General features: G+C 48.5%; 41 protein-coding genes and 1 pseudogene (2 of these 42 only partly in view). 35 read left to right on the top strand and 7 right to left on the bottom strand.

Translation table 11 applies throughout. The annotated features are described in order from the left end of the window. Together SNR34_RS02975 and SNR34_RS02980 are read left to right on the top strand one after the other, a co-directional pair. Positions 1-1,354, top strand: partial view of an alpha/beta hydrolase gene (locus tag SNR34_RS02975; RefSeq protein WP_486181097.1) — the 3' portion only. The gene continues 263 nt to the left of window position 1, outside the view; only the last 1,354 of its 1,617 coding nucleotides appear in the window; its start codon lies off the left edge, out of view; its stop codon occupies positions 1,352-1,354. Between the two features lie 213 nt (positions 1,355-1,567). Then, positions 1,568-2,725: a M48 family metallopeptidase gene (locus tag SNR34_RS02980; protein WP_486181098.1), complete on the top strand. Its 1,158-nt coding sequence runs from the start codon at positions 1,568-1,570 to the stop codon at positions 2,723-2,725. A 205-nt stretch (positions 2,726-2,930) separates the two neighbouring features. Here SNR34_RS02980 and SNR34_RS02985 read toward each other — a convergent pair whose 3' ends face one another. Next, positions 2,931-3,212 (bottom strand): transposase, encoded by a 282-nt coding sequence (locus SNR34_RS02985; RefSeq protein WP_236417474.1) that lies wholly within the window; start codon positions 3,210-3,212, stop codon positions 2,931-2,933. A gap of 398 nt (positions 3,213-3,610) precedes the next feature. On the opposite strand from SNR34_RS02985, the gene SNR34_RS02990 reads away from it, so the two are divergent. The 9 genes from SNR34_RS02990 to SNR34_RS03030 all read left to right on the top strand — a co-directional run bounded on the left by SNR34_RS02990 (position 3,611) and on the right by SNR34_RS03030 (position 10,776). After that, positions 3,611-3,799: a hypothetical protein gene (locus SNR34_RS02990; protein ID WP_236417473.1), complete on the top strand. Its 189-nt coding sequence runs from the start codon at positions 3,611-3,613 to the stop codon at positions 3,797-3,799. 212 nt (positions 3,800-4,011) lie between these two features. Then, the gene (gene map / locus SNR34_RS02995) at positions 4,012-4,773 is read left to right on the top strand and encodes a type I methionyl aminopeptidase (RefSeq protein WP_236417472.1); all 762 of its coding nucleotides are present in this window, start codon (positions 4,012-4,014) and stop codon (positions 4,771-4,773) included. Further along, complete coding sequence (locus SNR34_RS03000) at positions 4,763-5,125, top strand: hypothetical protein (RefSeq protein WP_486181099.1); 363 nt, start codon at positions 4,763-4,765, stop codon at positions 5,123-5,125. Before map ends, SNR34_RS03000 begins: the two co-directional genes overlap by 11 nt. Positions 5,126-5,324: 199 nt before the next feature. Further along, positions 5,325-6,377: a cytochrome c oxidase subunit II gene (gene coxB / locus SNR34_RS03005; RefSeq protein WP_236417471.1), complete on the top strand. Its 1,053-nt coding sequence runs from the start codon at positions 5,325-5,327 to the stop codon at positions 6,375-6,377. A gap of 71 nt (positions 6,378-6,448) precedes the next feature. After that, positions 6,449-8,299, top strand: a complete 1,851-nt coding sequence (gene ctaD, locus SNR34_RS03010) for a cytochrome c oxidase subunit I (RefSeq protein ID WP_486182388.1) — start codon at positions 6,449-6,451, stop codon at positions 8,297-8,299. Then, the gene (locus SNR34_RS03015) at positions 8,296-8,925 is read left to right on the top strand and encodes a cytochrome (ubi)quinol oxidase subunit III (RefSeq protein WP_343262465.1); all 630 of its coding nucleotides are present in this window, start codon (positions 8,296-8,298) and stop codon (positions 8,923-8,925) included. Before ctaD ends, SNR34_RS03015 begins: the two co-directional genes overlap by 4 nt. Before the next feature lie 3 nt (positions 8,926-8,928). Further along, positions 8,929-9,249 carry a cytochrome C oxidase subunit IV family protein gene (locus SNR34_RS03020; protein WP_236417468.1) on the top strand — a complete coding sequence of 107 codons (321 nt, stop codon included), beginning with the start codon at positions 8,929-8,931 and terminating at the stop codon, positions 9,247-9,249. A 105-nt stretch (positions 9,250-9,354) separates the two neighbouring features. After that, the gene (gene ctaG / locus SNR34_RS03025; protein ID WP_486181100.1) at positions 9,355-10,278 is read left to right on the top strand and encodes a cytochrome c oxidase assembly factor CtaG; all 924 of its coding nucleotides are present in this window, start codon (positions 9,355-9,357) and stop codon (positions 10,276-10,278) included. 33 nt (positions 10,279-10,311) lie between these two features. Further along, positions 10,312-10,776 carry a DUF420 domain-containing protein gene (locus SNR34_RS03030; protein ID WP_236417464.1) on the top strand — a complete coding sequence of 155 codons (465 nt, stop codon included), beginning with the start codon at positions 10,312-10,314 and terminating at the stop codon, positions 10,774-10,776. Positions 10,777-10,896: 120 nt separating this feature from the next. On the opposite strand, the gene SNR34_RS03035 is transcribed toward SNR34_RS03030, so the two are convergent. After that, positions 10,897-11,199, bottom strand: a complete 303-nt coding sequence (locus SNR34_RS03035; RefSeq protein WP_486181101.1) for a hypothetical protein — start codon at positions 11,197-11,199, stop codon at positions 10,897-10,899. Positions 11,200-11,414: 215 nt separating this feature from the next. Here SNR34_RS03035 and SNR34_RS03040 point away from each other — a divergent pair, with 215 nt between their 5' ends. The 8 genes from SNR34_RS03040 to SNR34_RS03075 all read left to right on the top strand — a co-directional run bounded on the left by SNR34_RS03040 (position 11,415) and on the right by SNR34_RS03075 (position 20,273). Next, the gene (locus SNR34_RS03040; RefSeq protein WP_339275915.1) at positions 11,415-12,125 is read left to right on the top strand and encodes a hypothetical protein; all 711 of its coding nucleotides are present in this window, start codon (positions 11,415-11,417) and stop codon (positions 12,123-12,125) included. 88 nt (positions 12,126-12,213) lie between these two features. Beyond that, a complete protein-coding gene (locus SNR34_RS03045; RefSeq protein ID WP_236417459.1) occupies positions 12,214-12,615 on the top strand; it encodes a GntR family transcriptional regulator in 402 nt (133 codons plus the stop codon). Between the two features lie 7 nt (positions 12,616-12,622). Further along, the gene (locus SNR34_RS03050) at positions 12,623-13,540 is read left to right on the top strand and encodes an ATP-binding cassette domain-containing protein (RefSeq protein ID WP_486181102.1); all 918 of its coding nucleotides are present in this window, start codon (positions 12,623-12,625) and stop codon (positions 13,538-13,540) included. After that, positions 13,537-14,439: an ABC transporter ATP-binding protein gene (locus SNR34_RS03055; protein ID WP_236417455.1), complete on the top strand. Its 903-nt coding sequence runs from the start codon at positions 13,537-13,539 to the stop codon at positions 14,437-14,439. Before SNR34_RS03050 ends, SNR34_RS03055 begins: the two co-directional genes overlap by 4 nt. Next, positions 14,432-15,727 (top strand): ABC transporter permease, encoded by a 1,296-nt coding sequence (locus SNR34_RS03060; RefSeq protein WP_486181103.1) that lies wholly within the window; start codon positions 14,432-14,434, stop codon positions 15,725-15,727. The genes SNR34_RS03055 and SNR34_RS03060 overlap by 8 nt, the downstream gene beginning before the upstream one ends. A gap of 108 nt (positions 15,728-15,835) precedes the next feature. Then, the gene (locus SNR34_RS03065; RefSeq protein WP_343262463.1) at positions 15,836-16,018 is read left to right on the top strand and encodes a hypothetical protein; all 183 of its coding nucleotides are present in this window, start codon (positions 15,836-15,838) and stop codon (positions 16,016-16,018) included. Between the two features lie 136 nt (positions 16,019-16,154). Further along, a complete protein-coding gene (locus SNR34_RS03070; protein ID WP_486181104.1) occupies positions 16,155-17,375 on the top strand; it encodes a TraB/GumN family protein in 1,221 nt (406 codons plus the stop codon). Between the two features lie 921 nt (positions 17,376-18,296). Then, positions 18,297-20,273: a LamG domain-containing protein gene (locus tag SNR34_RS03075; protein ID WP_486181105.1), complete on the top strand. Its 1,977-nt coding sequence runs from the start codon at positions 18,297-18,299 to the stop codon at positions 20,271-20,273. Here the strand turns inward: SNR34_RS03075 and SNR34_RS03080 are convergent. After that, a complete protein-coding gene (locus SNR34_RS03080) occupies positions 20,254-22,101 on the bottom strand; it encodes a LamG-like jellyroll fold domain-containing protein (RefSeq protein WP_486181106.1) in 1,848 nt (615 codons plus the stop codon). The genes SNR34_RS03075 and SNR34_RS03080 overlap by 20 nt on opposite strands. A 91-nt stretch (positions 22,102-22,192) precedes the next feature. On the opposite strand from SNR34_RS03080, the gene SNR34_RS03085 reads away from it, so the two are divergent. The 11 genes from SNR34_RS03085 to SNR34_RS03135 all read left to right on the top strand — a co-directional run bounded on the left by SNR34_RS03085 (position 22,193) and on the right by SNR34_RS03135 (position 32,646). Next, positions 22,193-23,203, top strand: a complete 1,011-nt coding sequence (locus SNR34_RS03085) for an NAD-dependent 4,6-dehydratase LegB (RefSeq protein ID WP_486181107.1) — start codon at positions 22,193-22,195, stop codon at positions 23,201-23,203. Then, the gene (locus tag SNR34_RS03090; RefSeq protein WP_486181108.1) at positions 23,200-24,384 is read left to right on the top strand and encodes a LegC family aminotransferase; all 1,185 of its coding nucleotides are present in this window, start codon (positions 23,200-23,202) and stop codon (positions 24,382-24,384) included. The genes SNR34_RS03085 and SNR34_RS03090 overlap by 4 nt, the downstream gene beginning before the upstream one ends. A gap of 12 nt (positions 24,385-24,396) precedes the next feature. Further along, positions 24,397-25,557, top strand: a complete 1,161-nt coding sequence (gene neuC / locus SNR34_RS03095; RefSeq protein WP_486181109.1) for a UDP-N-acetylglucosamine 2-epimerase — start codon at positions 24,397-24,399, stop codon at positions 25,555-25,557. Then, positions 25,554-26,639: an N-acetylneuraminate synthase gene (gene neuB / locus SNR34_RS03100; protein ID WP_486181110.1), complete on the top strand. Its 1,086-nt coding sequence runs from the start codon at positions 25,554-25,556 to the stop codon at positions 26,637-26,639. The genes neuC and neuB overlap by 4 nt, the downstream gene beginning before the upstream one ends. A gap of 26 nt (positions 26,640-26,665) precedes the next feature. Then, positions 26,666-27,973, top strand: coding sequence for an aminotransferase class III-fold pyridoxal phosphate-dependent enzyme (locus SNR34_RS03105; RefSeq protein WP_486181111.1), 1,308 nt, complete (start codon positions 26,666-26,668; stop codon positions 27,971-27,973). 16 nt (positions 27,974-27,989) lie between these two features. Further along, entirely contained in the window at positions 27,990-29,099 is a 1,110-nt protein-coding gene (locus SNR34_RS03110) for a nucleotidyltransferase family protein (RefSeq protein WP_486181112.1), read from the top strand. Further along, positions 29,062-29,826, top strand: a complete 765-nt coding sequence (locus SNR34_RS03115) for an acylneuraminate cytidylyltransferase family protein (RefSeq protein WP_486181113.1) — start codon at positions 29,062-29,064, stop codon at positions 29,824-29,826. The genes SNR34_RS03110 and SNR34_RS03115 overlap by 38 nt, the downstream gene beginning before the upstream one ends. Then, a complete protein-coding gene (locus SNR34_RS03120) occupies positions 29,819-30,556 on the top strand; it encodes a class I SAM-dependent methyltransferase (protein WP_486181114.1) in 738 nt (245 codons plus the stop codon). Before SNR34_RS03115 ends, SNR34_RS03120 begins: the two co-directional genes overlap by 8 nt. A 19-nt stretch (positions 30,557-30,575) precedes the next feature. Beyond that, positions 30,576-31,391, top strand: coding sequence for an SDR family oxidoreductase (locus SNR34_RS03125; RefSeq protein WP_486181115.1), 816 nt, complete (start codon positions 30,576-30,578; stop codon positions 31,389-31,391). Beyond that, entirely contained in the window at positions 31,385-32,083 is a 699-nt protein-coding gene (locus SNR34_RS03130; RefSeq protein ID WP_486181116.1) for an acetyltransferase, read from the top strand. The genes SNR34_RS03125 and SNR34_RS03130 overlap by 7 nt, the downstream gene beginning before the upstream one ends. 143 nt (positions 32,084-32,226) lie before the next feature. Next, positions 32,227-32,646, top strand: a complete 420-nt coding sequence (locus tag SNR34_RS03135; RefSeq protein ID WP_486181117.1) for a hypothetical protein — start codon at positions 32,227-32,229, stop codon at positions 32,644-32,646. Between the two features lie 346 nt (positions 32,647-32,992). Here SNR34_RS03135 and SNR34_RS03140 read toward each other — a convergent pair whose 3' ends face one another. After that, positions 32,993-33,493 carry a MarR family winged helix-turn-helix transcriptional regulator gene (locus SNR34_RS03140; protein WP_339275924.1) on the bottom strand — a complete coding sequence of 167 codons (501 nt, stop codon included), beginning with the start codon at positions 33,491-33,493 and terminating at the stop codon, positions 32,993-32,995. A 172-nt stretch (positions 33,494-33,665) separates the two neighbouring features. On the opposite strand from SNR34_RS03140, the gene SNR34_RS03145 reads away from it, so the two are divergent. Both SNR34_RS03145 and SNR34_RS03150 read left to right on the top strand, forming a co-directional pair. Further along, entirely contained in the window at positions 33,666-33,806 is a 141-nt protein-coding gene (locus tag SNR34_RS03145; RefSeq protein ID WP_236417447.1) for a hypothetical protein, read from the top strand. Positions 33,807-33,999: 193 nt separating this feature from the next. Then, the gene (locus tag SNR34_RS03150; RefSeq protein WP_236417445.1) at positions 34,000-34,446 is read left to right on the top strand and encodes an SgcJ/EcaC family oxidoreductase; all 447 of its coding nucleotides are present in this window, start codon (positions 34,000-34,002) and stop codon (positions 34,444-34,446) included. A gap of 422 nt (positions 34,447-34,868) precedes the next feature. Here SNR34_RS03150 and SNR34_RS03155 read toward each other — a convergent pair whose 3' ends face one another. The 3 genes from SNR34_RS03155 to SNR34_RS03165 form a co-directional block, all read right to left on the bottom strand. After that, the gene (locus SNR34_RS03155) at positions 34,869-36,206 is read right to left on the bottom strand and encodes a sulfatase family protein (RefSeq protein ID WP_486181118.1); all 1,338 of its coding nucleotides are present in this window, start codon (positions 36,204-36,206) and stop codon (positions 34,869-34,871) included. Between the two features lie 27 nt (positions 36,207-36,233). After that, a complete protein-coding gene (locus SNR34_RS03160) occupies positions 36,234-37,790 on the bottom strand; it encodes a PTS transporter subunit EIIC (protein ID WP_486181119.1) in 1,557 nt (518 codons plus the stop codon). A 202-nt stretch (positions 37,791-37,992) separates the two neighbouring features. Next, entirely contained in the window at positions 37,993-38,820 is an 828-nt protein-coding gene (locus SNR34_RS03165) for a PRD domain-containing protein (RefSeq protein ID WP_236417440.1), read from the bottom strand. A gap of 283 nt (positions 38,821-39,103) precedes the next feature. Between SNR34_RS03165 and SNR34_RS03170 the strand changes: the two genes are divergently transcribed. The 3 genes and pseudogenes from SNR34_RS03170 to SNR34_RS03180 all read left to right on the top strand — a co-directional run. Then, complete coding sequence (locus tag SNR34_RS03170; RefSeq protein WP_236417439.1) at positions 39,104-39,604, top strand: PTS sugar transporter subunit IIA; 501 nt, start codon at positions 39,104-39,106, stop codon at positions 39,602-39,604. Between the two features lie 262 nt (positions 39,605-39,866). Continuing rightward, positions 39,867-39,982, top strand: a pseudogene (locus tag SNR34_RS03175) (IS200/IS605 family transposase); the annotation flags it as partial. Between the two features lie 180 nt (positions 39,983-40,162). Next, positions 40,163-41,814: the 5' portion of an immunoglobulin-like domain-containing protein gene (locus tag SNR34_RS03180; RefSeq protein ID WP_486181120.1), read on the top strand. Its footprint extends 451 nt past the window's final position; the window shows 1,652 of its 2,103 coding nt (coding positions 1-1,652); its start codon is at positions 40,163-40,165; its stop codon lies beyond the right edge, outside the window.

The following is a 41,814-nucleotide window of genomic DNA, read 5'->3' on the forward strand; positions in this document are numbered from 1 at the left end:
GTTTGGAGGTTTGGGGGCAAACTACGTCAATGAACTGGCGGATGTGATCAAACCCGAGATCGACCGCCTGTTCCGCACGGTTCAAGATGCCCGCTCGACGGGGCTGGTCGGTTATTCGCTCGGGGGATTGATTACGCTCTATGCCGCATATCGGAGGCCCGATGCCTTCGGCAACTTTGGCATGTTATCGCCATCGACGTGGTATGAAGGCATGCTGGAGTATGTGGAGCAGCATTCGCTGCCAAACCGGGAAATCCGCATGTACATTTCGCTTGGCAATCGGGAAGGCATATATAAGAGCAATATTCAGCAAAATGCGGTGGCAAACACACTGCAAGTGTATCATCGGTTAAGCGGGCAGCTGCAGGAAACAAATCGTTTGCGTTTGGACATTTTGGATGATGCAACGCATGATCTGGTTTTTATGGCACGCCAGTTCCCGGAGGCGCTCGGATGGATGTATGGGCATAAGGGTCGGCAGGGTACCATCAAGCCAAGCGAAATCAGACGCGGCATTGCCCATAAAGGAGATGCTATCGTTACGGGGGCGAGTCCTGCTTTGCCGGGCACGGAAACATGGGACACTCGTTCCATGCGCAATGGAATGCTCTACCGCATTTTCGTTCATCTTCCGCTCAAGCCGCCTCCACCTGAAGGCTATCCGGTTTTGTACACGGTGGACGGCAATGCCTACTTTGCTTCGTTGAACGACGCGATGCGATTGCAAACCCGCCATCCGAAAGGGCTGCCCTCCGGCCTGATCGTTGCCGTCGGTTATCCGGAAGATGGACCGTTCGTGGCGGAACGCAGGTTCAGGGATTTGACGGTCCCGGATCGGCAGCAGGGATTGCGTCCGGATGGTTCTTCATGGCCGGTAAACGGAGGCGCTGACACGTTTCTGGATTTCATCGAATTTGAATTGATGCCGCAGATCGAGGGCAGGTATCCGGTGGATACGCGTCAGCAAGCGTTGTTCGGCCATTCGTTGGGCGGTTTTTTTACGCTGTATACGCTCATGAGGCGGAATCACTTATTCCAGAATTACGTGGCAGGTAGCCCGTCGATTTGGTGGAAAGACCGCGTTTTGTTTGACATGCTGCCTGAATTTGAGACAAGGCTTCGGAACAGCCGGTTGGACTGCTCGCTGATGATCGGCATAGGGGGAGAAGATACCAAATTGCTGGCTAATGCGAAACAATTTTACGATCGGCTGGTTCCTTACGAGGGAAGCTCCATTCAACGACTACGGCATCACGTTTTCGAGGGCGAGGGGCACATGTCGGTGCTGCAGCCGATGTTCAGCCCGATGCTCCGCTTCGTTTTCGCCAAAGAGGGCGAGAGATTGCGCATCTAAAATAAGTGGCGGCATGACACCGATAATACGAAAAACAATGCTCTGGTTCGGAATGATCCGAATCAGGGCTTTTCTAATAGATTAAGGTTGGAACGAGTTAACGTAAATGTGCAAAATGTTTGTAGTTCCCTAGATACTGTAAATCAATTGAAGTCGCTTATACAATGGTTTACAACATAAATGCCTATTAGGCGGCTTGGAGGGAAATGCATTTTGAATGACAGTGAATGGTATGTCTGTCCGGACTGCGGGCAAGACATCGAGGTCAATGAGGGCTATAAAGCCTGGTGCGAACATTGCAATTGGAACATTGCCGAGGAGGAGGAACAAGGGGAAACGGGCTGGATCCGAACAATAAACCGGAAATTGGACGAATGTTTTTCAGGGCGCCTGCTCGATGAATTCAAGTATAGCGTAACCCGAGAGTTTCCACTGACTAAATATCGATTATATGCGTACATGCTGGCTTTAATTGTACATACATCGACGTTAGCCATCTTGGGCCTCGCGATTCTTTGTTTTGCCACCAATTCGACTTGGCTCGGTTTTTTGGGAATACTCCTTTTATTGCTATGGATTGCGGTAATGCTGCCTTATCGCAGGCGTTTACCAGGAAGGGTTATTACGAAAGAGGATTATCCCGAACTTCATCAACTGATCGAAGAAATACGGCAACAATTAAACGCGCCGTCTGTGGACATGATTCGGGTGACCGAGGATTACAACAGTTATATTTTAAGCTGGAAGGGGAAAAGAAAGATTCTCGTGCTCGGCATACCGCAACTTGCTGCCTTGACGACGGAAGAAAAGATAGCGATAATCAGCTTTCAAATGAGCCTGCTGGCACATCCAAATGCAGCCAAACACGCCTTTGTGGATCGGGCGATGAACCTCCTGCAATCTTGGCAGGATGCACTTGATCAGAGCGATAGCGGCATTTTGGCCATTCTTCTGTTTCCGCTTGTCATTCTGGGACAGGTCGTTGCTTTCTTTCTGGCGCTTTTTCAAATTCTGTTGATGCTGACCTTAAGGGATGAGATGCAGCGTTCCATCTACATTGCTGATTACGAAGCTTCACTGATCGCGGGCAGCCAGGCATGGAAGTCCCTGCTCCTGAAAGCAACCATGGAAGAGTTCTTTCTTACCACAGCTTTTCAAGTCGCAAAGTATCCGTATAGCAAGGAGTTGTATGAAGAATTCAGACAACGCATCGCAACGATTCCGCGCAAGGAAATGTTGCGCGCCGAACGGTTGCAGGAAATGCAAGAAGTACATAACGTGTTCAACCATCCTTCCGCAAAAAACCGCTTGGAGGTCATGAGGGAGCATTGGTGTTTTGCCCTTCATATCAGCCTGATGCAGCACAAGTAAAAAAAATTCAAGCCGAGTTTCATGATCTTGAACAGCGTTCCCAAAAGATTTTGTTAAGCCATCTTCGAGAGACTGGATAAAGGAGTACGGTAAAAGGGACATTGCTTTGCGCATGGCAAGCATGTCCCTTCATTGTTGTCAGCAAGACAACACTTGCCGTTGGAGCATTTGTTGTGCTTGTCTCGATAGCACGCCGTCTTCTAATCTAGCGGTCTCCCCGCTCCAAATGTCGGCGTGGATGCGTGATTTTACCCATTTTGTCCGTATCGTTTTCCTTAGGAACCAAGCGCTCATCCGTTCGGCCTTCATGATGGTTGTCAAACGCAAATTCGGTCAGTTTCCATTCGCTCTTGCCGAGCACGGGATCGGCGGGAAAATGTTGTCCGCGATGAAGATGTTCCTCGCGTCCGGCTTCATTAACGTAAACACCATCCACTTCCACTTCTTCATGGGAAAGAGGGAGCATATCGTTTTCCTTGCGTTCCATGAATGGGCACCTCCTTGAACAAGGGGAATTTGACTCAAAATGATGTCCTTGATAATATCCCCCGAACAGTCAGGTGATATGCTTTGCAGAGAATGGCAAATAAAAAGCTCAAAAATTTCGCTAAAAAAATATAATGCGGATTAAACTTTTTGGGCATGGACACCGTTATATTTATTAGGGAGAAATCGTCAATTCGAAAGATGTTTCCGAATATGCTATAATAAGATCATGATTCGAACCGAATCATATCGGGTATTGATGTGTCAGGTGCTTGCTACGCAAAGTTCCCGACCAGAAGCTTGTTCAAGCCGCGTACACAACTTCATGAATGGCATTTAAGACTTATTCGGCGTTCCTAAACGGAGCATTCACTTTCAACGTTTTGGGAGGGAATTACTATGGCAACGAAAGGTCACAATGAGGTCAAAGAAAGTTTGAGGGAGATGACTCGGATTTTCCGTCCTAAAGATCCCAAAAAATTCGTGAAGGAGTATGTGAAGAAATACCGGATTACGGGTGGATACGAGGAAGAACTGACTTCTGTGGTCGAGCATGAGCTTGTCAAAATGGATTCTTCCGTATCCTGAAACGAACGACCATGAATACTGTTCCGAATATGAATAGAACCGTCTACCGGGCCTCGGCTCCGGCAGACGGTTTTTTTTGTTGCTCACTGTTCATTCATTTTGGCTGCTGATCTAGGCGGTAGCGTTCACGATTCTTGCCTGTGTGCTTTTAAGGGGCTGTGCCTCAGGTCTTCTGCATATATATGGAATTACAACATCGGCAGGAAGGATGAATGCAAGTGGACCCTATATTGAAGACCAAAGAGGAAATCGGCTATATGCAGGAAGCAGGGCGTATTCTGAGGAGCTGCCATGAGCAGATCGAACGATGGCTGGCTTCGAGAATAACGACGCTTGAAATCAACGAACGGGTCGAGGCATTTCTGGCAAAGCAGGGGGCCACGCCGGAGCAAAAGGGATATAAAGGATACCCGTATGCGATATGTGCTTCCGTAAATGATGTGGTATGCCACGGCTTTCCGGATGAGCGAGAGCTGGCCGACGGGGACGTCATCACCATAGACATGGTGGTCAACAAAGACGGATGGCTGGCCGACTCTGCCTGGACGTATGCCGTAGGCGAGCCCGGAAGGGTTTTGCGCAAATTGATGAAGCGTACGGAAAGGGCGCTGCATCGGGCGATTGCTCAGGCAGTACCGGGCAAAACGCTCGGGGATATCGGGAATGCCATTGAGCGGGTAGCCAGACTGCACCGGTATGGCATCGTGAAACCGCTCATCGGTCACGGGATCGGTCAGTACATACACGAACCGCCGAACGTGCTTCCTTACGGCAAACGAAGAACGGGAATGATGCTTACCGAGGGAATGGTCATCACGATCGAGCCGATTTTCACGAAAGGCTCGTCGGGAGCCGTGATCTGGGATGACGACGGTTGGACCGTACGCACGGCCGACGGCAGCGTCGGCGTTCAATACGAACACACCGTGGCCATTACGGCGGATGGACCGCTTGTGCTGACAGGTGGCAGTTAGGTTAAGGCAGACCTTTGATCGTCGCGGAGCTTCACGCTGTTTTGCAGGTGATGCTGCAAATGGCGTGAAGCAGACAGGGAGGCGGGAAAAAATCTTTTGGGCCGCAGAAGGAACTGGAGTCCGCGAAAGCGAATTCCTTTTGCATAAAAGTACATTTTTTGAAACAGGATCGAAGTTGAGAAAAATAGCATGGCCTCACCGAATTATGGAAAATACTTTCAAAGTCAAAGGTTATAATTTATATCTGAAATCGTTTGCAAAACGAGTGGTGGTGCGGACTTTTTATAAATGTGAACAAAGTGTGAATATGTGTCCAAAGATTGACAAAATCATACCCTCAACTTATATTTAATAAGTGATTTGTCCATATAGAATGATTTGGAATAATGCGCAGACATACCCTTTGGAGGAAATGGGGGGAGCCATGGAAGCGTTATTTTTTCAAGTTCTTCCGTAAGATGGACAGGATTGTGGCTTCCGCCTGATGCGTTTTCTGGAGATTGTCAGGATGCCGCCATAATCTGCGAAAATGCCAAAGGTGAGGTGGATCAATGATGAAACAGTGGCAGGCCGCAAAGAGAATCGTCCCGTTAATCGCGATGTTGTCTTTGCTGCTCTCCGCATGCGGGCGGGAAGACTTGTCGGTAATGAAACCTCAGGGTCCGGTGGCGCAAAGCCAGCTCGATCTGATGAAGCTCTCCATCACGATTATGATTGTTGTGCTCATCATTGTGTTTGCGATTGCCGCTTACGTCCTGATCCGTTTCCGCAGGCGGTCCGGACAACAAGAAGTGCCCGAGCAGGTAGAAGGCAATTTCAAGCTGGAGGTCATTTGGACAGCCATTCCGCTCCTTCTGGTCGTTATTTTGGCCGTACCCACGGTCCAAACCATTTTTGCCCAAGGCGAGGACGCCTCCAAAGACAAAAATGCCATTCAAGTCCAAGTTACCTCGCATCAATACTGGTGGGAATTCACTTACCCTCAATATGACATCACCACTGCACAGGATCTCATCATCCCGACCGGGAAAAAAATCGCATTCGAATTAAAAACCGCAGACGTGCTTCATTCCTTCTGGGTGCCGTCGCTCGCGGGCAAAATGGACACAAACCCGGATGGAACCGTCAACAGATTCAGCTTCTCCGCACCAAACGAAGGCGTATACCGAGGCAAATGCGCCGAGCTGTGCGGCAGATCGCATGCCTTCATGGAGTTTAAGGTCAAGGCGGTAAGCCAGGAATCCTTCGACCGTTGGGTCAATGAAATGAAGGCGCCGGCCGTGCTCCCCGAAGATGCGCAGCTTGCCGAGAAATTCAAAACCAACTGCCTCTCTTGCCACGCGGTGGGCGATCAAGGCGGGCCGGTTGCTCCCAATCTCACCGGAATCGGCGGCAAGGAATCGGTGGCCGGGATTCTGCTAAACAAACGGGAAGGGCAGGAAGAAGGCAATCCGGTGCTCGACAACATGAAGGAATGGCTCCATGATCCTCAAAGCGTGAAGCCGGGCAATACGATGCCGAATCCGAAGGATCTCGGATTGACGGACGAAGAGATCGACGGCATTGCCGAATATTTGGCCAACTACAAATTGAACTATGAATAGAATAGCGGGGACGAAAGAGGGGGTATGGAACCTTGGCTCATGCTCATAGCGTCAAGCGCTACACGGGTTTAATGGATTGGATTACCACCGTCGATCACAAAAAAATCGCCATCCTTTATCTGATTGCCGGCGGGCTGTTCTTTGGCATCGGGGGGATCGAAGCCATTCTGATCCGGATTCAGCTGATGAAGCCGATGAACGACTTCGTATCGGCCCAGGTGTTCAACGAACTGATCACGATGCATGGAACAACGATGATTTTTCTTGGCGTCATGCCGATCATTTTTGCCATTATGAATGCAGTCATTCCGCTGCAAATCGGAGCGCGTGACGTCGCGTTTCCGTTTATCAATGCACTTGGCTTTTGGACGTTTCTCTTCGGCGGGCTGCTGCTGAATCTGAGCTGGATCATGGGCGGAGCTCCCGATGCGGGCTGGACGGCCTATACGCCTCTCTCCGGCAGCGACTACAGCGGGACGCACGGGGTCGACTTTTACACGATCGGGTTGCAAATTGCTGGTTTGGGTACGTTGATCGGGGGCATTAACTTTCTCGCGACCATCATTACGATGCGTGCGCCGGGCATGTCCTACATGCGCATGCCGATGTTTGCCTGGACGACGTTTATCACGTCGGCCATTATCCTGTTCGCGTTTCCGGCCATTACGGTCGGCCTCGTATTGTTGACGTTTGACCGGATTCTCGGAGCCAACTTTTTCGATGTTTCGGGCGGGGGAAACCCCGTGCTCTGGCAGCATATCTTCTGGATTTTCGGTCACCCGGAAGTGTACATACTCATTTTGCCGGCATTCGGCATCATTTCCGAGGTGATTCCGACCTTTTCGCGCAAGCGGTTGTTCGGATACAGCTCCATGGTGTTTGCAACGATCCTCATTGCGTTCCTCGGCTTCATGGTCTGGGCGCATCACATGTTTACGACGGGGCTGGGGACGGTTGCGAACGCGCTGTTTTCGATCTCGACGATGCTCATCGCGGTGCCGACCGGGATCAAAATTTTTAACTGGCTGTTTACGATGTGGGGGGGACAGATTCGTTTCACTGCGGCGAACCTGTTCGCCGTCGGGTTCGTTCCGACCTTTGTCATGGGCGGAGTTACGGGTGTCATGCTGGCTTCCGCGCCGGCCGACTTCCAGTTCCATGATACGTACTTCGTCGTGGCGCATTTCCACTACGTCATCGTGGGCGGCTTGGTTCTGGGCCTGTTTGCAGGGCTGCATTACTGGTGGCCGAAAATGTTCGGGCGTATCCTGAGCGAAACGCTGGGCAAATGGACGTTCTGGACGTTTATGATCGGCTTCCAGCTCACGTTCTTCGTACAGCATTTCCTTGGATTGATGGGCATGCAGCGCAGGATCGTTACGTACTTGCCGAACCAGGATTTCGACCTGTTGAACCTGGTCAGCTCCATCGGGGCATTCCTGATGGGCGTCGGGGTGATCCTGTTCCTGATCAACATCGTCATCACAACGAGAAAACCGGCGAATGCGCCAGCCGATCCGTGGGAAGACGGACGAACGCTGGAATGGTCCATTCCTTCGCCTCCGCCGGAATACAATTTCAAGCAAACTCCGCTTGTGCGAGGAATCGATGCCTTTTGGAAGGAAAAGATGGCCGGCCACAAAGAAATGACGCCTGCGGAGCCGGTAGGACCTATTCATATGCCGTCGGCGACGCCGCTGCCGTTCGTCATGTCCGTAGGCATTTTTATCGCCGGGTTGGGCTTCATGTTCAGCAAGGACGACTTTGGCAATGCGTTGATGAACGGGCTTTTCAACAATTACATCGTCGTCATTATCGGTCTTCTGATCACCTTTGGTTCGATGCTGCTGCGCTCGCTCTATGATGACCATGGCTGGCATATCGAACCTGAGGACCAAGACGGGAAGGGGGCTGCACTATGACAACTGCACATGTCGAAACGGCAGCAAACGGAAACCTGCCCCATGAGCCGGAGAAAGCCACGCTGGAAGGCCGCAACAAGCTGATCGGTTTCTGGCTGTTCCTCGGCGGGGAAACGGTATTGTTCGGCACGTTGTTTGCCACCTTCCTGGCCCTGCGCGGCCAGACGAACGACGGTCCGACGGCTAACGAGCTGTTTCACCTGCCGCTGGTGGCGGCGGCGACCTTCATCCTGCTTGTCAGCAGTTTGACCAGCGTATTCGCCATCCAGGCCATGCACCGCGGGGATCGGAACAAACTTGCGCTATGGCTTGTCATCACGGTTGTATTGGGGCTTGGATTTCTGGGACTGGAAATCTACGAGTTCTACGAGTACGTGAAGCATAAGGAATTCGGCATGACCACGAGCGCGTTCAGTTCGGCATTTTATACGTTGGTCGGCTTTCATGGTGCCCACGTTGCTTTCGGTATTTTATGGATCAGCATTCTGGTCGGGCAATTGTTCAGAAAAGGATTAACGGTGGTCACCGCGCCCAAAGTATACGTCTCGGCCATGTACTGGCACTTTATCGACGTCGTGTGGGTATTCATCTTTACGGTTGTGTATTTGCTTGGAAAGGTGGGGTAGCGCATGTCGGCACAGGATAAAACGGATCAGCATCCTGCAAAGCACCGTCACCGCATGGAAGGTCCGCAAAAACACGTCGTGGTATTCATATTTTCCGTTATTTTGACCCTGATTGCTTTTGCGGCCGTGAAGGCAGGCGGAGTTAACGCCACCTTTACCATTATTCTGCTGGTCGTCATGGCCATCCTGCAGGTGTTCGTTCAGTTGGGATACTGGATGCACATGAAGGATAAAGGGCATTTAATGCCCATCCTGTTCATGGCCTTTGGTTTTTTCGTAGCGTTTACTTGTATTATCATGGCTCTCTATTGGGTCTGGTGGTAAAAAGAATGACGGCGGCGCGCCAAGCGCCGTCTTTTCCCCTTTCGGGCGAGGCCCCCTAGGGGTAGCAACTCAACAACCATTAACGTTCACGGGGAGGATTCCCGTATGCTTGGATTGCAGTATTTCAGCTTCAGTGATCTTTGGAACCCGTTGGTGTTGGCGCTGTTTCTCGTTGTCGCGGCGGCCTACCTTGTGATCGTCGGTCCTTTCAGCGAGCGTGTCAAAGATGCCGAACCGGCGACGGGCACGCAGAAACTGCTGTTTCTGGTCGGATTGGCGGTGCTGTATCTGGCTCAAGCCGGCCCGTTCAATTTGCTCGGACATGTCATGTTTAGCTTTCATATGGTGAGCATGGCGCTGTCTTACCTCGTGGCGCCTCCACTGCTTATGAAAGGGCTGCCGGTCTGGATATGGCGGCGAATCGCAAGGCGAATGCCGGCCAAATCATTATCGTTTCTGGCTCATCCCATTGTGGCCGCAGTTGTGTTCAACGGCCTGTTTTCGATGTACCATTTGCCGGTTGTTCACGATTACGTCATGTTGAATTTCACGGTACATCGTTTGTACTATATCGCACTTTTTGTAACTTCCATGCTGATGTGGTGGACGCTGCTTAATCCCCTGCCGGAAGGCAGGCAAGCATCAGGGTTGTCCAAAATGGGCTTCATCTTCCTCAACATGGTGCTGTTGACGCCTGCTTGCGGACTTATTATTTTTGCGCCGCAATCGCTCTATGCCACATATAGCGATCCTTCAGTATGGGCAGAGGCGATGCGATATTGCGTATCCACGGATTCGTCGGCATTGCTAAGATCATTCGGCGGACCGGGTTTCTTTAATTTCTTGTCCTCGGCTCAAGAGGATCAGCAGGTAGGCGGCATTTTGATGAAGTTTATTCAGGAAGGGATTTTCATCTCCATGCTGGGTTACGTGTTTTTCCAATGGTATCGCAAGGAAAAGCGAGAAGATGATGACGACCCGCGTTCTTTGGACGGTACGGGCGAACCGTTTCATTCCGCGGCGAAATAACGCCAGTGATGTTGCAGCAAAGGGGGATTTGCGATGGATATGTATTTGTTGTTGCCCACGATCAGTACGGCTTTGATTGTCATCAGCGCCCTGCTGGTCGGCATCGGTTGGGTGCTGATCGTACGGGGCAAGCGGGAGGCACACCAATCGATGATGGTCGCCGGTGCCGTTGCCGCAGTATTGTTTTTTATCATTTACATGTCGCGTACCGTTTTTGTGGGGAATACGTCCTGGGGCGGCGATCCGGAGATGGAAGTGTTTTATCGGATTTTTCTGATTTTTCATATCATTCTGGCCACCGTTGCGGCGGTGTTCGGCATTTCAACCTTGGTGCTGGGATTCAAGAAAAAATTCAGTACCCATCGGCGCTGGGGCCGATTTACGTCCATGATCTGGTTTAGCAGCGCGTTGACCGGGGTCGTCGTGTATGTGCTGTTATATCTGTTGTATCCAGGCGGGCATACACGTCCCGTGTGGGAGACGATACTGGGAGCGTAGCAAACATGCATTTTCATTTATATGAAGTTTAAAAAAGGGCCGTATAGATTTGTGCACTTTGCATGCACAGATCGTACGGCCCTTTTTGGTACGGTGCGGGAAGAAACTATCCAGCCAGCATCAATCGCCGCCGCCTCCACCGCCATCACCGCCGCCGCTGTCGCCGCTGCTTCCGCTATCATGGCTGGAATGATGAGCTGAATCGTGGGAGGAGGCATGGTCATGATGATGGCTATGGCGATGATGCGAATCGTCCCCGAATAGGAAGGGTGCACCGGCACCGGAGTCGCTGTACGCCGAGTTGCGGCTGTCGTTGTCGCTGCGACGCCTCTGGGCTTGATTGCGCGAAGAGCTCCATGCGATTAACGCGATGACAATGGCGATAAAGAGCACGACCGGTATGATTTGAAATAAACCATCCATTGGTAGAATCCTCCTTTCCGTAATCAGAAGTGTTGTTGATTTTATCATATCAGAAAGCTAACCCCAATTCCTGATTCAGGAAAAAAAGGGTTGACGAGGCGAACGATGAGTCTGTATACTGTGTATATTGATATACACACTAATCACAGTGGATCGAACTTAAGCACAACGGTTGCTTGATGTGTACAGACATGAGAGGAAAGGCAGGATATGGCATGGGCGCATGGAAACAGGCGTGGTGGTTAACAAGGAATGAGCAAAGCAAGGACCGCTTTCAATGGTTATGGAGTGCCATATTCATGATTTACTGCGGCGGTATGGGAGGGGTTATGCTGGTCGGGGAACAGGAAGTTCCGAGCGTCGTCTTTGACGGATATTTCATGATCATGCTTCCCTTTCAAGGCTTCTTGTTCAGCAGAAGATCTTTTCGCTACATCCAGGAAGACTCTTATACCCAGATGCTGATCTACTATCGCAGGCTGCCGATTTCCGCACAAGCCGTGATGTGGTCCAGATTGCAGCAGTCCTTGCTGGCATTCATCTATAACGGGATTTTCTTTTATGGCTCGTTGTATGTTACCCAATTGCATCACCAGGGTTTTCGTCTGGATCAGTACCTGGCTTTTGGCCTGACGTGTACCGGATTCGGATTCCTGATTACAGGATTCTATATTTACGGGGAATTTCTGCATAGCGGAAAAAAATATTTGCTGCTAAGCGCTTTTCAGGTCCCTTTGATCATTTTGTTGGTTTTCATCATTCATTTGACCGGAAATAACGGGTTTATGTCTGCCATAAAGATGAGCAAAACTTGGGGATTGCTTTCTCCGCTGATGTGGATCATGTTGGCCGTCGGATTGACGTCGTTATGGCTTCTCAGCAGGGTTACGCTAAAACAGCTGATTAAAAGGGACTTAAGCATATAAATGAACACAAATAACTTGAGAAATGTAAATGACGAACCGGCTCGTTCATGTGATGAACCGATGTGTACCAGAGAGCGGGGTGCAAGGCATGAATATACCGATTCAAATCAATGAAAACAGCGCTGAACCTTTATATCACCAAATTGAAAACCAGTTAAGGTCATTAATCATTACTGGCCAATTGGGGGAGGGAACACATTTGCCGTCCATTCGGGAGTTTGCGGGATCGCTGAATTGCAGCGTCATCACGGTTCGCCGGGTGTATCAGGACTTGGAGAACGAGGGATTACTGCGCACCAAGCAGGGAACGGGTACATTTGTTGCCAAGGTCGAAGCGGGGGATCGGGAAAATTATAAATTTACGGCGGCCAGGGATGCGCTGCGCGCTGCGGTTCAGGCAGGCAAGTCGGTCGGTTGCGATGAAGAAGAGATGCTAACGTTGTTTAAAGAAGTTGTCGCAGACGTTTACAATCCGAAGGCAAGGGAGTGATGTGCTGATGGAAGCTATGGCGGTTCAATTGAAGGGTGTCTCCAAAATGCGAAAGCGCAGAATGATCGGTCCGATTGACCTGAACATTCCGGAAGGGTATGTCGTGGCCATTCTCGGCCATAACGGATCGGGCAAAACCACGCTGCTGAACATGCTGCAGCAGATCGTGCTGCCGGATGCGGGCGAGATACGCTGGTTTGGCCAAACTCATGTTGGAGAACTGCCCCTTGACATCAAGCAGCAGATCGGTTTCGTGACCGACGGCGCGGTGGAAGAAAATCATGTGACTGCGAAGGATGCGGCCCGATTCCGTGCCTACTTGTATCCTCGCTGGGATATGGACCTGTTCAATCGGCTTATGGATGAGATGGAAGTTCCGCAGGACGTGAAGCTCATTAAACTCTCCAAAGGAGAACGCCGCAAATTTGAAATTGCTGCCGCTTTGGCCTCAAGGCCGAAATTGCTGCTGTTGGATGAGCCATCTTCGGGGCTGGACCCCTTTGCATGGAAAACGATGGTGGATCAGTTCCGCCGCTTCATGGAAAACGGGGACACCACCATATTGATTGCTACGCATATTGCCGATGAGGTGAAGCGATTAGCGGATTACATCATATTGATGAACCGCGGACAGTGCTTGGGCATCGCGGAGAAAGACGTCGTTCTCGACCAGTGGAGAGAGGTCTGGTACGAAGGGGATTTGAAGCCGGAGAGCGTTCCGGGCACCGTCGAATCGTACCGTGAAGCCGGTGGACTCATTCGTGTGATCACGACAAGGATCAGCGAAGCGCGAGAGCGACTGGATTTGGCCGAAGCAAACATTTTGAAAGTCCGGAACCTTGAGCTCGATGAGGTGCTGGAGTTTTGGATTGCCGGATACGCTCCGGCACAATGGAGATCACCGAAGGGAGACGATGAACGATGAATCGACTGGCATTGAGGCAAGTGGTTAAACAGTATGCAGACAAAACGGCGGTTAACGGAGTCACGCTTGATGTGGCTGAAGGTGAAATTTATGGCTTGTTGGGGGCGAATGGAGCGGGGAAAACGACGACCATGCGCATGGTATTGGGGTTGATTCACCCGGACGGCGGCGAGATTCGCTATAACGGCAAACCGTACAATGCGGAGCTGCAGCAAATCATGGGTTACCTTCCCGAGGAGCGGGGGTTATATCCAAAAGTGAAGGTTAGCGAGCAGATCAACTACCTGGCACGTTTGCGCGGCATGAGCGGCAAGGATGCCGACAAAAGCCTGAAATACTGGCTCGAACGTTTCGAAGTGCCCGAATATTACGATAAGAAGATTGAAGAGCTTTCCAAGGGCAATCAGCAAAAAATGGGCTTCATCGCGGCCGTGGTGCATCGGCCTCAGATTCTGATTTTGGATGAGGCGTTCAGCGGTCTCGATCCGGTCAACGTAGAATTGCTCAAATCGACCGTTAAGGAGCTGCGCGATGAAGGAACGGCCATTCTGTTCTCCACGCACCGCATGGAGCATGTGGAAGAGCTTTGCCGCCGAATAACGATTCTCCATCGTTCCAACACGGTCGTTCAGGGGGATATCAAGGAGATCAAAGGCCGATATCCGCGCGAGCAGGTGTATTTAAGCACTACTGGCCAAGTGAATGGTTTGGAGCAGTTGTCTGGCGTCACCAAAGTAGACCGTACGGAGAACGGGTATCAGATCCGAATCGGTCAAGCGGAAGCGGCTCAGGAGATTCTCAGATTGGCCATGTCGCAGACGACGGTAGAACATTTTGAAATCAAGGAACCAACGTTGAACCAAATCTTTATTCGTGAGGTAGGTGAGTCGAATGAATAAGATGGGCACGATTGTCGGCTTTACGTTTAAGAATAAAGTCAAAACGAAGTCTTTTGTGGTCACAACCATTGTGCTTGCGCTTTTGATTTCCATCGGCATTAATATTCCGTATTTTATCAATATGTTTAATGGCGGTTCAGGCGGTGAAGGAACGAGTGCCAATCCAGTCAACATCGGTTTGTTGAGCGAAGGCCAGGATGAGATCGCGAGCAAGCTGCAGGCATTCTCCGCAGCGCAGGGAGATCAGGCTTATCGTTTCGTATCCGATGAAGGCAAGGATGAAGCCGCTTTGAAGGCCGACGTGGAGTCGGAATTGCTGGACGGGTATTTGAAACTGGAGCCTGCGACGAACCAGAGCTTCCCGCAGCCCGTACTCTATTCGGCAGAAGACGTCTCTCCGCAAATTATCGCTTCCATTGAAGCTGCCCTGCAGAGCGTGAAGTTGGATGTCATTACGCAGAACACATTGACCGCAGAACAAAAGGCGTTGATCAGCACACCCGTGAAGGTGACTGCGGAAAGTCTCGATGCAAGCCAGAATGGCGCTGCTGAAGAAGGCGGCAACGGCATGAGTCCGATCAACTATGTTGTGGTTTACCTGCTGATCATCCTGTTGTTTACGTCCACGATGATGACGGGCAATATGATCGCTTCCGAGATCACAGCCGAGAAGAGCTCGCGAATCATGGAGATTTTGATCACGAGCGTGTCCCCGCTTAGCCAGATGTTCGGCAAAATCATCGGGATTTTCCTGGTGGGCATGCTGCAGATCGGCATTTTCGGAGCAGTGATCGCAGGGAATATCATGCTGCCTCACAATCAAGGCGTATTGAGCGAGTTCAGTATGAACCTGAGCGACGTGAACGTGTCCGTCATTGTATATGGTTTGATCTTCTACATTCTGGGTTACTTCCTCTATGCCGTGTTGTTTGCGGCGATTGGTTCGATGGTAAGCCGTACGGAGGAGCTTGGCCAGGCGGTGCTGCCGATTACGATGCTGTCCCTGGCTTCCTTTTATATCGCGCTCTTTAGCATTTCTGCACCCGACATTTTGCTTTTGAAAGTAGCTAGCTTCGTGCCGTTCACTTCGCCTACGGCGATCCTGGTACGCATCGGGGCGGGCGTTGCGCCGACATGGGAGATTTGGGTATCGCTGGCCATTCTGGTCGTATCGATTCTGGCCTTTGGCTGGTTGGCGGCAAAAATCTACCGTACCGGGGTCCTGATGTACGGCAAACGCCCAACTTTCAAGGAGCTTTTCAAAGCCATGAAGGCGTACAAAATTTAATATTGAAGGCAGCTTATGCTGCTGCTGCTTGCTGCTGCTGCCTGTGTATGTGTTTTCCGACGATAACAGAATCTCTGACATAACAATAATTCATTGGAGGCGCTGAATGTGATTAAAAACATGAGTTCAAAATCACTTATGATGTTAAGCGCGGCTGCAATTATTCTTTTGCTAGGATCGTTCGCAAGTGCTGAAGGATCTTCGACAAAGGATGCCGTGCAAGGTGCGCTGATGGGGGCCGTAGCTGTTATTGCTGTTGCTTGGCTGTGGGTTGCTGGAAGTAAGAAGTAAAATCGCAAAACGGGAAGAGGGGCCATGCTAGGAAAAAGGTGGAACCCTCCCCAGTCTATTATCGTAATATTGATGGAGTTACTTCTTTGGGCTAATAGATTTAATCTACTATATATTTTAAAGGAGAATACATATTATGAAAAACTGGAAACGCATGCTCTTGTCACTAACCATCTCGGTCGGTTTGCTCGCATCTGCAGTGCCGGCGATGGCCGCGCCGCAGCAGACATCGGTGAAAGTGAATGACGAAACGGTTGAATACACTGTTGGTGCACCGGTTAACGATAAAGGAACAACGCTTGTGCCGCTGCGCTCCACACTGGATGCCATGGACGTGAAGCTGACGACGGCAACGGATGATACGATTACAGCCGTGGTTAACGGCAAGACGATTACGCTGAAAAGCAAGCTTACGCGTATCAATGGCGTAACGTACGCGCCGATCCGCATCGTTGGAGACGCTGCAGGTTACGAAGTTAACTGGGATGCGAAGACGCGTACGGTATTGTTGGTTTCCAAAGGCGGGGCAACAGAAACCGTTCAGACCGGCGGACGCGGTTTTATGTGGGAAGTCGAAAGCAACGGCAACACCGTATATCTGGTAGGCTCGATGCATATTGCGGATGATAGCTTCTATCCGTTGCGTAAAGAATTTGAAGAGGCATTTGCCGAAGCGGATTACTTGGGCGTAGAGGTCGATATCAGCAAAGCGGCGGATGAAGCTCAACAGAAACTGGTGCTCGATCTGGGATCGTACCAAGATGGCACAACGCTGAAGGACCACATCTCCAGCGAGACGTACGCTCAACTGGGAGAGATTTTGAAGAAAAACGGAATGGAGCCGAATGCACTGGATACCTTCAAGCCATGGGTTGTGGAGAGCACGCTGGCAAGCCTAAAATCCATGAAAGCCGGTTATGAAGCTTCCGCTGGAGTAGACCTGTACTTCATTCAGAAAGCGATCGAGCGCAAACTTCCGGTTATCGAACTGGAGTCGTATGAATCCCAACTGGGCATGTTCAATAACTTCTCGAAAGAGCTGCAAGAAAAAACGCTGAAAGTAACATTGGACAATTTCGACGTGCTGGATGACAGCGTGGATCAAATGGCTGAAATGTGGAAGACAGGCAACGACGAGCAGCTGCTGGAGCTGACGAACAGCTTCTCCGATGACGAGGAATACAACAAAGCGATGCTGATTGACCGGAACATCGGCATGGCCGACAAGATCGACGGATACTTGAAAAACGGCAAAGGCGAGGAATATTTCATTGTAGTCGGTGCAGCGCACTACCTGGGCGATCACGGGATTGTGAAGCTGCTGGAGGATAAAGGGTATAAAGTAGAGCGGAAATAAGTATTCACTTAATGTTGACAAATAGAATTTCTCTTTAATTTTTTTGAAATTTGGATTAGAAAAAAAGGCTCATTCATTGAGCCTTTTTTTATGTTTTGCGAACTCATGACCTGAGATAATTTCTTTTATAGAACAGTCTATATTATCGAACTCTGAACGAAGGATATGTCCTTCAAAATGGAGAGGAAGCATTTACAAAAATTATTGAAGAAGCTAGGTTATTTTGCAAATGAGGTTCATATCTAGAAAAACCATCAGAACTATTCCTCGGAGTAGATTATAGTCAAGTTGGTTACCTCTGTACTCCCATAGTTAGCATTCCATTTGCCAGCAATAGTGGAGACGGAATACACTTTGCACTCTTAACGGATCTTCAAGTGGTTGTCATTTTTCATCATCAGTAAACGAGTACACAATTGAGATGACTGAAAGTACAAGTATAGGAAAGGAGAAGAAAAATCAGTTTCGGATCCTCCACAAGTAATCGATGATTCTAATCAAACCGGTTTTGAAAACGAAGGAGACAGTGGGAATAATTCTATCAGTCCTGCTGAATCAACACATTTTTGATTCCTCGTTTTTCCACTGACGCGGATGCCGGTGTACATCAGGGTTTTCACGATCACCATATCCTAAAAATTCTTTGCATTCCAGACCACCTCATAGTATCATTTTAACTCATCTTCAGTCGGGACATAGGGTGACTTTTAAATGCTTTTGCACTTCGATTTCAAGCTTAATTCTTAGATGCTGAACCGGCTTTTAAGATAAGCAGAATCAAGTCAATCAGCCCGCAAACTGATTTCACGTCGGAAGTTTCGGAACAGGTAAAATGGCCGTAAGATACCGCTTATACATCTGCATAATTTTATCTAGACAGAATACGTATGATTATAATCATGTATTAAAATGAGGTGAAATATGCTAGGTGGAGGCTATCTTTCTTTCGCAGGGAAGGGCATTATGCTTGTTCAGTCTCATTTTCACGAGGCTCCTAATCACTTCACATATGAATTTTGGGTGAAGCCTGAAGCGGAAATTATGCTGCCTCTCCAGAATGTAACCGGTACAGAAGGGATGCAAGGACAGAGGTATGTTATCGGCGCTCAAAATGCGGGCGACGTCAATCAGGCCGGAGTAGGCGTTTCTGTCGGCACAAATGGAATTGCTGTCTTTGAGCATACCATAAACCATTTACCGCCGGTACTTGTTTACCCCACTGAAATTCTTGACTGGGTTCACATTGCAATCGTATATGAAGAGAAGACGCCCTACCTGTATATCAACGGAGAATTACGTAAAATAGGGTTTACCAGCTATAAATCCATAGTGTACCCTTGCGGTGTGATGGGTGCTCTTCCGCCCTACGGTTATTATACCGGTGCTTTAGACGATTTGCGTATCTGGAAAACAGCCCTGAGCAAGGAGCAGATTACAGCTTTCATGCATGTGGAACTGACAGGTGCTGAAGACGGATTAGTCGGATGCTGGTCTTTTAACGAACAGACTCCGAATGCTGCATTGGATTGTACGAATAATAAGTATCACGGAACGCTTCAGGGGACACAGTATCGTGTCCGGCATACCGTAGGAGCATTGCGGTGGGAGGGAAGGTACCCGAAATTTATAACTGACAATCTTGATTATTTGGAAAGATATCTCTTCACCGGCGACGACCGTGAACAGGTACGCCAAATTGTACGGAATACGAGATGGACCGGTTATCAAACAGATGTGCTTATGTTGTTCAATGTATATCGTAACGACTATTGTCAATTATATGCTCCTGTAGCGGATGCATTGGTAAGGCAAGGACGCTCCGTTTCGCTTGCCGTGCCCCGGGAAGAAGCCAACGAGCGATCAACTTTTCATCCAAATGTGGCCATCAAAGCGCTCCAGGATATAACGGCGTCCCAATCAATCCTGCAGCTGGCGAATGAATACTATAAAGAGTACCTGGCCCCGGCATTATCCCAGTGGTTTCTTGCCGAAGGGTTACCGACTAAATATCAGACATACCTGAAACAATATTACAGGCAGTATGCAGCTGATTTTATGACCATGACGGCTTTGTTACATGAAATAAAACCGAAGATGGTTTATGCACTGCATTTTATATCTGAACCAGGATATCTCGACGCTATTCGCAACATGAGTGAACAAAATCCAATTCGTATATTCCTTATGCAGCACGGCTTTCTATTCGGGGATGAAGTCGATAGTCATGATTTTAAAGGGGCCGACCAAGTGCTGTTATGGGGAGACTACCATAAAAGGTTTCTGGATCATAAAACCGACGCACGAGCATCCATCTCTGTTGGAAATCCGAAGCTGGAATATGTGTATGAGCAGTTCAAGCTTAAGCCGAATTGGACTGCGGCCCCTAACATATCGAGAGTTTTGTATATTTCCTCCGATTCGCCTCAGCGCAGCAAGAAAAGTAAAGAAAACCTGGAATTAGCCATAGAGGCGTTTAACTCCATATCCGGGATTGAAGTCACTTATAAATTGCATCCTGTGGAGAGCATAACTGATTATGACGAATATGTGAGCCAAAATCGGATTGCTCATCAGCAATTATCTACACGGCATATGAACGAATTATTCTTGGAAACGGATCTTGTGGTCGGAGACAATTCCTCCTCCGTATTTGAGGCTGCGGCTTTGGGGATTCCTGTCATACAAATATTTCTTTCTCACCACAATGAGACTCATCTCGTATTTACGCGAGCCGCATCAGCCCAAACCCTTAACAGTATCATTCAAAAAGTAATTACGGATTCTTCATATAGGGAAAGTTTGCTCAATAACCAAAAGCAATGGACGGATCAAATGTTCGGAGAAATAGAGGGCAGTACACAAAGGGTCGTCAACACCATTATGAGATTTCTTTCTTAATTGCTTGTATTGCCCCGATAAATTGCTGTGCCCTGGCGTGCCAAGTATGCGCAGGCACCCATTGAGCTGCCGCATTTGCAATCAATTGCAGCTGGTCGGGCTGCTCTAACAGTCTTCCGATTCGTTCGGAAATGTTTTGATTCCGGTATGGGATCAGCAGAATGTTCTTTCCATCCTGAAAATTCTCATCCAAAAACTGGTTGGAGTCGGTTAAACTAACCGCACCTGCCTGCATGGCGGTAAAAATACGCTCATGTGCGCCGTACACAAGATTAGCTAATACATTTAAAACGATCTTCGAATCATACATGTGAGCTTGTAGTGTTTTAAGGCTTACAGGCTCACGATATTTTATATTCTTTCGGTTCGGAAACTCCCTTGGATTATCTGTAAAGATAGTCATCGGCAAGCCACTCAACATTTCGACGATCTCCAGCCTTCTTCGTCCTCGAATATACATATCAACTTTCTGCAGAAGTTGAACCAGCCTGCTGTCTTGAGTGTAATTAAACGGGAGCCCGTGAATCCGAAATGTTTGTTCACAGATCTCCAGAAGAGAATAATCGTATTGATACATAGACCGTTCCGCGATCTCGTCTAATATTGCACCGTATTGAAGATCCTGCTTCCACCATTGCCGCTGTTGATCAGGGCCTAAGGACGTACCTGCAAAGAGCAGATCTATGCTTCGCTCACTCATGTCTTTCACCGATGTTGACGGCAGCTTATTCAGTGCCGGCTGCGGAGAGAATAGCTTTAGTGAACTGTTATTAAAATACTTTTCGAGATAGCGAATATGTTCTCTATCCACGCAGGCAATGATAAGTTGTGGCAGATTTCGTTCGAACGGGATGCGATCAACGTGGAACATGGGATGGTCGACCAAATAGCACAAAAAGGGAACTGGCAGCAGACCTGCATATAAACTGCCACGAAGCTGATCGATCCCGTGGCCATTCATTCCAACAATTAATTCAAGGTCCTGCTGCATGAGCAAGTTATCCAATTTTGCTTGTGCAGTGGGCTGAAGTAGATCGATCACTTCGACAATATAATCCGACTGTATCAAAGCTTTTGTCAAATCAAAAGCGAAATGCCTGGTGGCATCATAAGCGCTAGACTCGATAATTACCCCGATACGCCCTTTATTAAAGGTACGGCCAGGCACCCAATTTGCCCCGAGAACATGTGCAATATCGCCATTAGCGACCTGACTGGACTCCACAATCCCGTTTCCATCGTCCAATCTCCAATAACCGGCTAGACCCGGCTCATCTCCCCGCAGCTGGCTATGCATGGATAGAGCAATCTCCTGCTCCGTCCGTGCAACATTCCACAAACGTACTTCGTCGAGTCCCCCAATGAAAAATCCATAGGGTAAAAGTCCGCCGAATGCGGCAGAAGCATGCACACTTGCTATCGCGCTTGGACCACCTACTTGAACCAGCTTTCCATTTATATAAAGATATGGGGTTCTCCGACTGTAGACAACCGCAATATGCGTCCATCCGGAAATGGGAGATGGATGGACCAGCACAGCAGGTAAATGGCAGTAGGTATGCTCATAGATGGAGACACCGTTCGTGCCCACGGATACACCTATTCCGGCTTGACCGGGATCCAGGCCGTGCCCGGGAGCGATCACGTAACGTTTACCGCTGATACCGTCTGTGCCACTTAAACTCGGAAGGTCGATATGATGCTCGGCCGCCGGGTTGACCCAGAATTCATACGTAAAATCATTGTAAATGTGCTCAAGAAAGGACTTCGCCTTGATGGTATCTTGAAAAGAGAAATAATAGTAACCTGCTCCCATCCAACTGTACAAGCTGTTCCCTCCACAACGTGTTAGAATCCGTGAACGCACATCCCACAGGTGATTCATAGTATGTAATGCACAAATACTGGGGGAGGGCGTAATGACAATGAATTCGGAGAGGATACTAGTAACAGGGGCTGACGGTTTCATTGGTTCCCATCTGACGGAAGCGCTCGTGAGGAAAGGCCATCGGGTGAAGGCCCTTGTGTTCTATAATTCGTTTCACCAGTGGGGCTGGCTCGATGATGTTTCACCGGAGATACGTGATGAGATAGAGGTATACTCGGGTGATATTCGTGATTACCAGACTGTCAGGGAAGCCATGCGCGGGATGGAGACCGTGTATCATTTGGCGGCGCTTATCTCGATCCCGTATTCATATCAAGCCCCGGAATCTTATTTGGACACGAATGTGAAAGGCACCTTTCAGGCTCTGCAAGCAGCCAGAGAGCACTCTGTGAGCAGATTCATTCATACTTCTACAAGTGAAGTGTATGGCACAGCACAGTTTGTTCCCATTCATGAGCGTCATCCTCTACATCCCCAATCCCCATATGCAGCCTCCAAATCCGGTGCAGACCAGATTGCGCTTTCTTATTTCCACACCTATCAATTGCCAGTCACTATTGTACGTCCATTCAATACGTACGGCCCGCGGCAATCGGCTAGGGCCGTCATTCCGGCCATCATCACGCAAATCGCCAGCGGCAGCGGGAACATTCGATTAGGGGACCTGACACCAACCCGAGATTTCAACTATATTAAGGACACGGTCAGCGGTTTCATCGCAGCGGGACAGTCAAAACAGACCATCGGTGAAACAGTCAACATCGGCAGTAATTTTGAAATATCCGTCGGTGATACCGCCAAGCTCATTGCCGAGGTCATGAATGCACAGATTGAAATTAAGCAGGATCCTCAGCGAATGCGCCCAAGCTCAAGTGAAGTGCATAGATTATGGGCCGATAACAGTAAGCTGAAGCAGTTAACCGGGTGGGTGCCAGCCTACGGCGAAATAGAGGGACTCAAGCGAGGGCTTGCGGAGACGGCGGAGTGGTTTACGAATCCGGCGAATTTACAGAGATATAAACAGGGATTGTACCAAATATGAGAAAACAGGCCGATATCGCACAAGTTCTGAAAGCGATCAACCACGTGATTACAATGAAGTCGTCTGCAGTCCCCCTGCACGAGCCCCTTTTGGGAGGCAATGAATGGAAGTATGTGAAGGAGTGTCTGGATTCTGGCTGGATTTCCTCGGCCGGCCGCTATGTGATGGAACTGGAAGAGCGGATTAGAGAGTTTACAGGTGTAAAGCATGCGATAGCTGTAAATAGCGGGACTGCTGCATTACATGCGGCACTGCTGGCGGCAGGAGTCTCCGGCAATGACGAAGTACTGCTGCCTGCTCTCACCTTCGTAGCAACAGCTAACGCGATTCAATACTGCGGAGCGGTGCCCCATTTTGTTGACGTTGAGGAACGATCGCTCGGAGTTGATCCACACAAGCTGAGAGCGTATTTACAGGATATTGCCGTATTCAGCCAAGACCGCTGGATAAACAAAAATACAGGCCGCCGACTCAAGGCTCTGGTTGTCATGCACACATTCGGTCATCCTGCCGATATGGAGGCACTTATTGCACTGTGCGAAGCCTATTCTTTAGAGCTTATAGAGGATGCGGCACAGGCGCTGGGTTCGTATTACAAAGGGCAGCATGTAGGCGGATTTGGGAGAATCTCAGCGATCAGCTTTAACGGGAACAAGATTGTAACTACAGGAGGCGGAGGAGCCGTTCTGACAAACGATGAATCGCTCGCCCGGTGGGTAAGGCACGTTACAACAACCGCCAAGCTGCCGCATCCATGGGCATACGAACATGACCAGCTTGGATACAATTACCGGATGCCCAATCTTAATGCAGCTTTAGGCTGTGCTCAATTGGAGCAGCTTCCTGATTTTATCGCAAGAAAGCGAAAGCTTGCACATGCTTACAAGGCTGCTTTCTCTACTGTACTGGGGGTAAAGCTGTATACTGAAGCAGGTTATGCACGCAGCAATTACTGGTTAAACGCCCTTATCCTGCAGGAGGCAGACCGTGGGGTCCGCGATGAAATCCTGAAACAAACCCATGCACAGGGACTCATGACCAGGCCATGCTGGAAGCTGCTGCATAGATTACGGATATACACGAACTCACCAAGAATGGATCTTTCGATCTCGGAGCAGTTGGAACAAAGGATTATTAATCTTCCGAGTAGTGTAAGCTTGGTAGCCGGAGAAAGGGCGTAAGGAGAGCTGGCATTGAAAATCGGTGTAGTAACAGGTACTAGAGCAGAGTACGGACTGCTTAGGGGTTTTATGAGTGAGGTTCTACAAGATGCGGATTTAACGCTTATGACCTTCGTAACAGGAACACATTTATCTGCCAAGTACGGGCTAACATTTAAGTGGATCGAACGGGATGGTTTTCACATTCATGCTCGCATTCCGATAGACTTAGCCGATAATACGCCTTTGGGAATTGCCTCGGCCATGGCGCAAGGAGTGAGCGGCTTATCCGCGGCTATCGCCGAAGCAAGGCCCGATGTAATCGTCATTCTGGGCGATCGCTTTGAAGCCTTGGCCGCCGCGCAAGCAGCCATGCTGCTGAATGTGCCGATTGCGCATATTCATGGCGGGGAGATTACGGAAGGTGCAGTCGATAATGCCATCCGCCATGCGATTACGAAGCTGGCGCATGTGCACTTCACCGCCGCCGAGCCTTATCGGCGGAGAGTCATACAGATGGGGGAGAATCCAGCCATCGTGTTCAATGTCGGTTCGCTGGGGGTTGACCATATCCGTGAATACGTACCTGTTAGCCGTTCCCAGCTGGAGCAGGCCTTGGGCCAACGTTTGAATGAGCCGTTTTTTCTGGTTACTCTTCACCCGGAAACACTGAATCCGCAGCGAAACGAATTGCTTGTTCGTTCACTCGTTGAAGCTTTCGAACAGTTCCCGGAAGCTTACAAGGTGATCACGATGCCTAATGCGGATGCAGGCAGTCAGCAAATCAACGAGCTGCTGCTTGACTATGCCCGACGCAATCCGAAGAAAGTAAAGTCGGTTCCTTCACTGAATGAGCTATATCTGAGCGCAATGTATCACTGTACAGCGGTCCTTGGCAATTCGTCCAGCGGTATTATAGAAGCTCCCGCGATGCAAAAGCCCTCCATTAATATTGGTGACCGTCAAAAGGGAAGGCTTCGAGCGGATTCCATTCTTGATGTGAACATCAATGCAGCCGAGATTGCAGAAGCCATCCGAACGGCGATGTCGGATGCTTTTCTTGAAAGGTTGAAGACGATGACGCCGCCATATGGCAGTGGACGAACCGCTTTTACGATTAAAGAAATCATCAAGAAGACTTCCCTTCAGCCGCTTCTAGTCAAAAGCTTTTATGACCTGGAGGTGAAGAATTGAACAGAACCTACATCATTGCGGAAGCGGGGGTTAATCATAACGGCTCTTTGGAAAGGGCAATGGAATTAATCGATGCGGCTAAGTGCGCAGGAGCGGATGCGGTTAAGTTCCAAACGTTCAAGGCTCTTCAAATCGCAGCTCCCTATGCGATGAAAGCCGATTATCAGAGACGCCAAACCGGCGATGACACATCACAGCTTTCGATGCTTCGAGCGCTTGAGTTAACTGAAGAAATGCATGACCGTCTGATTGCTTACAGCATGGAAAAACGTATTGGTTTTCTCTCGACCCCCTTTGATCTTTCTAGCGTGAACTTACTGGTTCATAAGTATAATCTTCCGCGCTTGAAATCGTCCTCGGGAGAAATCACCAATGCTCCCTTGCTACTTGCTATGGCAAGCTCCAAAAAACCGATCATTTTATCTACAGGCATGTGCTTGCTCGGCGACATTGAGGCTGCGTTAGGAGTGATTGCTTACGGATATTTAAATTGGGCGGCGAGCGGAATCAGTCCATCGATAAAAGCATTTCAAGAGGCTTATCGTTCCGATGAGGGTCAACTCCTGCTTCAGCAACGAGTTACGCTTCTGCATTGTACAACAGAGTATCCTTCTCCTGTCGAGGAGGTTCATTTGCGCATGATGAATACACTCGCTTCTGCTTTTCGTTTGCAAGTGGGTTATTCCGACCATACGCTCGGCATCACCGTGCCGATTGCCGCAGTTGCAAGAGGAGCTGCAGTGATCGAAAAGCATCTAACATTGGATCGCTCCCTCCCGGGACCGGATCATGCGGGCTCCTTGGAGCCTGAGGAATTCTCAGCTATGACGAAGGCGATTCGCGAAGTGGAAGCCGCCCTGGGCTCAAATGTGAAACGACCATTGGCAGCAGAAATCGTAAATGTCGAGGCTGTTCGGAAGAGTGTAGTGGCTGCCAAGCCGATTCATACCGGAGAACCTTTTACATCAGAGAATCTTACTGTCAAGCGTGCCGGCAGAGGAATTTCAGCGATGCGCTACTTTGATCTGATTGGCAAAACGGCAACACGTGACTACGAGCAGGATGAACGAATTGAAGGATGATGGCTCATTGAAAAGGGGTGGACACGATGCACGGGAATCAGCTGTGGAATAAAGCCAAGCAGATTATTCCCGGCGGCAATCAGCTGTTATCCAAACGAAGCGAACGGTTCCTCCCTGATCTGTGGCCTGCTTATTACAAGCGTGCAAAAGGCTGTGAAGTATGGGATCTCGAGGATAGGCATTACTACGATTTCGCCCAGATGGGAGTGGGAACCTGCATTCTAGGATATGCAGATGACGACGTCAACGAAGCGGTACATGAAGCCATGCTTCATGGTTCGATGTGCACTTTAAATTGCTATGAGGAAGTTGAACTGGCGGAGAGATTAATCGCCTTGCATCCATGGTCCGAACAGGTCCGATTCGCACGAACCGGCGGGGAAGCCTGCGCAATTGCCGTTCGGATTGCCCGTGCTGCGACCGGTAAAAACAAGGTAGCGATATGCGGATATCATGGCTGGCATGACTGGTATTTATCTGCGAATCATGCGGACACGGACCAACTGGACACGATGCTGCTGCCTGGCTTAGCGCCACGGGGTGTCCCCCGTGACTTGAAGGGAACCGTACTGCCGTTCTACTATAATCAGCTTGACCAGCTAGAGAAGCTTACAGCTGAACACGGAAATGATATCGGCGTGATTATAATGGAGCCCAGAAGAGAGACGGAGCCTGCCCCCGGTTTTTTGGAAGGAGTCAGAAAAGCAGCCGACAAGATTGGAGCTGTCCTGATATTTGATGAGATCACGTCCGGATTTCGTATGAATGTTGGCGGGATTCATTTAACGATGGGAGTAAAACCTGATATGGCTGTGTTCGGCAAGGCACTTGGCAACGGAATTCCGATTACTGCCGTGCTTGGAACTAAAGCGGTAATGGATGCTGCCCAGGAGAGCTTTATCAGCTCCACTTTTTGGACCGAGCGAACCGGATACGCAGCCGCCCTGGCTGTGTTAACAAAAATGGAAATGTTAGACGTGCCGTCGCAATTAATCCGGGCAGGGAAGAGAGTGGCGGACATTTGGACCAGCGCTTCGAAGCTGCACGAGATTCCCGTGCAAATTTCGGGCATTGCCCCGCTGCTGCACGCTGCATTTCGTACAGAATCCGCAGAGGCGGTTCAGACCTTATTTACACAGGAAATGCTGGAGAAAGGCATCTTGGCAGGAGCTTCTGTGTATTCGACCTTGTCTTATTCAGATGAAATATTAGATTTATATGAAGCGCGTCTTCATGAAGTTTTCGAGTTGCTTAAGCAGGCACTGGCGACGAATTCGGTGATGCAGAGGCTGAAGTCTTCGATTGCCCATGCAGGATTTAAAAGACTGACTTGAGCAAGGAGGGAGGGAAATGGAAGAAGGCAGCGATAAGCAGGGGCCATTGAAGAAGCATATGCTCACACGGCGATCTACCATAAGGGAAGCCTTGGAAACGATTGAACGTACTGGGGAAGAGATTGCTTTAATAGGCGAAGAAGGGAAGCTGTATGGGATTGTTACCGACAGTGACGTTCGCAAGGGCATGCTTAAAGGAGCAACCATGCAAGATCCAGTTGATCGTATAGTCAATAAAAGCTACATTTATGCTTTTAATGACGAACCAAAAGAATGGGTCTGGCAGCGGATGACCGAGCTTCATATTCGTCAAATGCCGATCATTAACCGGAGAAGGGAAATCGTTGATCTACTGCTCATGAACCGCCGCACTTCGTCTCCTGAGATGTCAACAATTCCTGTATTGATCATGGCCGGCGGCTTGGGCACGAGGCTGAGACCGCTAACGGATCAAATTCCTAAACCGATGGTTCACGTAGGCGGCAAGCCGCTTTTGCATACCTTGATTGAGCGCCTTCAACTAGAAGGCTTTCGGGAAGTGATCTTGTCCATTCATTATCGCAAAGAGGAAATTCAGCAGTATTTTGGAGCTGGTGAAGCCTATGGCGTTCATATACGTTATGTTGACGAGCAGAAGCGAATGGGTACAGCCGGGGCGATTCGATTAGCGAGTCAGCTGCTTCAACAACCTTTTTTAGTGATCAATGGCGACATCATGACGAAGCTGAATTTCCGCCGATTTATGAGCTTTCATTTACAACAGCAGGCATCGCTCACGATCGCATCCGTTCCTTATGAGTTCCGGGTACCATACGGAGTCATTGAATCAAACGAGGCGAGGGTCAAGTATATAACAGAGAAGCCGCTTTATCAGTTCCTTGTAAGTGCTGGGATGTATTGTGTGAATCCTGGCCTGATACATTATATACCTGAAAATGAATACTTTGATATGACCCAGCTTATTGAAGCCGCATTGGCGAACAGTGAGCCGGTTGTTCATTTTCCCATTCATGAATATTGGCTGGACATTGGCAGAATGCCAGATTACAAGAAAGCCAATGAAGACTATAAGCTGATTTTTGAAAAATATGATTCCCAAAGGTGTGCAGACGATGATCGAGGGTAAACGTGTCCTTGTGATCGTACCTGCAAGAAGCGGTTCCAAGGGATTGCCTGGTAAAAATATGATGCCGCTTCTCGGCAAACCGCTTCTTGCATGGCCCATTGAAACAGCTCTCGCCTCCCGTTATGTCGATAAGGTTGTTGTATCCACGGATAGTGAGAGTTACGCTTCTTATGCAAGGAGCTGCGGTGCGCATATTCCGGTGCTGCGCCCCGCATCGCTGGCTACGGATCAAGCCTCCAGTTCGGATGTAGTTGTCCATATGCTTCAACTGCTGGCACAGGCCGGCGAGTCATATGAGATACTGGTACTCCTTGAACCAACCTCTCCATTAACGGAGGCCAATGATGTGGATCACGCGTTGGAAAAGCTAATCCAATGTGGGCAGAGAGCCACTGCGATTGTCGGTGTTGGAGTCATAACGGCAGCCCATCCGGAATTTGCGATGGCTATCACCGACCAGGGATATCTTAGGCCCTATCAAACTATATCAAGGATGCCTGGAAGAAGGCAGGATATCACGCCACTGTATCATTTGGACGGTTCTTTATACATTTCATTTACATCCTCTTTTTTACAGCACCGAACCTTTTACCATGAACGAACCCTTCCTTTCATTATGCCTAAATGGAAGGGACTTGAGATTGATGACTGGGTTGATTTCATTTGCGTGGAAGCTATTCTGGCGCATAAAAACAAGTGGACTAATGGAGGAACCTGCGATGCATGAAGATCAATACATTTCAGCATTGAAGAAAGACGGCAGCTTTGTCATTGACAAATTCAATTCGTTTGTCGGCTTCAAGTCGGAGCAGCAGAAGTTTCTTGAGCAGATTCTTGAAGAGAACAACGTACAAATGGAGAATGCGGCAGACATAGCCTGTGCAAGCGGGGCTTTAACCTATTGGCTCAGTAAAAAGTATCCGGAAGCACGCTTCACGATGGCCGACCTGAATGACGATTTGATAGAAGAGGCCAAGAAGGTGAATCAAGGAGATCAGTTTTCGTATTATGTTCAGAATATCTATGATCTTTCCGAGCTAAAGGACAATGAATACGATGCAACCTTTTGCTGGCAAACGCTGCTATGTCTTGAGGATCCCCAGCAAGCTTTGGAAGAATTAATACGGATTACACGAAAGAGCGGGAGAATCTATATCAGCTCCTTATTTGATCCTGTTCATGACGTAGACATCTATGCCAGAATGATTGATCTCACAAGGAAATCCGGTGGGGAGGGCCATTATACCCCATATAATACGTTCAGCATGTCAACAATCCGGAAATGGCTAAGCGCCAAGGTAGAGGAAATAAAGCTGTATCCTTTCAACATAAATATCGATTTGCCGGATATTCATAAAGGACTAGGCACCTATACGGTCCGGCTGGAGAACGGGGAACGCCGTCAATTCTCAGGCAGCTTGCATCTGAATTGGGGAATCCTTGAAATAGTGAAGTAAGGGAGGCAGCCGGGATATTATGTTTCAGTCGGATTGTCTGATGCAAAAGGTGGCCGTCGTTACAGGCGGTACAGGAATGCTGGGCAGTCATTACTGTCAAGCGTTAGCCGCCTCAGGGGCCAAGGTCATTATTGCAGACTTGCATCAAGAAGCTTGTGAAGCTTTAGCAAAACGGATTCATCTTAGCCATCCTTCCTCACCCGAACCAGTCGGTCTGGCTGTGGATTTAGCGGAAGAGGACCATATTCGAGCCTGGGCGCAACGAATACATGAGATAGTGCCAGCGGGTGCGGATATCATCGTAAACAATGCGGCAGTGAAGTCTCCGAATTTCTTTGAACCACTGGAGTCGTATTCCTTAGTGGACTGGAATTTCGTTATGAATGTGAATGTGACAGCGATGTTTCTGGTAGTGCGCGAGCTTGGACCAAGCATGGCGGCAAAGGGCAAAGGCAGCATCATAAATATAAGCTCAATTTACGGTCTGGTGGGACCGGACCAACGAATTTATGAAGGCTCTTGGTACGAGGAGCTGGGCGGGCCGATCAATACACCATTAATATACTCCGTATCCAAGGGGGCTGTCATTGCCATGACGCGTTATCTGGCCACGTATTGGGGCCATAAAGGCATTCGCACGAATGCGATAACACCGGGGGGCGTGGCTTCAGGACAGAATACGAGCTTTACTGAGCGATACAGCGCGAAGGTCCCGCTTGGCCGGATGGCTCATGCGGACGAATTAATTGGTGCACTGCTTTTTCTGGCCTCTGATGCTTCCTCCTATGTGAACGGCCATAACCTGATTGTCGACGGTGGATGGACGGCATGGTAGCACTCGAGAAGCCGAAACTCCCAAAACCGATATTCATTATAGGAAGCGGGGGACAGGCAAGGGAGACGGTGCAGCTAATTATGGATATCAACCGTGCCTTTCCCCGGTGGGTGATCATGGGATATATTGATGAACGTATACAGCTTCATGGTGATATCATTTATGGCTATCCCGTCATCGGGAACATTGACTGTTTGCGGGAGCACTTAACTTCAGGGAGCCGAATCATCTGTGCAATTGGCCACCCAAAATCGCGTTTCAACGCCATACAACAGGTGGTGGCAGCAATACCCGAGGCCAAGTTTGCCACCTTAGTTCATCCAACAGCAGTTATCGGAGATGATCTCGAAATAGGGGAAGGGACCGTTGTAGGCGCACATGCAGTGCTTACAACGAATGTCCGTATCGGTAACCATGTGCTCGTAAACTATGGCGCTACGGTTAGTCATGATTCGGTCATTGAATCCTATGCATCCATACTGCCAGGTTGCAATATATCGGGGAACACGGTAATTGGAGAAGGAGCCTTAATAGGCGCTGGTACGGTGGTCATTCAACAGAAATCTGTTGGCTGTTGGGCAACAGTGGGGGCAGGTTCTGTTGTGGTGAAACCCATTCCGGATTTTTCCAAATCCTATGGCGTTCCAGCTAAAGTGGTGGAGGAATTGGGAGATAGTAACTCAGAGTGTTAATATCATTTTTATCGAACAAGGCTGCCAGATCGGCAGCCTGTTCAGCTTACGGGAAAAAGATTTTAAAGTGCTAAGGTTAGCACAGCAATGGGGTTGTATGGGTTAACTGCATCATGGCCTCCTATCATATAAAGAGTATACCCATGAGAGTAATTGGGTGTGCATCAATATCTGGAAGCGATTGGGGTTCGGGTGTATCTGCTTACGCTTCTGCTGCTTCATCTATGACGGCAGCTCCACAGGGTAGCGGGAATTACCATACTTTTGCTCTCGATACCATTTCATGGTTTAATCAAGCTAGCGATGTCTTAAAGGAATCTTATACACGAATTGATACAGTTGGAGGATATAATGATATTTCAAAATTATACAAGGTTAAAGAAGAAAATAGAATTGATCTAAGCAATTCAGCTTGGAATCTTCAAGCATTTCCACTCTTGGGATATAAATCAAATCTTAATAAAAATCAAAAAGGGAATCTTGAGAAATTGCTAAGATTAGAATATGACACAGACAGCGATAAGTCGCTTCAACTTTATAAATATTGGACCATTTCTGTGTAGATGAGCTATATCTTTATCTTATGATAGCAAACTACTTGAATGTCCATTTCGATACTTGGGCGACCATGGGATTGTGAAGCTGCTGGAGGATAAAGGGTACAAAGTGGAGCGGAGATAAATAATAAAAGGGCCGATATGGATAAATATCGTCCCTTTTGTTTTTTGAAGATAACAGGTTTATAAACCTGTTATTTTTGCATATTTAGGTGCCCATTCAGGCGTGTTTATATATTCATTTAAAACTTTCTGAGGGCTCCTTCATTTCTCTAAACCAACGACGCCCGCTTTGTTTTCGAGATAATTATTTTCTGGCTGGTGCTTCTGGAGCACTAGCCTTTTTTTACGGTTAATTGCTGTTGGAATCTTCCTGATTCTTCAATTTATCCATTTCAGCAAGCGTCATTTCGTTGCACTGGCGGATGAATTCAAGGATCAGAGACGTTTGCTGCTCATCGTACCGCGACAGGATCTGAAGTGTGGACTGCATAACCGATTGGAACAGAGGGGAAATTTCGGCGGAACGCCCTTCCGCAGGCTTGACCACCACCCGTCTACGATCGTTCGGATCTTTATCTCTGGTGACATAGCCGGCCTGCTCTAACCGATCGATAACATTGGTCACGGCGCCTGTCGTCAAACCGGTTAATTGGGCCAATTGTCCGGCGGTTACGGCACCAGTACGGTTTAAAAAGTCCAGACACTTGTGATCGGTCGCATTCAACCCCAATTTTTCCGAAATGAGCTGGTGAAGCATAACGGCTCGCGCGCTGTTTTGGCGCAATTCGTAAAGCAAAGCCTGTTGCGATGGAGATAGGTCATGAAACTCTAGGGAATTGCCTCTTGACATAGCGAAACCTCCAATATAAGATTAAATTATCTTAATCAATTAAGATATATAATGAATTAAGAAAATAAGTCAATTAAGAATTTTATGAAGTCAGTATATCACAATGCCAAATGACCGCAAAATATTTTTGACGAAGAACGGAGCAATTGGGGAATGGGGACGGCCGATTCACGTGTCAACCAGCCTGGTTCACGCCAACAAGCTGAATGAATCCGCTAACCTGACAGCCAAAGCGGCTTTGCACGGCTTCAGCCGCATGTTGGCGGTGGAGCTGGCAGCGGGATATTTTATAACGTGGGCATACCTGAACTGACGTGATCGGAATGGGTAACGCACGTGTTGCCGCAACAGATGCTCAATGATATGCGCGATCGTTTCCGACAGGACGATCGGGCACCCCGATGACGTCGCGAATCTGATCCTTTATCTGGGACGCCGCGAACAGTTTTGTCAATGGTGAAGAAATCCGCGTTACCGGCGGAAAATAACAATGAGGTGCGTGCATAATGATGGAAAATCGCAATGTACAGGGTGTAAGCGAGATCGAATATTTGTTTGAGAAGCTGAAGCTGGCCTGGGACAGAGGGGATGGAGAGGCATATGGGGCCTGTTTCACGGAAGATGCCGACTATGTCACGTTTCAGGGGGAGCATCTGCAAGGGAGAAAAGCGATTGCCGATACGCATCAGCAGCTTTGGAACAGCGTGCTGAGAGGATCGACTTTGGAAGGCGAGATTAAGAAGATTCATTTCATTACGCCGGAGTTCGCCATTTTTCATGGATTGGGTACGGTCAAACTTAGATGGCAAAAGACAGCGCCGAAGAAAAGAGACTCCATTAACACGAATGTCGCCGTTAAACAAAACGGCGAGTGGAAAATAGCCTCTTTCCAGAATAGTCGAATTTCGGGTCCGGGCCTTATGCAAAAAATATTTACGAAACTCAGCAAGTAACCCCTGCCTGTAGAGAGAAAGAGACGCATTGTTCGAAACCAGTGGATCGTCAACGGGGAAGTTTATCAGCATACGCCGACCTTTGTCGTCAAAGAAGGCGAGACCATTAAAACGACCTTTATCAATATAAGTTTATCGGAGTATCCGATGCACCGTCAGACCTGAGAATGATATTTTAAGAAGACAGCCGGTTAATTCGTGAACTGCACCCCAATTGTTTAGACACCATCTAACAATCGAAGGTGCAGTTTTTTTGTCCAAATTTAATTTAGACTTGAAGATAGAAGCTATTCATCAATATTTATCAGGAATGAAGGGATTAAAAGCATTGCGAAATCCTTAGGTATTGATCATGAAGTCCTCCGTAATAAAGACGGTCTGTCTTCTTGGAAAGTACGTCGAGTCGATAGACGTTTTTCTTATTATTTGTTTCCTGGAATATATGCTCTGCCGTAACGGGCTTCCTCCGCCCATTTTGCCGATTCGATGCCTTCAACCGGACCGTGAAGCAGCGGGTCGTCAGTAGAGGACATCCATTGTTCCACTTTGGTACGAAGTTCCCGGGCTATCTCAGCATAATCGGGGTCGTCGATCAAATTGGTATATTCAAGCGGGTCCTTCTCCAGATCATACAGCTCCTCAGGCTCGTTGGGGACATAGAACTCTTCACGGACATCCGGCCCTGAGATGCTGCGGTGAATATCGACAGGCATATAGATTTTCGGCCCGTCCTCGAAGTTTTTTACATATTTATAACGACTTGTTCGGATGCCGCGCATCGGATGGTATTTATCGTGCCAGGTCAGCTCGCAGAAGAAATCGTTACGCACAGGTTTCTTTTCTTCTCGCAGCAACGAAGCAAAGCTTCTGCCGTCAATGTCTGCAGGGATTCCGGCGTCCGCCAGCTCCAGCAGGGTCGGCATGATATCGATATTGCATAACAGCTCATTAATGACCCGGCCTCCTTCGATGAGCTTGGGGCTGTACATAATAAGCGCCGTTTCCAGTCCGGCATCCTTCATCGTGCCTTTGGCACGCGGGAATGCGATTCCGTGGTCTGTGGTGTATACGACAATTGTGTTATCCTCTAGCCCTGTCTCTTTTAAGGTGCGCATTATGCGGCCCACCGCTTCATCCAGCACTTTAACGGAACCGTGAAACTGTGCCAAATCCTTGCGGATATTTTCCGTGTCCGGAAGATAGGGAGGAACCTGAACCTGGCTGATATCGTCCTTGACATTGTCGTACTCGTCAAAGGAGCGGTGAGTCTCCCAAAAGCCGATATTGGCGAAAAAGGGCTGTCCCTCCGGTTCGTTTGCTTTTTTCTGTAAAAATTCAATGGCCGTTTCGGCCACCTGAGGAGCTCTGGAACCCTCGATCCCCAGATAGTTTTGATAACCCAGCTTGTAAGTGGAGCTGTACGTTCCTTTTTCCTCTTCACCTATAGTTTCATGGCTGAAGCCGATAAGCGTTGTGTCATACCCGGCCTCATTCATGGCCATCGGCAGTGTAGTTTGATCTTCCCCGATATGAAAATTTAAATGAGCCAAGCCGATCAGGCCGTTGTTATGCGGATATTTGCCTGTCAGAATGCTGCCTCTGCTGGGACTGCACTGTGGAGCAGGGCAGTAGTACTCGTCAAATTTAACCCCTTCCGCAGCGAGACGGTCCAGCTCCGGGGTTGGGACCTGATGTCCGTAACAGCTGAGATAACGACCGGTATCATGAGATATCATGAAAACAATATTAGGTTTACTCATCTTAACAAGCTCCTTTTTTCTTTATCTTTATTCTCCCATTAATTCCTCAATTTCCGTTTTGATCACGGCCACATGCGGGCCGTAAATCACCTGTACCCCTTTACCGCGGATAATGACTCCACTGGCTCCGGTTTGTTTTAGCTGCTCTTCCGATACCTGTCCCTCTTGATGTACGGTAACGCGCAGGCGGGTTGCACAGCAGTCCAGATCTTCGATGTTGCTATTGCCGCCCAGTGCGGCCAGGATGCGGCCGGCCTGATTGTCGGTGGAAGCACCCGCATTCGTAGGTTCTTCCTGATCCGCTGCGTTTCCAGCATCTTCTCTCCCAGGTGTTTTTAAATCCAACTTTTTAATGAGGATACGGAACGTAAAGTAGTACAGGAAGAAGAAAGCTATGCCCGCAATCGGAATGAGAACCCAGTTCGTTTTTTCATCGCCCTGAAGAATACCGAATAGCGTAAAGTCAATGAGTCCCGCAGAGAACGTCATGCCAATGGTAATGTTCAGCATGTGAGCAACCATATACGCAAGACCCCAATATGCGGCATGGATTACGAACAGGATCGGAGCGACAAAGAGAAATGCAAACTCCAAAGGTTCGGTGATGCCTGTCAAAAAGGATGTGATCGCACCGGTAAGCAGCAGGCCGAACACTTTTTTCTTGTTTTCCGGTTTGGCGCAGTGATACATGGCCAGTGCCGCACCCAGCATGCCAAACATCATGGTCAGATATTTGCCGCTCATAAAGCGCGCAGTGCCGACAAAATAGTGCTGTGTGGCCGGATCTGCCAACTGGGCGAAGAAGATGTTTTGCGCTCCCTGCACCTGGGTTCCGTTAACCATCATGGAGCCGCCAAGCGCTGTCTGCCAGAATGGGAGGTAAAAAATGTGGTGAAGCCCCAAGGGGCCGAGCAGCTTGACAATAAAGCCGAACAGAAATGTTCCGAAATAACCTGTGCGGTCCACGAGACCGCCAAGCCCGGCAATGCCCGATTGGATCGGCGGCCAAATGAAGAACATCAGGAGACCGAGCAATACGGCGGAGAAAGAGGTGATAATGGGCACAAATCTTGACCCGCTGAAAAATCCCAGCCACTGCGGCAGTTTGACCTTGCCGAATCTTTTGTGCAGAACATAAGTTAACAGGCCGACAATGACACCGCCGAACACACCGGTCTGGAGTGTTTGAATCCCCAGAATCATCGCCTGCCCGACGTCGGCCAGCTTTTCTTTTGCCAATGTCCCGGAAATGACGAGCAGGGCGTTCATGGAAGCGTTCATGACGAGATAAGAGAGCACTGCTGCCAGCCCCGCAACGCCTTTGTCGCTTTTCGCCAGCCCTACGGCAATGCCGACAGCGAAGATGATCGGCAGGTTGCTGAAAATGATTTGGCCGGCATAGCTCATGATGACAAAAATCGCCTGCAGCCACACTTGATCCAGAAACGGATAATTGCTGATCGTGTTCGGATTGGAGAAGGCTCCCCCGATACCCAGCAGCAGTCCGGCTGCTGGCAGAACAGCGATAGGTAGCATTATGGCCTTGCCAAAAACCTGGAACCGGCTGAACAGATTTTTAAACATAATATCCCCCTCTTTTCATTCTGGGGATTAGTTTCTGATTCCATGCTTTTGGGCAACAAAAAAAGACCTAAAATGCCGAAGGTATACCTGTACCTTATAAGCATTCTAGGTCTTGCCTGCATAACCAGTCACAATCCCCTGTATGTGATTGACGTTTGAATGAGCCCATTGTAAACGGTTTATTTTCATTCGTCAACAAATTTTATACATCTTCAAGAATTCTCTGCAGATGCAGGGCGATGTATGCCATTTCCGATTCCGGAAACTCGATACGATACTTTTGCTGCAAATATTCAGCTGCCTTTTTGGCTGCTTTAAAGCCATGCTTGTACGTTTTTTTGATCATTTTCAGCATGTCCTTATCCAGGGTGTGAAAGGGCTTTTGGTCATAAAAACGGCTGAGTGCCAATTCCAGGTGAGTGAGTAGGCGATGGTATGAGATGCTGTCTTGATCAATATCCGCGCCCAGTTCCTCCAGCATGATTCCGACTGTCTCCTGGATGATGATCGTTTTCTTGATGGATTTTTCAATATGCGAGTTTTCCATCTTGGCCGTATGGATATGCAGGGCGATATAGGCGGCCTCATCCTCCGGGAATTCAATACCAAAGGCGTCTTTAATCTGTTCCAAGGACCACAGTCCGATTTTGTACTCCGTACCGTACAGCAGCCTGATCTCGTTCAGCAGCTTGTTCCTCACCTGAATGCCATTCCTGGAACGTTCAATGGCGAAGGACAGATGGTCAGTCAGCGCAATATGAATATGGTTATTCAGACTCATGCCCAACACCTGTTCGGCGTGTGAGATAATTTTTTCTCCCATGGCGATATGGGATTCGGGTACAGAGCTTAACAACTGCTGAAATTTTTTGCTTTCTTCCTTCAGCACAAAGGTTTTCTCAATTTTAGCCGGGTCGATCAAGTCATTCTTGCCTTTTTGGAACGCGATGCCCGGACCCATGATGATCTTTTCTTCATCACCTTCCTTCACCACAACGGCATTGTTGTTTAAAACACGGTTGATTTTCATATCATTTCTCCAATCCACTTTCACAGCTCTGAAACTTAAAATTTTGTGGTTCTGATTGTATCAATACTTCTACGTGAAGTCATCCTCAAAATTTTTTGAGTTCGTTGCACTATATCTGCAATCATTGACAGGCAGGCAGAAATTAATTAGTATAGTGGCATAAATTAATGATGCGGGATTGTGACTGTTTAGCAGGCAAGACCTAAAATTTGGTACGGACAACTTTCCGCACTGAATTTTGGGTTTTTTTTATTTCCCGGACGACTACAAGGAGGAGATACAGATGCTGTCATTTTTCAAAAAGGATAAAACAATCAAGGAGCTTGCTGTAATGGCTCCTATTACAGGACAGGTTGTCGGCCTTGAACAGGTGCCTGACCCAGCCTTTGCCGGCAAAATGATGGGTGAGGGAGCGGCCATTGCACCGGTGGAAGGTAAAATGTATGCTCCGTTTGACGGAAAAATTGCGCAGCTTATTAAATCCAAGCATGCTATCATTCTGGAGCATGAGTCCGGGGCGCAGGTGCTTATTCATGTGGGAATCGACACTGTTTCTTTGAAAGGGTCTGCATTCTCCCCGGCCGTTCAAACAGGGGATAAAGTGAAGCAGGGCCAGTTGATGATGGAATTTGATATGGATATGATCCGTAAAGCGGGTCTGCCGGTCATTACTCCCGTAATTGTTCCTGACGGAATCGATGCGGTTCAAGCCGTTCAGGTTCATGAGGGCAGTGGCGTAACAGCAGGAAGAGACACCATAATGACGATTAAACTGGGAAAATAAAACTGGCGGCTGGAATTTTATTATGAATCCGCCGAGAGAGCGATTCCAAGCATAGACCCACCTCACGAGTAAGGTGGATGAGTCTTTGCGTTCCATTGGGGGGCCGGTTCCAACAGCTTCAGTACAGATTGGGGCTGTCCTTCTTCCGTTAAAACCGATACTCAAATACCTCAATTGAAGGAATCAGTAATGGGGACTTCGATGCTAAAGGCACAGCCTCAAGAGCGGAAGCATTGCAACTTATGAGGAAAAAGTAGCTTAATTGATATTTGATCGACATGTGCATCTAAAGTATCGGTATGGGAATCGGAAATGTTGGTGCAAAGGATTTTACGTGGATACCCTTGAAGGAACAAGAAAGTGATTGAAGAGGGCATCTCGCGATAGTTATCCATTTTGGAAGATGCAACGGAGGGCTATATGAGGGCTAGATTTGAGCTGACTTTTAAAAATTCGCTTGATCTACAAAAGAAAAGCAGGGCAACCGATATATATATGCTACCTAACTTTGCTTTAAACAGAAGCGTGGCATTATAACATCTTATGGAGGTCATCTGCTTGAAATTGCCCAAAAAAGCTTCATTACTTTTATCTGTTCTTCTGTTATCACCTATGGTACTGTCACCGACTAGCATCTACAATTTTAATGGATCAGGTAACATCGCCTTTGCGGCTGAACCGCAGGCTAATTCAATTACCATTACAGGACCAGGTGTATTTTCGCCTAATCGTGAGTTACAACTGACTGCGAGCGGCACGATGAATAATGGCACAATTACAGATATCAGTTCAACCGCTACTTGGAATTCCGACAACGAAGCTGTTGCAACAGTGTCTCCTGGAGGAATTGTAACGGGGGTAACGGAGGGGACCGCCAATATTACCGCATCACGTGATGGGAAAATCTCTGATACGTTCCCTGTCACAGTAACTTGGGCAACATACCAAAAGCTACAAGAAACCAAGGACTCATTAGAATTACCATTCACCGGTGGTCAAACTAAGGATAATGTCACCTCAAGTATCGATTTACCTACTCAGATGGAGAATGTATTTTTGTCCTGGTCTTCATCTGACACAACGATTATTGCAAACAATGGTAACGTTAAACGTCCTCCATACATTGGTGGGGATAAACAAGTTACGCTCACGGCTACACTTCAAGCTGGAAGTGAAGCTCCAGTAACGAAGGTGTTTACTCTTAACGTTGTTAGAGCAGAACCTACCCCAGAGGATAAGCTTCGTGAAGCCTTGGATGAGTTGCAGATCGGTTATTATAATGGAGACACGGCCGATGGGGTTAGAAGTTCAGTTGTTCGGTTGCCTATTGGAGGGAAATATGGATCGTCCATATCATGGGTATCAAGCGACCCGGAGATAATTACTTCCAATGGTAGGGTGTACCGGACGTTAGACGATACGGATCATGTCGTTAAATTGACTGCAAGAGTATATGTGGATGGGGTGTTTGAAACTCGTGACTTCATCCTTAACGTTAAACATATAAATAGAGATAAAATAATTACTTCGTTTGCTCTTGATGACCATGTTGGAGTTATAGATGAAGATAACAAAACAATCACGTTCAACATACCTAGGGGTGCATCTGACAAATCCATGATTGTTACTTATACTGCAAAAGCATTACAGGTTCTCGATAATGGGATTATGATGACTAGTGGGGTATACAACATTTATCCGTTCTTCGTTAAAGATTACAGTGTCACTGCTACTGATGAAATGCTGAATCCTGTACACTACAAGTTGGTATTTACAGGCGGATCCACAGCACCGACGCCAGCGCCAACACCGACGCCAGAGCCAGCACCAACGCCAACGCCAACACCGACGCCAGCGTCAACACCAACGCCAGCGCCAACACCGACGCCAGAGCCAGCACCAACGCCAGCGCCAACACCGACGCCAGAGCCAACACCAACGCCAGTACCAGCACCGACGCCAGAGCCAGCACTGACGCCAGTGCCAACACCGACGCCAGTGCCAACACCGACTCCATTACCTGCGCCAACGACAACGGATAACGCTTTTAGAAAAGACGTATTTAAGCCTGGCATCAGTGCTACTCAGGTACTGGAATCAAAAATTAACGATGCTCTTAAAAGTCAAGGCAACGCTTTTAAGCCGGTTGATATAGAAAATCATTGGGCCAAACAAACCATTGATATTTTCACTAAATTGAACATCATTAA

Source organism: Paenibacillus sp. XP01, assembly GCF_057364885.1.

Coding starts and splice junctions, on each gene's coding strand:
- SNR34_RS03110 (WP_486181112.1), top strand. CDS start 27,990: ATGGAAGAAGGCAGCGATAAGCAGGGGCCATTGAAGAAGCATATGCTC.
- coxB (WP_236417471.1), top strand. CDS start 5,325: ATGATGAAACAGTGGCAGGCCGCAAAGAGAATCGTCCCGTTAATCGCG.
- ctaG (WP_486181100.1), top strand. CDS start 9,355: ATGCTTGGATTGCAGTATTTCAGCTTCAGTGATCTTTGGAACCCGTTG.
- SNR34_RS03120 (WP_486181114.1), top strand. CDS start 29,819: ATGCATGAAGATCAATACATTTCAGCATTGAAGAAAGACGGCAGCTTT.
- SNR34_RS03040 (WP_339275915.1), top strand. CDS start 11,415: ATGGGCGCATGGAAACAGGCGTGGTGGTTAACAAGGAATGAGCAAAGC.
- SNR34_RS03170 (WP_236417439.1), top strand. CDS start 39,104: ATGCTGTCATTTTTCAAAAAGGATAAAACAATCAAGGAGCTTGCTGTA.
- SNR34_RS03150 (WP_236417445.1), top strand. CDS start 34,000: ATGATGGAAAATCGCAATGTACAGGGTGTAAGCGAGATCGAATATTTG.
- SNR34_RS03085 (WP_486181107.1), top strand. CDS start 22,193: ATGACAATGAATTCGGAGAGGATACTAGTAACAGGGGCTGACGGTTTC.
- SNR34_RS03035 (WP_486181101.1), bottom strand. CDS start 11,199: ATGGATGGTTTATTTCAAATCATACCGGTCGTGCTCTTTATCGCCATT.
- map (WP_236417472.1), top strand. CDS start 4,012: ATGCAAGTGGACCCTATATTGAAGACCAAAGAGGAAATCGGCTATATG.
- SNR34_RS03055 (WP_236417455.1), top strand. CDS start 13,537: ATGAATCGACTGGCATTGAGGCAAGTGGTTAAACAGTATGCAGACAAA.
- SNR34_RS03160 (WP_486181119.1), bottom strand. CDS start 37,790: ATGTTTAAAAATCTGTTCAGCCGGTTCCAGGTTTTTGGCAAGGCCATA.
- SNR34_RS03090 (WP_486181108.1), top strand. CDS start 23,200: ATGAGAAAACAGGCCGATATCGCACAAGTTCTGAAAGCGATCAACCAC.
- SNR34_RS03140 (WP_339275924.1), bottom strand. CDS start 33,493: ATGTCAAGAGGCAATTCCCTAGAGTTTCATGACCTATCTCCATCGCAA.
- SNR34_RS03135 (WP_486181117.1), top strand. CDS start 32,227: ATGAGAGTAATTGGGTGTGCATCAATATCTGGAAGCGATTGGGGTTCG.
- SNR34_RS03020 (WP_236417468.1), top strand. CDS start 8,929: ATGTCGGCACAGGATAAAACGGATCAGCATCCTGCAAAGCACCGTCAC.
- ctaD (WP_486182388.1), top strand. CDS start 6,449: ATGGATTGGATTACCACCGTCGATCACAAAAAAATCGCCATCCTTTAT.
- SNR34_RS03045 (WP_236417459.1), top strand. CDS start 12,214: ATGAATATACCGATTCAAATCAATGAAAACAGCGCTGAACCTTTATAT.
- SNR34_RS03075 (WP_486181105.1), top strand. CDS start 18,297: ATGCTAGGTGGAGGCTATCTTTCTTTCGCAGGGAAGGGCATTATGCTT.
- SNR34_RS03115 (WP_486181113.1), top strand. CDS start 29,062: ATGATTCCCAAAGGTGTGCAGACGATGATCGAGGGTAAACGTGTCCTT.
- SNR34_RS03130 (WP_486181116.1), top strand. CDS start 31,385: ATGGTAGCACTCGAGAAGCCGAAACTCCCAAAACCGATATTCATTATA.
- SNR34_RS03050 (WP_486181102.1), top strand. CDS start 12,623: ATGGAAGCTATGGCGGTTCAATTGAAGGGTGTCTCCAAAATGCGAAAG.
- SNR34_RS03030 (WP_236417464.1), top strand. CDS start 10,312: ATGGATATGTATTTGTTGTTGCCCACGATCAGTACGGCTTTGATTGTC.
- SNR34_RS03165 (WP_236417440.1), bottom strand. CDS start 38,820: ATGAAAATCAACCGTGTTTTAAACAACAATGCCGTTGTGGTGAAGGAA.
- SNR34_RS02985 (WP_236417474.1), bottom strand. CDS start 3,212: ATGGAACGCAAGGAAAACGATATGCTCCCTCTTTCCCATGAAGAAGTG.
- SNR34_RS03105 (WP_486181111.1), top strand. CDS start 26,666: ATGCACGGGAATCAGCTGTGGAATAAAGCCAAGCAGATTATTCCCGGC.
- SNR34_RS02990 (WP_236417473.1), top strand. CDS start 3,611: ATGGCAACGAAAGGTCACAATGAGGTCAAAGAAAGTTTGAGGGAGATG.
- SNR34_RS03070 (WP_486181104.1), top strand. CDS start 16,155: ATGAAAAACTGGAAACGCATGCTCTTGTCACTAACCATCTCGGTCGGT.
- SNR34_RS03015 (WP_343262465.1), top strand. CDS start 8,296: ATGACAACTGCACATGTCGAAACGGCAGCAAACGGAAACCTGCCCCAT.
- SNR34_RS03155 (WP_486181118.1), bottom strand. CDS start 36,206: ATGAGTAAACCTAATATTGTTTTCATGATATCTCATGATACCGGTCGT.
- SNR34_RS03125 (WP_486181115.1), top strand. CDS start 30,576: ATGTTTCAGTCGGATTGTCTGATGCAAAAGGTGGCCGTCGTTACAGGC.
- SNR34_RS03060 (WP_486181103.1), top strand. CDS start 14,432: ATGAATAAGATGGGCACGATTGTCGGCTTTACGTTTAAGAATAAAGTC.